52 protein-coding genes and 6 pseudogenes (1 of these 58 only partly in view) are annotated in these 56,724 nt (G+C 61.4%); 15 read left to right on the forward strand and 43 right to left on the reverse strand.

All coding sequences use genetic code 11. The features are described 5' to 3' along the window. Positions 1–375 precede the first annotated feature (375 nt). From NKI32_RS28625 to NKI32_RS28680, 11 genes and pseudogenes are all read right to left on the reverse strand, one after another. Positions 376–768, reverse strand: a pseudogene (locus NKI32_RS28625) (nodulation factor fucose acetyltransferase NolL); the annotation flags it as partial. 1,288 nt (positions 769–2,056) lie between these two features. Then, positions 2,057–4,024, reverse strand: a complete 1,968-nt coding sequence (rlxS, locus tag NKI32_RS28635) for a relaxase/mobilization nuclease RlxS (protein ID WP_023711844.1) — start codon at positions 4,022–4,024, stop codon at positions 2,057–2,059. 186 nt (positions 4,025–4,210) lie between these two features. Further along, the gene (locus NKI32_RS28640; RefSeq protein ID WP_353004728.1) at positions 4,211–4,897 is read right to left on the reverse strand and encodes a lytic transglycosylase domain-containing protein; all 687 of its coding nucleotides are present in this window, start codon (positions 4,895–4,897) and stop codon (positions 4,211–4,213) included. Next, positions 4,885–5,433, reverse strand: coding sequence for a S26 family signal peptidase (locus NKI32_RS28645; RefSeq protein ID WP_023697819.1), 549 nt, complete (start codon positions 5,431–5,433; stop codon positions 4,885–4,887). The genes NKI32_RS28640 and NKI32_RS28645 overlap by 13 nt, the downstream gene beginning before the upstream one ends. Continuing rightward, entirely contained in the window at positions 5,430–5,699 is a 270-nt protein-coding gene (locus NKI32_RS28650; RefSeq protein ID WP_023672373.1) for a helix-turn-helix transcriptional regulator, read from the reverse strand. The genes NKI32_RS28645 and NKI32_RS28650 overlap by 4 nt, the downstream gene beginning before the upstream one ends. 170 nt (positions 5,700–5,869) lie before the next feature. Next, positions 5,870–6,193, reverse strand: a complete 324-nt coding sequence (locus NKI32_RS28655) for a DUF736 domain-containing protein (RefSeq protein ID WP_023672372.1) — start codon at positions 6,191–6,193, stop codon at positions 5,870–5,872. Further along, positions 6,190–7,392, reverse strand: coding sequence for a hypothetical protein (locus NKI32_RS28660; protein ID WP_353004730.1), 1,203 nt, complete (start codon positions 7,390–7,392; stop codon positions 6,190–6,192). Before NKI32_RS28660 ends, NKI32_RS28655 begins: the two co-directional genes overlap by 4 nt. Next, on the reverse strand, positions 7,299–8,126 hold the full coding sequence (locus NKI32_RS28665) for a hypothetical protein (RefSeq protein ID WP_353004732.1): 828 nt from the start codon (positions 8,124–8,126) through the stop codon (positions 7,299–7,301). Before NKI32_RS28665 ends, NKI32_RS28660 begins: the two co-directional genes overlap by 94 nt. Before the next feature lie 210 nt (positions 8,127–8,336). Continuing rightward, a pseudogene (locus tag NKI32_RS28670) lies at positions 8,337–8,757 on the reverse strand (DUF2958 domain-containing protein). A 247-nt stretch (positions 8,758–9,004) separates the two neighbouring features. Next, positions 9,005–9,967, reverse strand: a complete 963-nt coding sequence (locus tag NKI32_RS28675; RefSeq protein ID WP_353004734.1) for an ArdC family protein — start codon at positions 9,965–9,967, stop codon at positions 9,005–9,007. 539 nt (positions 9,968–10,506) lie between these two features. Beyond that, positions 10,507–10,740 (reverse strand): helix-turn-helix domain-containing protein, encoded by a 234-nt coding sequence (locus NKI32_RS28680; RefSeq protein ID WP_023708050.1) that lies wholly within the window; start codon positions 10,738–10,740, stop codon positions 10,507–10,509. Between the two features lie 104 nt (positions 10,741–10,844). Here NKI32_RS28680 and NKI32_RS28685 point away from each other — a divergent pair, with 104 nt between their 5' ends. Further along, on the forward strand, positions 10,845–11,126 hold the full coding sequence (locus NKI32_RS28685) for a DNA -binding domain-containing protein (RefSeq protein WP_081731646.1): 282 nt from the start codon (positions 10,845–10,847) through the stop codon (positions 11,124–11,126). 94 nt (positions 11,127–11,220) lie between these two features. Here NKI32_RS28685 and NKI32_RS28690 read toward each other — a convergent pair whose 3' ends face one another. The 13 genes from NKI32_RS28690 to NKI32_RS28750 form a co-directional block, all read right to left on the reverse strand. After that, positions 11,221–13,131, reverse strand: coding sequence for a putative bifunctional diguanylate cyclase/phosphodiesterase (locus NKI32_RS28690; protein ID WP_353004736.1), 1,911 nt, complete (start codon positions 13,129–13,131; stop codon positions 11,221–11,223). Positions 13,132–13,422: 291 nt separating this feature from the next. After that, positions 13,423–14,604, reverse strand: a complete 1,182-nt coding sequence (gene ubiM, locus NKI32_RS28695) for a 5-demethoxyubiquinol-8 5-hydroxylase UbiM (RefSeq protein ID WP_353004738.1) — start codon at positions 14,602–14,604, stop codon at positions 13,423–13,425. A 413-nt stretch (positions 14,605–15,017) separates the two neighbouring features. Further along, positions 15,018–15,149, reverse strand: a complete 132-nt coding sequence (ccoS, locus tag NKI32_RS28700) for a cbb3-type cytochrome oxidase assembly protein CcoS (RefSeq protein ID WP_081740647.1) — start codon at positions 15,147–15,149, stop codon at positions 15,018–15,020. An 84-nt stretch (positions 15,150–15,233) separates the two neighbouring features. Then, positions 15,234–16,001 carry a CBS domain-containing protein gene (locus NKI32_RS28705; protein WP_352792859.1) on the reverse strand — a complete coding sequence of 256 codons (768 nt, stop codon included), beginning with the start codon at positions 15,999–16,001 and terminating at the stop codon, positions 15,234–15,236. Between the two features lie 66 nt (positions 16,002–16,067). Continuing rightward, positions 16,068–16,238 carry a cbb3-type cytochrome oxidase assembly protein CcoS gene (gene ccoS, locus NKI32_RS28710; RefSeq protein WP_352792861.1) on the reverse strand — a complete coding sequence of 57 codons (171 nt, stop codon included), beginning with the start codon at positions 16,236–16,238 and terminating at the stop codon, positions 16,068–16,070. After that, on the reverse strand, positions 16,235–18,523 hold the full coding sequence (locus tag NKI32_RS28715; protein ID WP_353004741.1) for a cation-translocating P-type ATPase: 2,289 nt from the start codon (positions 18,521–18,523) through the stop codon (positions 16,235–16,237). Before NKI32_RS28715 ends, ccoS (NKI32_RS28710) begins: the two co-directional genes overlap by 4 nt. After that, positions 18,520–19,017, reverse strand: coding sequence for a FixH family protein (locus NKI32_RS28720; RefSeq protein ID WP_353004743.1), 498 nt, complete (start codon positions 19,015–19,017; stop codon positions 18,520–18,522). The genes NKI32_RS28715 and NKI32_RS28720 overlap by 4 nt, the downstream gene beginning before the upstream one ends. Next, positions 19,014–20,573, reverse strand: a complete 1,560-nt coding sequence (ccoG, locus tag NKI32_RS28725) for a cytochrome c oxidase accessory protein CcoG (RefSeq protein ID WP_353004744.1) — start codon at positions 20,571–20,573, stop codon at positions 19,014–19,016. The genes NKI32_RS28720 and ccoG overlap by 4 nt, the downstream gene beginning before the upstream one ends. A 128-nt stretch (positions 20,574–20,701) precedes the next feature. Further along, positions 20,702–21,565: a cytochrome-c oxidase, cbb3-type subunit III gene (gene ccoP / locus NKI32_RS28730; protein ID WP_353004746.1), complete on the reverse strand. Its 864-nt coding sequence runs from the start codon at positions 21,563–21,565 to the stop codon at positions 20,702–20,704. 2 nt (positions 21,566–21,567) lie between these two features. After that, on the reverse strand, positions 21,568–21,717 hold the full coding sequence (locus NKI32_RS28735) for a CcoQ/FixQ family Cbb3-type cytochrome c oxidase assembly chaperone (protein ID WP_023690689.1): 150 nt from the start codon (positions 21,715–21,717) through the stop codon (positions 21,568–21,570). Between the two features lie 11 nt (positions 21,718–21,728). Further along, positions 21,729–22,460, reverse strand: a complete 732-nt coding sequence (gene ccoO / locus NKI32_RS28740; protein ID WP_023716338.1) for a cytochrome-c oxidase, cbb3-type subunit II — start codon at positions 22,458–22,460, stop codon at positions 21,729–21,731. A gap of 11 nt (positions 22,461–22,471) precedes the next feature. After that, positions 22,472–24,082 (reverse strand): cytochrome-c oxidase, cbb3-type subunit I, encoded by a 1,611-nt coding sequence (gene ccoN, locus NKI32_RS28745; protein WP_352792871.1) that lies wholly within the window; start codon positions 24,080–24,082, stop codon positions 22,472–22,474. Positions 24,083–24,635: 553 nt separating this feature from the next. Next, the gene (locus NKI32_RS28750) at positions 24,636–25,382 is read right to left on the reverse strand and encodes a Crp/Fnr family transcriptional regulator (protein ID WP_353004749.1); all 747 of its coding nucleotides are present in this window, start codon (positions 25,380–25,382) and stop codon (positions 24,636–24,638) included. A gap of 152 nt (positions 25,383–25,534) precedes the next feature. Between NKI32_RS28750 and hemN the strand changes: the two genes are divergently transcribed. After that, a complete protein-coding gene (gene hemN / locus NKI32_RS28755; protein ID WP_352544212.1) occupies positions 25,535–26,884 on the forward strand; it encodes an oxygen-independent coproporphyrinogen III oxidase in 1,350 nt (449 codons plus the stop codon). Positions 26,885–27,120: 236 nt separating this feature from the next. Here hemN and queE read toward each other — a convergent pair whose 3' ends face one another. From queE to NKI32_RS28775, 4 genes are read right to left on the reverse strand one after another with little or no spacing between them, the layout of a single operon-like run. Next, positions 27,121–27,855, reverse strand: a complete 735-nt coding sequence (gene queE / locus NKI32_RS28760; RefSeq protein ID WP_023713158.1) for a 7-carboxy-7-deazaguanine synthase QueE — start codon at positions 27,853–27,855, stop codon at positions 27,121–27,123. Further along, the gene (gene queD, locus NKI32_RS28765; RefSeq protein ID WP_023673552.1) at positions 27,852–28,208 is read right to left on the reverse strand and encodes a 6-carboxytetrahydropterin synthase QueD; all 357 of its coding nucleotides are present in this window, start codon (positions 28,206–28,208) and stop codon (positions 27,852–27,854) included. The genes queE and queD overlap by 4 nt, the downstream gene beginning before the upstream one ends. Next, positions 28,208–28,906 (reverse strand): 7-cyano-7-deazaguanine synthase QueC, encoded by a 699-nt coding sequence (gene queC, locus NKI32_RS28770; RefSeq protein ID WP_352515443.1) that lies wholly within the window; start codon positions 28,904–28,906, stop codon positions 28,208–28,210. Before queC ends, queD begins: the two co-directional genes overlap by 1 nt. 15 nt (positions 28,907–28,921) lie before the next feature. Next, the gene (locus NKI32_RS28775; RefSeq protein WP_352559082.1) at positions 28,922–29,167 is read right to left on the reverse strand and encodes a hypothetical protein; all 246 of its coding nucleotides are present in this window, start codon (positions 29,165–29,167) and stop codon (positions 28,922–28,924) included. 298 nt (positions 29,168–29,465) lie between these two features. Between NKI32_RS28775 and NKI32_RS28780 the strand changes: the two genes are divergently transcribed. Both NKI32_RS28780 and NKI32_RS28785 read left to right on the forward strand, forming a co-directional pair. After that, positions 29,466–29,855: a hypothetical protein gene (locus NKI32_RS28780; RefSeq protein WP_023747260.1), complete on the forward strand. Its 390-nt coding sequence runs from the start codon at positions 29,466–29,468 to the stop codon at positions 29,853–29,855. Between the two features lie 56 nt (positions 29,856–29,911). Then, positions 29,912–30,076, forward strand: coding sequence for a hypothetical protein (locus NKI32_RS28785; protein WP_352544215.1), 165 nt, complete (start codon positions 29,912–29,914; stop codon positions 30,074–30,076). Positions 30,077–30,311: 235 nt separating this feature from the next. Here the strand turns inward: NKI32_RS28785 and NKI32_RS28790 are convergent. Further along, a pseudogene (locus tag NKI32_RS28790) lies at positions 30,312–31,650 on the reverse strand (IS1380 family transposase). Between the two features lie 97 nt (positions 31,651–31,747). Continuing rightward, positions 31,748–31,849, reverse strand: a pseudogene (locus NKI32_RS28795) (LysR family transcriptional regulator); the annotation flags it as partial. Between the two features lie 575 nt (positions 31,850–32,424). Between NKI32_RS28795 and NKI32_RS28800 the strand changes: the two are divergent. Next, positions 32,425–32,700, forward strand: coding sequence for an acyl carrier protein (locus NKI32_RS28800; protein ID WP_023708072.1), 276 nt, complete (start codon positions 32,425–32,427; stop codon positions 32,698–32,700). Next, a complete protein-coding gene (locus tag NKI32_RS28805) occupies positions 32,701–33,906 on the forward strand; it encodes a beta-ketoacyl-[acyl-carrier-protein] synthase family protein (protein ID WP_023708073.1) in 1,206 nt (401 codons plus the stop codon). On the opposite strand, the pseudogene NKI32_RS28810 reads toward NKI32_RS28805, so the two are convergent. The 6 genes and pseudogenes from NKI32_RS28810 to bluB form a co-directional block, all read right to left on the reverse strand. After that, positions 33,893–34,057, reverse strand: a pseudogene (locus NKI32_RS28810) (LysR family transcriptional regulator); the annotation flags it as partial. The gene NKI32_RS28805 and the pseudogene NKI32_RS28810 overlap by 14 nt on opposite strands. 168 nt (positions 34,058–34,225) lie before the next feature. Beyond that, a pseudogene (locus NKI32_RS28815) lies at positions 34,226–35,108 on the reverse strand (IS1380 family transposase); the annotation flags it as partial. A 711-nt stretch (positions 35,109–35,819) separates the two neighbouring features. Then, complete coding sequence (locus NKI32_RS28820; protein ID WP_031197535.1) at positions 35,820–36,074, reverse strand: helix-turn-helix domain-containing protein; 255 nt, start codon at positions 36,072–36,074, stop codon at positions 35,820–35,822. 451 nt (positions 36,075–36,525) lie between these two features. Beyond that, positions 36,526–38,346, reverse strand: a complete 1,821-nt coding sequence (gene glmS, locus NKI32_RS28825) for a glutamine--fructose-6-phosphate transaminase (isomerizing) (protein ID WP_353004752.1) — start codon at positions 38,344–38,346, stop codon at positions 36,526–36,528. A gap of 374 nt (positions 38,347–38,720) precedes the next feature. After that, entirely contained in the window at positions 38,721–38,987 is a 267-nt protein-coding gene (locus NKI32_RS28830) for a class I SAM-dependent methyltransferase (protein WP_353004754.1), read from the reverse strand. 238 nt (positions 38,988–39,225) lie between these two features. Beyond that, positions 39,226–39,861 (reverse strand): 5,6-dimethylbenzimidazole synthase, encoded by a 636-nt coding sequence (bluB, locus tag NKI32_RS28835; RefSeq protein WP_023694898.1) that lies wholly within the window; start codon positions 39,859–39,861, stop codon positions 39,226–39,228. A 2,449-nt stretch (positions 39,862–42,310) separates the two neighbouring features. On the opposite strand from bluB, the gene NKI32_RS28840 reads away from it, so the two are divergent. Further along, positions 42,311–43,066, forward strand: a complete 756-nt coding sequence (locus NKI32_RS28840; protein WP_352797852.1) for a Crp/Fnr family transcriptional regulator — start codon at positions 42,311–42,313, stop codon at positions 43,064–43,066. A gap of 544 nt (positions 43,067–43,610) precedes the next feature. On the opposite strand, the gene NKI32_RS28845 is transcribed toward NKI32_RS28840, so the two are convergent. From NKI32_RS28845 to panB, 7 genes are all read right to left on the reverse strand, one after another. Then, positions 43,611–44,585 carry a hypothetical protein gene (locus tag NKI32_RS28845; protein WP_353004757.1) on the reverse strand — a complete coding sequence of 325 codons (975 nt, stop codon included), beginning with the start codon at positions 44,583–44,585 and terminating at the stop codon, positions 43,611–43,613. A 171-nt stretch (positions 44,586–44,756) separates the two neighbouring features. Beyond that, positions 44,757–45,167 carry a DUF2285 domain-containing protein gene (locus NKI32_RS28850; protein WP_023673629.1) on the reverse strand — a complete coding sequence of 137 codons (411 nt, stop codon included), beginning with the start codon at positions 45,165–45,167 and terminating at the stop codon, positions 44,757–44,759. Between the two features lie 58 nt (positions 45,168–45,225). After that, complete coding sequence (locus NKI32_RS28855) at positions 45,226–45,600, reverse strand: transcriptional regulator domain-containing protein (RefSeq protein ID WP_352498917.1); 375 nt, start codon at positions 45,598–45,600, stop codon at positions 45,226–45,228. A 22-nt stretch (positions 45,601–45,622) separates the two neighbouring features. Continuing rightward, positions 45,623–46,255 carry an acyl-homoserine-lactone synthase gene (locus tag NKI32_RS28860; RefSeq protein ID WP_023707030.1) on the reverse strand — a complete coding sequence of 211 codons (633 nt, stop codon included), beginning with the start codon at positions 46,253–46,255 and terminating at the stop codon, positions 45,623–45,625. A 92-nt stretch (positions 46,256–46,347) separates the two neighbouring features. Further along, positions 46,348–47,073, reverse strand: coding sequence for a LuxR family transcriptional regulator (locus NKI32_RS28865; RefSeq protein ID WP_023673631.1), 726 nt, complete (start codon positions 47,071–47,073; stop codon positions 46,348–46,350). Positions 47,074–47,166: 93 nt separating this feature from the next. Continuing rightward, positions 47,167–48,030, reverse strand: a complete 864-nt coding sequence (panC, locus tag NKI32_RS28870) for a pantoate--beta-alanine ligase (RefSeq protein WP_023740408.1) — start codon at positions 48,028–48,030, stop codon at positions 47,167–47,169. Continuing rightward, positions 48,027–48,887 carry a 3-methyl-2-oxobutanoate hydroxymethyltransferase gene (gene panB / locus NKI32_RS28875; protein ID WP_023707031.1) on the reverse strand — a complete coding sequence of 287 codons (861 nt, stop codon included), beginning with the start codon at positions 48,885–48,887 and terminating at the stop codon, positions 48,027–48,029. Before panB ends, panC begins: the two co-directional genes overlap by 4 nt. Positions 48,888–49,048: 161 nt before the next feature. On the opposite strand from panB, the gene NKI32_RS28880 reads away from it, so the two are divergent. From NKI32_RS28880 to NKI32_RS28915, 8 genes are all read left to right on the forward strand, one after another. Continuing rightward, entirely contained in the window at positions 49,049–50,017 is a 969-nt protein-coding gene (locus NKI32_RS28880) for an NUDIX hydrolase (RefSeq protein ID WP_023673634.1), read from the forward strand. Between the two features lie 67 nt (positions 50,018–50,084). Next, positions 50,085–51,059: a quinolinate synthase NadA gene (nadA, locus tag NKI32_RS28885; RefSeq protein ID WP_352797856.1), complete on the forward strand. Its 975-nt coding sequence runs from the start codon at positions 50,085–50,087 to the stop codon at positions 51,057–51,059. Continuing rightward, on the forward strand, positions 51,056–52,597 hold the full coding sequence (locus tag NKI32_RS28890; protein WP_353004760.1) for an L-aspartate oxidase: 1,542 nt from the start codon (positions 51,056–51,058) through the stop codon (positions 52,595–52,597). The genes nadA and NKI32_RS28890 overlap by 4 nt, the downstream gene beginning before the upstream one ends. After that, positions 52,597–53,451, forward strand: coding sequence for a carboxylating nicotinate-nucleotide diphosphorylase (gene nadC / locus NKI32_RS28895; RefSeq protein WP_352813341.1), 855 nt, complete (start codon positions 52,597–52,599; stop codon positions 53,449–53,451). The genes NKI32_RS28890 and nadC overlap by 1 nt, the downstream gene beginning before the upstream one ends. Positions 53,452–53,550: 99 nt before the next feature. Further along, positions 53,551–54,558: a biotin synthase BioB gene (gene bioB / locus NKI32_RS28900; RefSeq protein ID WP_502898010.1), complete on the forward strand. Its 1,008-nt coding sequence runs from the start codon at positions 53,551–53,553 to the stop codon at positions 54,556–54,558. Then, entirely contained in the window at positions 54,555–55,706 is a 1,152-nt protein-coding gene (locus tag NKI32_RS28905) for an 8-amino-7-oxononanoate synthase (RefSeq protein ID WP_353004765.1), read from the forward strand. Before bioB ends, NKI32_RS28905 begins: the two co-directional genes overlap by 4 nt. Further along, complete coding sequence (bioD, locus tag NKI32_RS28910) at positions 55,703–56,338, forward strand: dethiobiotin synthase (RefSeq protein WP_023822512.1); 636 nt, start codon at positions 55,703–55,705, stop codon at positions 56,336–56,338. Before NKI32_RS28905 ends, bioD begins: the two co-directional genes overlap by 4 nt. Then, positions 56,338–56,724, forward strand: partial view of an adenosylmethionine--8-amino-7-oxononanoate transaminase gene (locus tag NKI32_RS28915; protein WP_353004768.1) — the 5' portion only. 879 nt of this gene lie beyond the right edge of the window; 387 of the gene's 1,266 nt are visible here — the first part of the coding sequence; its start codon is at positions 56,338–56,340; its stop codon lies beyond the right edge, outside the window. Before bioD ends, NKI32_RS28915 begins: the two co-directional genes overlap by 1 nt.

Below are 56,724 nucleotides of genomic sequence, written 5' to 3' on the forward strand. Positions count from 1 at the left end.
AACTGGATGGAGGCCAACCGCTATATCAACATGGATGATCTGCGCGAGCACAAGAAGCTCGCTCTGCGCCAAGCCGCATGACCAGTTTCATGATCGCCCCATTTTGCAGAACTTGACGCACACAACCCCGCCAGATCGGCTTGAGCACGGATTCAGGTCGCCCGTCCTTTGCATAGCGGCGGGCAACGAATAGCAAGGGGGCGGAGGGTATCCCCGTCTGCGAAGCGGGCAGAGGAGGAATCCGCAAGGCGGGTTGCTGGGGAGAGGGGTCGCGCGCCTCTTTCCGCCTCACTTAGAAAACGTGCGGCCAAGCACGTTCATGTCGGCCGTGGGCGGCCGCAACAATTGCCTACAAGGCGCAAGCGTCGTCACATATTAAGCGTAGCCGCGCGACAACCATCCGTGGTCACGCGCAATCCTGCGAATTGTCAAGCGGAGACAACGATCGCGGCACCAAGCAAAGTGGCGAACCCGATTCTGCTCGGGAGATCCCAAAGCTCTCCGAACCCTATTAGATCCATGAAGCGAAACACGGCGCCCTGAAGCAGGTAAAGCAGCAGTGTGCTCTGACCAAGCTCCACCGCAACAAAGCGAGCTACGCGAGTTGAATGGCCAACTCTCCAGCATAGGAACATAAGCTGCATTGTGACTGCAGAAGTTGCTACGGAGCCAATGAACATCAGCAACACTTGTCTCGCCGACTCTCCATCGTAGATCGAAACGAGATTGTTGTAGACGTAAGTCCCTTCCCCAAACAAGAAAGCACACTCACGGCGTGCCGAGCAGCTTGGCCAAGGAGCCGCACTGGGGCCTCCGGAGTGAGTGTTATCGCTCAAGCAGCCACGTCGGCGCGGCCTAAAATCTTCGATGAGCGCGTCAGGAGAGCGTCGATCTCCACATTTCTTCCAGGAGATCGTCCCCACATCATCATGGCCACGGCTCTAACGGGCTGGTGCCCTCCCTTTCCCGTTTTTTGTCTCGATGCTCGGTTGCGCCGCCCGCCGGGGCAAGGCAAAAAATCGTCGAGGCTGAGCCCCCACTGCGGCTTCGGCGAAATATTCATCCACCGGTTCGCATCACCGCGGGCAGCGGGCGAGTTCGTCGATAGGAGTGCGGATGGAAGTAGGCGATGCACATCGTCACCAGCGGCTCAGATTGTGTGAGGTCCACGGCTCGCTGGTTTCCGCCGACGACGGCGCGGACGGCATCGGTATGCGCAGAGCGGGTCCGTCGGCTTGGCGTCAGTTTCGGGGCAAGGGGCTATTGCTGGTCGCGCGGCGCTGAGTTGGGCGGAAGGATCGACGGCGCAACCCGGGGCTCCCGCGCGACGAGCAGGTTTTTTTCCCGGTCTGACCTGGCCTCGACTCCAGATGTCGCGATGACCGACGTGGCCGGCGCGATTGAACGGGTCTCATGCCCAAAGCTGCCTCGGTGCCCAGTAGCGGCACCGCATGACCCACCCGGCGCTACTCGAAGTAAACCGCGGCCAGCCAACATCCGAAGGTGCGCCAGACCCGATGTCGCGGCGGCCTGATGGCTCCGGCGCCGTGCCGCGGCAGAAAGCTGCCGATCTCGTCTGGCATGGTCGCTGACCGCATCGTCACCCGGGCCATCGCAGCGACTTTTCTCCGTTACAAAGTCCCCGCGGGACGGACTGCCAGTTCACGCCAGGGCCAACAGCACCCGCAGGGGCGACCGCCGCGTCTGCCGGTCCTGCGAGTACAATAAGATCGGGAAGTGCGGCTTCATCCTCGATGCCAGAGCTCGCTTCGCCGTACCGCGGCCGCCATAGCCCCTTGCGCTATCACGAGTCAGCCCACCTTTCTAGCTGGCAGCCATCGGGAGCCGATCCGCAACCACAGGGCGGCACCTGTCGGCCCGGCTTCCGTGTCAACGCAGAACATGATGCATATTCCCAGCGCTTTTTGACAGAGCGAACTACAAAATGCAGAACACTGACTCTCCGCCAAATGAATGCTGCGAGCAAGCAGCAGGCGGAGGAACTCCGTCTGGGCTGAGTACCTGTTTCAACGTGAACAAATAAATTGTAGCCAGTTCACGAAACGCCAGGCCCGCTCCTCTGCCGTCCGATCGTCCAGGAAATCCCCTCGGCGCGCACCACGCCAGACACCTCCTTGCCGATATGATGCTCAAGCACCGGCCGCCAGGGCACCAGCGTGAACTCGCGCGATTTCTCGATGACAGCGTATTTTCCGCCGGCGAGCTCGACGCAGCGGCGCAGCGTACCGTCTATTCGATTGCCATGCTGCGCTTCAGAATACGAGAGCCCGAGTTCGTCCGAGAGCTGACTGGCAACACGGTTCAGCTCTCGTTGGCGCAGCATTGAAAGCATGTTGGCGCGATAGATGACCCGATCCTGCGCATCATGGGCAAGACCTTGCGCGATCAGCCACTGCTGTCGGCGGGCCTGGACCTGACGTACTTCTCGACCGAAGCCAGAGTCGCGCAAGGACTCAGGGTGGGCTGATACCAGCTCCTGGTCGATCCAGGTGGCGCCGTCAAAGCCTACTTGGCTCTCCAGCGGCATTGATGAGAGCTTGTCGACGACAACAGGCTGGGCCCTCGCTCGTTGACGCTCGTAATCCGCGACGCGGTTGAGATGGTCGGGCGCGACTGTCCATGTGCCGTCCGGCTCGCGCTCGACGCCACCGGTCGCACGGCGGATCGCCTCCAGTCGCCGCACGTGCGTTTCGGCAAAGCGTTCGGTGGCCGAGGGGTCATGCTTGAGATGGATATCGATGCTGTAGCGCCCGTCGTTGACCGTGGCGATGCCGGCAATTGTGCGGTCGACTTTTCTTGGCCCGGTGTCCCTCGGCCTGATCCGCACTATGCAGCCTTCTGGTGTCGGTTGGGTGGCCTCGCCTTTGCCGATATCAAAATAGTGGCTTTTGCCGTCCACGCCGTCGACGACGAGGTAATGGCGGTCAGTGATTTCGTCGGCCAGCCCGCGCCCGACGACACGTCCGACCACGGTTTGGGCCGACCCGTCGGATCGATCGTGGATAAGATAGTCGGCGGCACTGCGGACGAGCCCCTTGCCGGTCAGCTCGCGATGGATGGTCTTGACAATGTCGCCGCGCTCGCCGATGCGGCGTAGCGTGGCTTCGAGATCATCCTCCAGGCGCCAGCGACCCGAAGGCATCTCCTCGGCGAGGCCCATCCGCTCGAGCTTGCGCAGGCGGCCCTGGTGCAGCGTCTGGCGAAAGGTGTCTCGGCTGGCTGGTGAGACATGCCCCTCGTCGCGCATGCGCATCAGCTGCCGGTCGATGCTGGTGAAGCGTTCCTGCTCCATCTCCTGGCGCAAGCGCTGCTCGATCTCGCGGTCGGTGCGCGGGCCAAGGTCGAGGCTAACCAGTTCGGCTGCGCGCTCGCGCAGGCCAGAGGAGATGTAGTCCCGCGCGATGACGAGGTTTTCGCCGTGATCGTCCCTGCCGCGCACGATGATGTGGGTGTGAGGATGGCCGGTGTTGAAATGGTCGACGGCCACCCAGTCTAGCCTGGTCCCGAGGTCTTCTTCCATTTGCGCCATGAGGCGCCGGGTGAGCAGCTTCAGGTCATCATACTCGATACCGTCTTCAGGGGCGACGATGAAGCGGAACTGATGACGGTCACCGTTCGCGCGATCGAGAAAGGCCCTGCCGTCCGCGTGGTCTTTGTCGGCAGCGTAGAGCTCGCCACGCTCGCCTTCCCGGGTGACGCCGTCGCGCTGGAGGTAGCGGAGGTGCGCACGAGCTCCGTCGACTCCCTTGCCGGCCAGCTTGACGATGCGTGCCTTGACGACTGCGCGCCGCTGCCGAAACGCCGCGTGGCGGTCGCGTGCTCTAAGAACGGCGGCAGCAGCCCCGCCGCGCCCCACCCGGCTTCCGATGAAGCGGCTGCCGCGTCCGCTCCTGCCGCCTGCTCGGTTGACCGCGGCCTGGACCTGGCCAGCGTAGCGTTTGCCCGCCTTCGAGCCGCGCGAGCCAATTTTGCCGAGCCTCGGCGTGAATTCGTCATCCTGCATGCGGCCTCCGATGAACCAGCAGCAAAATCAGAGGCTTGCGCGCCAGACCCTCCTGGACCCGCAGGCAACCTCCCGGGAAAACGATGTGCAGACAAACACTTCGCCGCCTCAGGAGGCGATGCCTTTATCTTGCCTTCAGCGGACCTGCCTCCCTGCCCCCCGCCCGAACCGCGGTAGCCGCTGCCCTCACCTGCGATCCGGCCGGCCTGACCTTGCTCGCTTCGATCCGAGCGGCACCAGGAGGTGGCCATTCGGGCCGGTCACGGAAACACCGTTTCGGAGGAAAAACAGCGACTGCCCGGAAGGGATTCCCGGCGCGCTTTTGGAACGGGATTTGTCGGTGAGCGCGTCCATATCGGCGGCCGAAATGCCCGCCGCCTTGACCTCTTCCAGATACGAAACCGTCTCGCTGGGCAGTGGCCGGCCACGCTGCAAATGCTGTTCGTAGCGCTCCGGCCCGGCGTTATAGGCTGCAAACAGGCCTGGAAATCCGAAGCGGTCGTACATGGCGCGCAGATAGGCAGTGCCTGCCAGAATGTTGTCGCGAGGGTCGTGCGGGGCGGCTCCCAGGCCAAGCTCTGCGCGCAACTCCTCGTAGGTGCCTGGCATCACCTGCATCAGGCCAATGGCACCGGCGCTCGACGTGACCGGCCGTCCATTGAGCCTTGTCTGCCCCCGGCTTTCGGCATCCATGACGGCATAAATCCAAGTCTGTGGAATGCTGAAACGCCGGCTTGCTTCGGCTACGAAGGGCTGCCATCTTGCAAGCTGCGGACTATGGGAGATGACGACCGGCTTCGTGTTGGTCGCCGCGGAACAGGAGCATGGTGCGAGAGACACCATGCCCAGCATCAGGAGGGTCACTCGGTCCATAGCGGCACGAGCCTCCCGATGATATTTTCGGTCGGCACCGGCCCGAAATAGCGGCTGTCGAACGAGCGATTTTTGTCGCTGCCGAGTAGGAAAACCTCGGCAGCGGCGAGCTTTCGGCAGGCATTCCACCAAGGCAGCGGACGGTGCTGCGTGTCGGTTGCAAGCCGGCGCGCGACAATCTCGCCGCCGATGATGATGGCGTCGCCGAAGGCGCAGACATGCTCGCCAGCCAGCGCGGCAAGGTGCTTGACCAGCGGCACGTTGCTGGGCAGATAGAAGCGTTCGGCGGCCAGATAGACGACCGGTTTTGGCGGGCGGACGAGTACGAGATCACCAAGAGCCGGCGATCCGGACGCGACGCGATAGAGGCCGACCGGCGCACTCGCCGAGGCGTTCCAGACCAGCCAGGGCGATGGTTTGCCGAAGGCGGCGAAGCCGATCAGGGCAAGGCCCATCGTGGCCATGGCGATCGTCTTGCGCGCCCGAATGCGCCGCAGATGGCTGCCGATCAGATGGATGGTGGGACGCCGGCTCATGAGCGGCCTCCCTCGCCGGCCGAGCCGGAATCGTGCCCGCCGTCCTCGGGCCCGGTCTCCTGCGCGTGCCCCTTCGACCAATCGTCGAGTTCGTCGATGTGATAGCGGACATAGCGGCCGTGCTTGCGGAATTGCGGGCCGCCGCCTTTGAGGCGCATCTTCTCCAGCGTGCGCTGGGACAGCCCGATATAGAAGGCCGCCTGCGCGGTATTGAGAAACGGACTGCCCTTCTTGGCGCGGGCTGCGCGTTCGTTTTCGTCGTCCATGATGATCCTCGTTTGCTACGGACAAGCGAAGGCGAGGATCGGCGAGCGAGATCGTTTTGGGGACGGGCGAAGAGTGGGGGGCGAGTTTTCGCCGCCCCCTTCGGCGGCCTCACGGGTCCTGAGAGAGGACCCCGCGCCGGTGGCGGCGCGGGGCTTTCCGGATCGGCCGGTTAGTCGACCGGGTTCCAGATGATGGCGTAAGTGTCGTCGTCATCCTGGCCGGCGGCGCGGCCGAGATTGGCGTAGAGCTTGCGGGGGCCAAACTCGGGGGCGGCAATCGACAGGCTCACATAGTCCTTGCCGGAGGTCTCGCCGGTGCGGATCCAGCCCGCACCCACTTCGACCCCTTGCGTCAGCACCCGGAAGTCGGGATGGGTGTCGGCGCTCTTTGCCTGATTGGGCACGATATCGATGTCGGCGCGGACGCTGAGCGTCTTGAGCTGGCCCTTGTAGCCGCCGTTTTCCTGTTTGGTGACGTATCCGATCGCGGTCATTTCCAGTCTCCTCTTGGTGCTCGCAAGGGACCATTCCCCTGCGATGGCGGACCGTGATGGGCGCGTCCGGACCGCCGGAACCGGGACGGCCGCAGCGATAGCGGAGGACCCGCGCGGGCAGCTTTTTTGAAGCGAAGCGGCGCGAGGAAGCCGCCGCAGGCGGCGGGGAAAAAAGCTGCCAGCGAGGGTTTCGGGCGGGCCTGATCCGCCCATAGGTCGACAAGCCAGCCGCAGGGAATGGTCCCCGAGACACAATGGAGACAGGTGGCGCGATCGGTGACACAAGAAGCCGGCCGCAATGCAGAGCGCCGGCTGCGCGGGCTCTGTCGGCAACCGGATCGGACAATTGGCCCCATGGGCCTTTGGCGCCTCAGCAAGCAACCCGGCGCGGTGCGGGGCTGCCGAAATGGGGCGAACTGGCGTCGGAATTTCTCGCGCGCGGCACTGGCTCGACAAGACGCCCAATCGGCAGCCGGCGTGGCCCGTAGCGGCGCGCGCGACCTGAGCGGCGGTAATCGAGAGAACCGCCGCTCGGGCCCTGATCGACTATTCGCGCACGAACAGCGGCTGCACTTGTGTCCACTGATCGGCGGTGCGGAGCCGCTGCGGCTGGTGTAGCTTTCGGCCGGGAATTTCATCCAGCGCGGCAGCCAGGTCTCGACCCAGGGGCGGCCATTCTCGCCCGCCAGGAAGTCGCGGATGATGTTCTTTTGCGTCTTGACCTTCTCGGCGACATTGCCGTCCGCGACCAGCTTGCCGCCGACGTCGGCCAGCATCGAATTGGCGATTTCCTTGTCGCGCAAGAGGTCGAAGAAGGCATCGTCCGGTTGCCACCATATGCCCATGTCGACGTTCAGGTGGTTGCCGAGCGCCTCGACGACGGCGCTGCCGGCTGCAAGCGTCTCGGCCATGACAAGGGTGAGAACGCGCATGACATCGTCGTCGCAGAGCGCCAAGAGGCGCGCGAACACGCCGGCGATAGCAACGGCGTCGCCATTGCCGCCGGCGACCAAGCTATCCTCATCCGGTGATCCGAGCCTGGCCAATACCTCGCGCCGCTTTTTGCCGAATGCGGCTTCAGCCTTGCAGCCGGCAAGGCTGGCAGTCACCGTCTCGTTGGCTGCGCGCTGCGGCTCAGGCCGCACCTGCCACAGGCCCGAACCGGTGATGGCGTGCGCCACCACGAGGCGCAGCGCCACGGCGGGATGGTCGAGCATGGCCGCGCGCACGGCGGCATGGCGATGCAGATCGATATAGTTGTGCATCGGGCCGGTGACTTCGGGGCGCGGCAGCTTGGCGGCTGTTTCTTCTTGCTCGCCGCCCTCGCGGGCGCGGCGGGCTTCCTTGCGTGACAGCCAGCCCTCGTGACACTCGACCTCGCCGCGATGCGAGACAGTGATGACGATCTTGCCGCCCTTCTTCTTCGGGGTCTTCTCGTGGTCCCATGCGTGGAAATACTGGCCCGGTTCCAGCGCACAACCTCGCTCCAGCCCTCGTTGAGATAGGTGTCGCGTTTGGTGGCAATCGCTTCGTTCTGCTTTTGCCAGAACAGGTCGGCATCGGCGAAATAGCTGTCCTCGCCGAACAGGTCCGAGGTGATCAGGCCGGGATACTCCTCGATGGCAAACAGTGCCACCTTGGTGGAAATTGACTGGCCGCCGAACAGCCATTGCTTCAATTGATAGCCACGCGGCGCGTATTGATCGGGATCGGCACAGAGTGCCAGCCAGTCCTTCTGCTGCGCCTTGGAAGACATGGTGAGATGGCGCACCGGCTCGGTGTCGATCTCCTCGCGCCGATAGGCTTCGCGGATTTTGGGCAAGAGGTCGCCAAGCGCCAGAATGCGTTTGACCTTGAGATCAGCGATGCCGAAGGTCACAGCGATGTCGAGAACGGTGCGGCCTTGCCTGACAAGCCGCGAAACGTCTCCCATTGCCATACTTCGTCAGGATCGAGGCGGGCGAGGTTTTCGATCAGGAAGCTTCGAGCGCATCGGCGTCGTCACCGTCCTCCATGATGGCGCAGGGCAAGGGATCGCCTTCACCGCGCTCGTCGGCAAGCGATTTCGCGGCGAAATAGCGCCGCCTGCCGGGTTGTCCCCGCCGCGGAGGCCGAAGGCCGACGCGGCGGGACGGTTTTGCGCCTATCGGCGCTGCTGTTCCGCCGTGTCGGGCGGAAGCTCGGAATGGGGCTTTGATAGGGCGTCTGCTGCCTGCCGCAGCAGTCGCTCGGCCTCGGTGACGTGGCCGCAAAATGCGGGCGGCTTCGGCATGGACGGAGATCGGAAAGCGCGCCTGGAAATGCAGGTCGCGCTCTATGCCGAGGCCAAGCGGCCCTTTTACGGATGCAAGCTCGGCCAGACTGACGCTGCCAAGTTCGGGGAAGCCGAAGCCGAGATCGCAAAGACCGAACAGCGTGTCGCCATCGGCGTCGAGTTCGCTCAGAAGCGAGGTCGCGGCACCTGTCGGATCAAACAGTTTCACAACGGGAAAATGGTCGATGTCGGCGCCGGCGGCGTCATGGGCGAGCAGTCGTGCGCGCAGTGGATTGGTGATCAGGATCATGGAAAGACTCCTTGTCAGAACGGGTCGCGTTGACTTCTTGCGTCCGGCGGGAGAAAGGTTCACCGGACCTTCCTCTGATCCGCCTCCCCATTAGAGACCGACCTCGAGCAGCTTTGCGCCGGGCGCGGACACATCGGCGCGTCCATCAGGAGGGTTTGCCCGCGTGGTGATCGGCTGGACGCCGGGAATGAGCGTCTGCTCCTTTGCGGCGTCGGCTCGGTCGCGGTCAGTTGAGGATCGCGCATCGTCATGCCGCAATCCCTTCTTGCGCCTCGCCTTCCGCATCGGCCGGAAGGCCAAACAGGAAATCAGCGGCCTTCGAAGCTAGGCTGGCGGCACGGAATATAGCGCGGTTGTCCTCGCGCAGCACCTTCAGCCATGAGCCGATGTAATCGGCGTGACGCACGGTCGGCTCGATGCCGAGATTGCTGCAGACGAAGGCGGCAGTGATTTCGGCGACCAATTCTTCACGCGCGTAGGCCTTGGAGCCGAACGAGCCGGAGAGGTCGCGAGCAAGCCGCGTCGGGTGGCCGGTCCAGTGGCCTAGCTCGTGAAAGCAGGTCCGGTAATAGTCGATCTGCTGATGGAACGCTGGCTGCGGCGGCACCTGAATGTGGTCGCTGCACGGCATGTAGAAAGCGCGATCGCCGCCGACCCTGAAATCCGCACCGCTGGCGAGAATGAGCGTCTCGGCCTGCGGCACGATCTCGCACTGTGGCAGCGGCTCGGCAGGGGCATGGAGGTGTTCCGGAAGATTGTCGCATTGCGCGACATTGAAGACGGTAAAGCGCTTCAGAAAAGGCACGGCCTGTGGTGCATCGCCCTCGTGGCGTGCGCGCTCCTTCTCGTTCTTTGGGACAAAGCGGTCGGCATGCACGATCGTCGTGCCGCGCTCGCCCTTCCTGACATTGCCGCCCAGGGCAAGCGCCTGCCGGAAGGTCAGCCAATTCTGGCTGGGATAGCTGCGCTCGATGACGGCGCCCCACAGGATGAGGATATTGATGCCGGAATAGGTGCGCCCCGTGGACGCATTCCTCGGCAGGCCGAGGCCTGCTTTTGCGCTGCCCCATGGCTTGACCCATGGCACGGTGCCGCGCTCCAGCTCGGCAATGATGCGGTCGGTGATCTCCTGATAGAGGCTTGCGCCTGGGCGCCTGCCCTTGCCTGCGCCAGCCTCTGTGCTGGTGGTACGCTTGCTGTTTGCACGCATGTGTTATCCTCCGCTCGCCAATCGCCGCGCCTTTCCCCGGAAGCGGGGTGGGCGGCGAGTCGCGACCGGAAAGGCCCGCCGTGGTAGGCGGACCGCATCCGAAGGACCGGAACGAAGAGGAGGACCCTGAGCGGCACGCGAAGGGTTGCGGGCTGCCGCGGCGGGCCTAGAAGGGAGTGCCGCCCACCCCGCGCCGCCGGGAAAGGCCATCAGACAAACCGCGCCGCCCGCAAGGGCGGCGGCCGTCACAGCCCGAAGGGCTGCCCACGCCAAGGGGCGAAGCCGAATGGCCGAGACCGCCTGAGCTTGCCGAAGAAAAGCGGGCTCGGTTCACGAGCACCTGGTGCGCGTCGTCAGGCGCGCGGGCGCCCGCCAAGTTTTTTCGCACATGGTCAGGCGCCGCAGTTACGTCGAGAACCAAAAGGCATCGGCGCCGTGCGCGCGGCTTCCTCCGAAAACCAGCGCTCGCCTTTCAACAAATTGAGGCGTTGTCCCACTCAATATTCCTGTCCGTGATCATGATAGATGCGGCGCGCCCGCTAGGACCGGAGGCTGGAGAGAATCTCGCACGGATCAGCGTCAAGGGCCGCAGTTATGTCGAGAAACTCGATGACATCGAGACGCCGCTCTGCGCCCTCGTACTTGGCCACGAAGGATTGGGGACGACCAAGCTTGTCAGCCAGCTGCTTCTGGGTCAGGCCTTTGGCCTTGCGCAGCAAAACCAGCCGGGCCAGGAACCGCTGGTGGCGGGGCGATCGAAGGGATTTGGGCATGGAGGCGAACCGGTCGGGTAAAGACCGGATCAGCGACTAATCCCGGTTTCGGATTATCCCATTTTGGGATATACTGCCTGCGCTCACAGGCGAGGTTCGCAGGCATGAATGGACCAATGGGAACAGATGAGACTCGAAGCTCAAGTTTGAGCGATGAAGTCCCCTGGTCGGAGAACCTCACGAGCTACGACAGGGAGCATTTCACGATCTACCTGCGGATCCTGGATGCCTGCGCCGAGAATGCCAGCGAAAAGGAGATGGCCGAGCGCATCCTCGGCATCGACCCGTCCATTGACCCGGTCCGCGCCCGCAAAGCTCTTCGCAGCCATATCGACCGTGCGAACTGGATGGTGACGACCGGCTACAAGGAACTGTTCGCCGGCTGATGCACAGCGCCCAATGCCACGTGTTTCGAGTAGGCAAGTCTCTGTAGCCAAATTCGGCAGCGCACGGCCGCGACAGCGGGCGCTGCGGGAGCGGTCACAACTGGTTCGCGTACTGTTTGACTGCCATTTCCAGTGCTTGCATCAAAGGCACAGCCTTGGAGAAGAGGAAGCCTTGAGCGGTTCGGCAACCAAGCTTGTGCAGGGTTTGCCGATCCGCCTCTGTTTCGACGCCCTCGGCCATGACCTCGATCCCGAGCATGTCACCGAGTTCGATGACGGATTTGACAAGCAGTCGGTCCTCTCGGGACTTGGCCAAGCCGCGAATGAAGCCTTGGTCTATTTTCACCTTGCGTATCCGACGGTCCTTGAGAGATGCCAAGGTAGAAAAGCCGGTGCCGAAGTCGTCGAGCGCGATGGAAATACCGGCATGCGAAAGCCGTCCGAGCTTTTCATCCACTCTGTCCGGATCCACCGGCGATTCTTCGGTAATCTCGATTTCGAACATCGTCGCAGGCAGGCCTCTTGCGGCCAGACCATCCAGAACCATGTCGTCGATATCGCCGGCTTCCAGTTCGCGCGGGGAAACATTCATCGCCACACGAATGTTACGACAGTCAGCTTTCACCAAGCCGTCGATAAAAGCACAACAGTCGGCGAATACGGTTTGCGTCAGCAGCTGAAGCATTCCGGTTTCGCGTGCGGCTGTGATGATTTCGGGTGGAGAGATGGCACCATGTGTCGGATGGGACCATCTCAGCAAGGCTTCAAAACCGACCACGGCCTCGGTGTCGAGTTTCACGATCGGCTGGAACCAAGGTTGCAATCTTCCCGTCTTTATCGCCGAATGAAGGTCCCGTTCCATGGACTGGCGGCGTTGGAGTTCCCGGTCGAGTTCGGCATCGAACAGGCAAAATTCGTTCCTGCCATGGCGCTTGGCCGTATAAAGGGCGATATCGGCCCGCAACAGCATTTCAGTCAGGCTCGACGTCTGCGCCAAGTATATCCCTATCGATGCCCCGACGCGCACGGACGCGACCCCGATATAGGGGCGAGCAATTTTGGCTATGATATTGGAGGCGAGATCACTGGCAGAAAGCGAAGCTCTCGTTGAGGGAAAAACCAGCACGAATTCATCGCCGCCGATACGAGCTAGCGTTGAGCCGTCCGGTGCTTCCTGCTCTATGCGGCGGGCGATCATGACAAGCAGTTCATCACCGGTCCTGTGACCGTAGGTGTCGTTGACAGATTTAAAGCCGTCCAGATCAATCAGCATTGCCACGAAGGGGCCATCCGCGGTCTTGAACCGACCGATGGCGTGTTCAAGGCCCCGCCTGTTGAGAAGGGCGGTCAAATGGTCCTCCCTGGAGTTGCGCTCCATTTCCGACGCAAGTCGCTCTGCCTCATGTCTCAGGCGGCTTGCTTCGCGGAAGCGCGCCTGCCCAACAAACGAAGCTCGGACCAAGCCGCCCATGAAGAGCAGAACGGTGAAAGCCAGAATGTAGCGTTCAAAATTGCCTTTCGCCAAAAGGCACGCCACCGTGATGAGGAGTGGAGGTGTGATGAAGCTGGTCGCCGCCGCGGCATACGAACTGCCATATGTAACCGCACCAGCTGAAATGCCCGCCAGTATGACCAGATGCATCGGTGCTTGAGGTGTTGTGTATCCAACAGTCAGCACGGCCGGGAAGGACCAGGCAAACCCTGCCAGAAGGGCAAGGACGCCAAACATGCGAAGGCGCGGCAAAACGCCAAGCAAATCCTGATGGCGCCCCGTTTCCTTTAGCTGAAAACGGGCGAGTGCAAGCCGGGCGGCATTTAGCGCATTGACGACCAGGAACCAGCTTGCAGCGGCGAAGCCGCCGCCAGAAAGGGCCTGCACCCCGCAAATCAGGCCTGACAGGATCGCGCTTATCGGCATCGACACGAAGAGCCCGGCCCTCAGGTCAGCAAGCTGATCCTGACGGATTTTGGCCTCCAGCGATTCTTCTTTCTTTAGGGGTGCCATGAATGGACCAGCTTGCTTCCGTCATTGTTCGCGAGGACCAAACCTATGCAAGCCCACTGAAGGACGGGTTAACTACCCAGCGAGGGTAACCAGTGCGCTCACCATGCTTCGGGTCACACCTTTGGCTTAGCATTGCCGAATCATCAAGGTTTCGCCCGCGCGCGTGCCTTGATCCGAATCATGCCATGATCGGCAACGTCACCAGGAAGCAGCCTTGCCCGCGACGCCGCGAGCCAGCAAGACAAAGAAGCCGCGCCGAGACAGCGCTCCAGAGGTAGCGCTCTGTGCGATTCACCGCCTGAGCATGGCCGAAATGCCATGGCGGACAAAGGGAAGATGTTGGGCAAAGCGGAGCCCAGCATGTCTTGCAAGCCGTGCCGCCGGGTGCTCGCTTGAGTAAAGACCGACAAGCATGTTGGTGGCATGATAGAGCGGCGCCGCCGACAGCCGCAGCCGGTTTTCGTATCTGCCGAGCATGTCGGGATCGGCAATGTCGCGGCGGGCGCGACATGCTGTCAGTATTTTATGAGCGAGTTGCTTCTGGCCGCTGAGGCCGATGTTGAAGCCATGCGCGGTCACCGGGTGCATGCCGATGGCAGCGTCTCCTATCAGTGCCGCACTCGGTGCCGAGAACTTGTGCGCCCAGGTCGTGACCAGCGGATAGGCATGGCGGGTGCTTGCCAGGGTCATGTGCCCGAGGCGTCCTCGACACCGGTTCATCAATTCCATGAGGAACAATTCGTCATCGAGAACAGACAGTCTATCGGCCTCGATTGAGCGCAAAGTCAGAAGCAGCGACGACACGCCTTCCATGAGCGGCAACATCGCTATGGTCTGATGGTGGTCGAACCATTCGACCGCGATCTGGTGATGGAAGCGCTCGTGCTTCACTCGGCAAATCAGCATGGAGTGGCCAAGCGGATGGATGTTGGCGCCAATGCCGAGCAGGTCGCGCATCGCGGACAAACGCGAATCCGCTGCTACGAGCAGCCGAGCGGCCAATTGCCTGCCATCAGAAAGCGTTATGACCGCCTCGTCGTCGCTGGTTGTTGCATTCACGACCGAGTTGCCGCACAGCAGCCGGGCATGATCCTGGAAGTAGACAATTTTGAACAGGGCATCGCGGATCCGACAATTTGGGACCAGAAATCCGAGTGGTTCCCCAGATCCGCTGCGAGTATCGAAGCACAGGGCGAAAGGGCTCGATCCGTTGAGCACGCGCGCGCCATGAAGCGGTGATTTGTCCGATGCGGGGATGGCATCCCAGGCGCCGAGCTCGCGAAGGATTCTCACTGATGCGTGGGTCAGCGCGATCTCGCGACCGTCGAAAGCCGGATTCGCCAGGCTGTCGAGCGACTGCCGTTCAACCACTGCCACCTTGAGTCGGCTCCGGGCGAGCGATGCTGCGAAGGCAAGTCCGACCGGCCCAGCTCCGACGACAATGATGTCGAATGTGTCGACAGAGCCGGCCATCAGCGTGCCGCCATAGCGTCTATCTGCGATACGAAGCGCTCTTGAAGCATCGCAATCACCCACGGTTTGCCGCCATCTCCCCATCGTCGATAGACATGCGTTCTCCGTTGGAAGCCTGGTCAATGAAACCACGCCGACGAAGAGATAACGCTGATCTGGATCAACCAGGCTCGATAACCCGGCAACGGCGGGTTCACGGTCGAGTGGTCGATTGCCGTGAAAACGTTTGCATGTCTAGGCATTCTGAATGGTCGGCTTCCCAATCGCGTGCCCCTCCTGGCCAAAGGTTCGGCAACGTATTGTGGCTGATCCGTTCTTCGCACGCGCGCCGATATCATCATGACGAGGCAATCCAGCAGACTCGGTCGACTGACGACCAGCATCCGCCCAGTCGTTGGGGGCCGCCAACCGGTTCAGCCTCGCGGCTCTTCCCGATCGATAAGGATCCGCTGGGCGGAGCCGTCGAGATCTTCGTATTGGCCGCTCTTCAGATCCACAGGAAGCGCCGGTCCAAGCCCCACCAAAACAGGCAGCGGCCATCGCATTCCGTCAGGACGGGCGTCTTGCTGCCGACAGCGTGCTCTCCGCCCATGACGGGCGCTAGACGCCGAAGGAACTCGCCGACGGCCTCATGTCCAAGTGATGTGGGAAGGGAGCAGAACCAAAGGGACTCTGCTCCGCGTCCCCGCTTTTTTCGCAGCTATGAAACCGTCAACGAACGGATCCGTTCTGAGGAGGAGGCCGTCCTTGACTTGCCCGACGCCGGCAACCTTCTCAGCCGCAACGATCGCGGCTTTCCGTTGACGCTCGTCGACAATCGCCCCCGTCAGTTCGACGAGGCCGTCGCTGACCCTAACATCAATCAAGTCACCACCGCTCCACGATTGTCCGTGCAGTTCGGCAAGTACGGCCTTGCGGATCAGGTCGTCATCGGGTGGCCTGGTGCCCTGTTTCGGCATGGCGCGGATCAGGACAAGCAGCAAATCAGTTCGCGTGATGATGCCGACGACCCTTTCCCGATCGACAATCGGAACATTGTTGATGCGATGTTGCATCATCAGGTCGACAATATCTGCAATCGAGGCGCCAGGAGGCGCCGAGATGACGGGTGTGGTCATCACCTGATGGATGATCCGTCCGTTCGAGCGCGCATAGTCTTCGGCGACTGTGCCCGGGCCAAGATCAAACTCCAGCCAGCGCGGACGCACACGCTGGGTCCCAAGTTCTTCTCGGCGCAAGAAGTCGCTTTTGCTTACAATGCCAATCAGGGTGCCGTCGCTGTCTGCTACCGGCAGGCAGCTGACCTTGTTTGAAAGCATGAGCTCGACCGCTTCGGCGATCGTCGCGTTCGCATCCGTCGTGATGACTGGCTTTGTCATTATGGATTCGGCTTGCATCCTCACCCTCCTGATCTTTCGTCGGACGACGATAGGACATCCCGACCCGCGGCGCGTTGATCTGAGTCACTTGGAACGAGTGGCATTCTCCGCGCCGTCGTCACTGTCGATGAGAATGCGCTCCGCCGCGCCATCGAGATCGTCGTATTGGCCGCTTCTCAACGCCCACAGGAAGCCGGACAGGCCGAGTGCGCCAAGGAACAGCGCCACCGGAATGAGATAGGCGAGCGTCGTCATGAGGATCGGGCCAAGGCGCCGGCCCGCGCGGGCCTGTCCTGCCGCGCAGTTTCGGACGACGCACCCGTTGCGAAGCCTTGCAGACGCATCGCATTTCCAATCACAAGCAATGACGAGGCAGACATCGCGACCGCCGCGATGAGAGGCGTAACATGACCCAGAATGGCGACCGGCACGGCCACAGCATTGTAAACGATAGCAATTGTTATGTTCTGTCGGATCAGACTTCCCGCCTTGCCCGACACGTCCAGCGCCAGCGGGATCGCCAAGAGGCTTTCGCGCAGAAAAACGAAGTCGGCTGCATTGCGGCCAATGTCGGCGGCGGTGGCGGGTGCGATCGAGACATGCGCAGCGCTCAGCGCCGGCGTGTCGTTGAGCCCGTCGCCAACCATCAGAACCTTGTGCCCGTCTCTCGCCAGGCTCTCGATGCGTTCAACCTTGCCGGACGGCAGCAGGCAGGGAACGAAGTCGTCGACACCAAGCACGTCCGCAACCTCGGCGCAGCCTTTCGCGGTATCGCCCGACAGCATTTCCACGCACATACCAGCGTTGCGCAGTTGATCGATCGCTGCCCTGGTGTCGAGGCGCAGCGCATCCTCGAAAACGAAGGATGCGACAATCATGCCGTTTTTCGTCAGGACTGTTCCGCCGTAGCCATGTTTGCCTTCGCCGCCGGTTCGAGCCTTCCAGCCAGCCCATCCGCGTCTACCCAGCCGCCAGATGCTACCGGCGGCTGTGGCTTCGATCCCGAAACCCGGGTGCTCGGTCACCGCGCCGAATTTGTGCTGGCTGCTGCTGACGGAAAAGCTGGCAATGGCCTTTGAATATGGATGACGCGAATGCGCGGCCAAGTCGGCAGCGATTGCCAGCATGGCGGGATCAATCGAAGCTGCGTTGACGAGCCGTGGCTTCCCAAGCGTGAGCGTCCCGGTCTTGTCGAACACGGCTGTATCGATCGTCGCCAGGCGCTCCATGGCCGAGCCGTCCTTGACCATGATGCCGTTTTCGAACAGGCGCCGCGCGGCCACCACCTGAACGATTGGAACGGCGAGGCCAAGCGCGCACGGGCATGTGATGATGAGAACAGCGATTGCGATCGTCATCGCCCGGTGCCAGTCGCCAGTCACCGCCATCCAGCCCAGGAAGGTTGCCAAGGCGGTGAGATGAACCACGGGCGCGTAGAGTGCCGACACGCGGTCGGCGATACGGCGATACCGGGCGCGACCACCTTCGGCGGCCTCCATCAACCGAACCATTTCCGCCAGGAACGAATCCTTGGCGGCCGCTGTCGCCTCAATCGTCAGCGGACCGGTGAGGTTGAGGACGCCGGCCTGCACGGTGTCTTCCGGCGCCACGCTACTGGGCGTGCTCTCGCCGGAGACCAGGGAGCAGTCGACGTCCGATGTCCCGCGCACAATTTTGCCATCGACAGGGATTCTTTCGCCGGCGGCGATCAACAACAGCATGCCCGGTTCGATCTCGGCCACCGGCAGATAGTCCCGAGCGCCATCGCCGCGCAGCACCATGGCGCCGCGCGCGGCCAATTGTGACAGGCTCTTCACAGTGGTGCGGGCGCGTTCCCGCATCACGTGATCGAGCGTGCGACCGATCAGGAGGAAGAACAGCAGCGATACCGACGCGTCGAAATAGGCGTGGTCGCCGTGGGTGATCGTCTCATAGAGGCTCATGGCGTAGGCCAGCGACACGCCGACGGCGATCGGCACGTCCATGTTCATGCGGCCGTGGCGCAGCGCATTCCACGCCGACTTGAAGAAGATGCCGCCGGCGAAGGCCAGCGCAGGAATGGCGATCAGGGCCGAGACCCAGTGGAACAGGTCGCGGGTGGCGCCCTCGGCGCCGGACCAGACCGACACCGAGAGCAGCATGATGTTGCCCGCAGCAAAGCCGGCAACAGCGACGGCGCGGATAAGCTTCGAAAGCATCTTGTCCTTTGCATCAATCACGGTTTCGAACAAATGCGCCTGATAGCCGAGCCGGCCGAGCACAGCGACCAATGGTGGAGCCTCGTCGCCGCGCCAGCGGACTGAGACCCGCTTGGTTGACAGGTTCACGCGAGCTGCCTCGACGTGACCGAGTTTTCCCAAGGCCGTCTCGATCGTCTGGATGCAGGCGCCGCAATGAACGGTCGGCACCGAAAGGTCGGTCTGATGAAGGTCGTCGCCAAGCGATCGGCTGGCCAGCCTGACCTCCTGGCTGGACGGCAGAACTGAAGTGGCGCTGACAAGATCCAGCGCGACTTCCGCGCCCGGTGCACAGCAGCTCATTTTAGCGCTCCATTGGAAATCATGACCCTGCGCACGTCGCGATAAGGTCTTGCCAGGCCGGCATCGGCGTCGATTTCGATGATCCAGACACCATCCCTTGGCACGTGTTGTGCTGCAAACTCCTGGCCAGAGACGAGGGCGAGCGTGACGGACTCATCCTCTTTCTCGGAAGCCGGATGGCGAAACAGCACCTTCACGCCATGCAGGGAAACCGGTTTGCCCGCGGCGTCGATGATGCCATAGCGGACTTCGTCCCATGCGATGGTCAACTGGCCGGTCCAGCCAAGCGCTGCCTGCGCACGGCCTTCCTCGGCCTTCTTGTTGAACTGCTGGCTGGCCACATAGGTGTTTTCGACGACAAGGCCGGTCCAGCTTGTGTTGGCAAGCGTCGCCATCGTCAGATTGACCGCGATGACCACACCGAAAAACGCAAGGATGATGGCCAACATGTGCCTGCCGGTGAATTCGCCGGGTTTTCGGGTGGTGGCGTTCATCTGGCGGTCTCCGGTGCGTTGAAGGTGGCGGTGTATTCGTTCGACTCGAAACTCGCTTTGTCCTCGACATGGAGTGTGAAGGTCTGCGCTTCGCCGTGGATCTGATCGACAGGCACGCGCACGAAAATTTTCAGCATCTTCAGCCGGTCCGGCTCAACCTGGACCGCGAAGGAGCGGGCGGCCGGCAAGTCGACGCCAACGATGCTCATTTCTGCGCCCGCCAAGCCTCCAACGGTGACGACGATCGTTCTTGGCTCGGGGATCATATTCAAAAGCTTGACGGTGTAGCCATTGCGGATTGAGCCGTCCGACAGCGTCACGAATTGCGGGTTGCGGTCGTGCAAGACGTTGATTTCGAGCCGGTCGCGCGTCAGCAGCGAAAAGAGCAGGCCCAGTCCGATCAGCGACCACATCGCCATGTAGACATAGGTGCGTGGCCGAAAGATCTTGCGGATATGGAAATGCGCCACCCTGTCCGAAAACAGGCCGTCATCCGTCCTGACCAGCGACGGATCGACCGAGCTGGCGCCGCCTGCGGTGGCCAGGATCATGTTGGCGTTGTAGTCGGAGAGCGTCGCGTAGGAGATCAGTCCTCGCGCTTTGCCGAGCTTGTCCATGACGCCGTCACAGGCATCGATGCAGAGCGCGCAGGTGATGCATTCGAGTTGCTGACCGTCGCGTATGTCGATCCCCATCGGACAGACGGCGACACAGGCATTGCAGTCGACGCAATCGCCGACGGGATGCCCTGCGGCAAGAACCTTCTTGGCGTGACGGGTGCGCGGTTCGCCGCGCCAGTCATTGTAGGTGACGGTGAGCGAGCTCTCGTCGAGCATGGCTGCCTGGATGCGCGGCCAAGGGCACATATAGGTGCAGACCTGTTCGCGCATCAGCCCGCCAAACGTGTAGGTCGTCGCCGTCAGAACCGCGACGGTGATGTAAGCGACAGGCGCTGCCGTGCCGGTGAAGAGTTCGCCGAGCAGCGTCGGCGCATCGGCGAAATAGAAGATCCATGCGCCACCAGTCGCTGCGGCTATGACCAGCCAGATGACGTGTTTTGATGCCCGCAGCACAAGCTTACGAGTGGTCCAGGGACCGGCATCGAGCTTGATGCGTGCGTTGCGGTCGCCCTCGATCGCGCGCTCGAGGACCAGGAACAGATCGACCCATACGGTCTGTGGGCATGTGTAGCCACACCAGGCACGGCCAACAGTCGACGTGATCAGGAAAAGACCGACGCCGGCCATGACCAGAAGGCCGGCGACATAGTAGAATTCCTGGGGCCATATCTCGATGAAGAAGAAATAGAAGCGCCGGTTGGCGACATCAAGCAGCACCGCCTGGTCGGGGGCAAACGGACCGCGGTCCCAGCGCAGCCACGGCGTCAGATAGTAGATGCCGAGCGTGATCGCCATCACGATCCATTTGAATCGGCGAAAGCTGCCCGAGGCCCGCTTCGGGAAGATCTTCCTGCGCGCGGCATACATTGGCTGGCGCACCTTGGCGGAGTTGACCGTCGTGGGTTCGATCCGTTCTATTTGCGTGTTATCGAGCACGAGAAGCTCCAGTCACCAGCGACGATTTCGCCGGAAGCCGACTCATCGGTTCTGGATGATGCCGAGGCCCGGCTTGCGCCGGGCCTCGTCGCTTGGCGGGAGGGGGAGGACGAGAATAGGCTGCTTTCCTATTCTCCGCCGCCAAGCGAATGGATGTAGACCGCCAGTTCCTTGACCTTGATCTCGCCGAGGCGCGCGCCCCAAGCCGGCATCACGCCCTGTTTCGGTGCGGTTACCTGGGCGGCGATGGCGGCTTCGCCCGATCCGTAGAGCCAGATGGCGTCGGTCAGATCAGGAGCGCCGAGTTCCTTGTTGCCCTTTGCATTGTTGCCATGACAGGCCACGCAGTTTTCGGCAAAGACCTTGGCGCCGGGCGCCACCAACACCTGATCGCTGACGGTTTGGGACAGGCTGGCAATATAGGCGCTGACCTGTTTGATCTGATCGGCAGTGATGATGTCGCCAAAGGCCGGCATTTCGGACAGGCGCGTATCCGGATCGGAGGCGAAGCGAATGCCATGTGTAACCGTCTGCTGGATCTGGTCCGCCTTGCCGCCCCACAGCCAGTCGTCGTCGTTGAGGTTGGGGAAGCCCTTGGAGCCCTGGGCGCCGGAGCCATGGCACTGGACGCAATTGAGCTTGAACGCGGCACCGCCGGCGGCGACGGCGAATTCGCGCAGCGTGTCGTCCGCCGCGATCTCCGAAACACTTTTCGCTTCTATCGCGGCGACATATTTGCCCTTGGCTGCTTCAGCCTTGGACAACTCGTTCCCGACATCGTTGCGGCTGGAGTAGCCGAGCACCCCCTTGGTTGCCGTGTGCAGCAGAGGCCATGCCGGATAGGCGATGGTGTAGCCGATCGCCCAGACTATGGTGATGTAGAACGTCCAGATCCACCAGCGCGGAAGCGGGTTGTTGAGCTCCCGGATGCCGTCCCACTCATGACCGGTGGTTGAGATGCCGGAAACCTCGTCGATGTGATCGCTGCTCATGATCAGTCCTCCTTCAGAGGAATTTGAGCTGCTTCGCCGGCTTGCCTGCGGCTTCCGGGACGAACTGCAAAGGCAACGGATCCGATGAAGAAAAGAGCCATGGCAAGTAGGCCCCAGCTGTCGGCAAACTCCCGCATGAAATTGTACGTCATGGCCATTGTCCTCAGCGGTAGCCGGCGGTCTCATCGTAGTTCTTGAAATCGACCAGCGTGCCCAGCATCTGGAGATAAGAAACCAGCGCGTCCATTTCGGTGACTTGCTGCGGGTTGCCGTCGAAGTCGCCGATCTTGGCCTTGGGGTAGCGGGCCTCGAGGCCGGATGTGTCGGCGTTGGGATCAGCCTGCGCCATCAAATCGGCATTGGCGTTGGCGATCATGTCGTCGGAGTAAGGGACGCCGACGCGCCTGTTGGCGACCAGATGCGTCGAGAAGTCCTTCACCGCGATCGGCTTGTCCTTCAGGAAGGCATAGCTCGGCATGATCGATTCCGGCACCACGGACCGTGGATCTGTCAGGTGATCCACGTGCCACAGGTTGGAATACCGGTCGCCAACGCGGGCGAGATCCGGTCCGGTGCGCTTCGATCCCCACTGGAAGGGGTGGTCGTATATCGACTCGGCCGCCAGGCTGTAGTGGCCGTAGCGCTCGACCTCGTCACGGAACGGCCTGATCATCTGGCTGTGGCAGAGGTAGCAGCCCTCGCGGACATAGATGTTTCGCCCGGCAAGTTCGAGCGGCGAGTAGGGGCGCATGCCTTCCACCTTCTCGATCGTATTATCGAGATAGAAGAGCGGCGCGATCTCGACGATGCCGCCGATTGTCACGACCAGCAGCGACCCGAGGAGGAGAAGTGTAGCGTTCTTCTCGATGACCGCGTGTCTGTTCATCAACCTCATTTTCTGTCTCATCATCGCGCAAGCTGGAGGGCGGGGGTGGAGCGCGGCATCGGATCCTGCTCGCGCCGGTAGCCGAGGATGGTCATGGCGATGTTCCAGGCCATGATCAGGGTGCCGAAGAGGTACATGGCTCCGCCGATGGCACGCATGACATAGTAGGGGTGCATGGCTGCCACGGTTTCGGCGAAGGAGTAGACCAGGAAGCCCTGTTCGTCGTATTCGCGCCACATCAGGCCCTGCATGATGCCGGACACCCACATCACCGCAGCGTAGACAACGATGCCGAGCGTCGCCAGCCAGAAATGCCAGGTGACGAGCCTGAGCGAATAGAGGCGTTCACGGTTCCAGAGTCTCGGCACCATGAAGTAGATTGCGCCAAACGAGATCATGCCGACCCAGCCGAGTGCGCCGGAATGGACGTGGCCAATGGTCCAGTCGGTATAATGCGACAGCGAGTTGACCGTCTTGATCGACATCATCGGGCCTTCGAAGGTCGACATGCCGTAGAAGGCGATGGCCATCACCATCATGCGGATGATGGGATCGGTGCGCAGCTTGTCCCAGGCGCCCGACAGCGTCATCAGGCCGTTGATCATGCCGCCCCATGACGGCATCCACAGCATGATCGAGAACACCATGCCAAGCGTCTGCGCCCAGTCGGGCAGGGCGGTGTAGTGCAGGTGATGCGGCCCGGCCCAGATATAGAGGAAGATGATTGCCCAGAAATGGACGATCGAGAGGCGGTAGGAATAGACCGGCCGGTTGGCCTGCTTGGGCACGAAATAGTACATCATGCCGAGGAAGCCGGCGGTGAGGAAGAACCCGACCGCATTGTGGCCGTACCACCACTGCGTCAGGGCGTCCTGGACTCCGGAAAATGCGGAATAGCTCTTGGATCCGAGGAAGGAGGCCGGCATCGAGAGGTTGTTGATCACATGCAGCATCGCGATGGTCACGATGAAGGAAAGGTAGAACCAGTTGGCGACGTAGATGTGCGGTTCCTTGCGCTTCAGGATGGTGCCCAGAAACAGGATCAGGTAGGCGACCCAGACGATGGTCAGCCAGATGTCGACATACCATTCGGGTTCCGCATATTCGCGGCTCTCGGTGATGCCGAGCAGATAACCGGTCGCGGCCATGACAATGAAGAGCTGGTAGCCCCAGAACACGAACCAGGCGAGATCGCCACCGAACAGCCGAGCGCGGCATGTGCGTTGGACGACATAGAGAGACGTGCAAAGCAGCGCGTTGCCGCCGAAGGCAAAGACGACGCCCGAGGTGTGCAGAGGCCGCAAGCGGCCGAAGTTGAACCAGGGCTGGATGTTGAGATCGGGATAGGCAAGCTGCAGCGCGATGGCCACGCCGACAAGCATGCCGATGACACCCCAGAACATGGTGGCGATTGCGCCATAGCGGATTGGCCCGTCCATGTAAGCGGACGGGTCGATCGGAGCGGCAGGCTTGAACTCAGTGTTACGCAGTAGGATCGCAGTGAAGCCAGCCAAGGCGAAGAACAAGACCCACATGTGCTGGCGAAAGGGTTCATCCACCCCAGTGCCAGCCGCCACCAAAGCCGCGAATGCGAACAGGCTTAGAAGCACGATTTCTTTGCCGAATTTCATCGCAAACCCCGATTTCCAATTCCGGCGGATGCCAAACCGCGGTGCCTTATTGCGCAGCCGTCGCCTGCTCGCCCTGATCCATGTCAGAGCCGCACCATTTTGCTCGAGCAGCATCGAGTTCGGTGCGATCAGACTGCGACGATCGAATGTGGAAGCGCACCACCGGCCGCCCGTTTATGGATGGGGCCTGGCGTCCCGGTCGGGCCCCGGGTGCGGAGGCGACCGCGGGCGTGTGGGGGAGCGCACCTTCTGCGACGCTAGAAAGCAGGTCGACGCCTTACCGAACCCCGCGTTCAATGCATTGGAACGGCCAGCGCCAGCGTTACGCTGCCGTCGTGACATTCATGGCTTGGGGAGACGGCGATTTTCCCCTGCGGATGAGGCGTATTGACTTCGGCCAAGTGTGGATGCTTCGCCGACGAGCCGAAAGGCAACTGGCGCATACGATCGGATGGAGAACGGGCTGTCGCTACGCGACTTCTTCTGAGCCCAACGCGAGCATGCCCTGCCCCGAATGAAGTAAGTGACGGGGGCCATGCAGCTTCTGCGTCATTCAAACGGCTGTAGCGCCTCGGCCGCCGCAGCGCCGTTCCAGCCGGCTCATGCTGTCCACGGTGACGCGGCGGTTGTTCTCGATCCGAATCACGCCGTCCATTCTCAGGCTGGTCAGCTGACGGCTCACGGTCTCGTTTGTGATTCCAAGGAAATCAGAAATGTCGGCACGCGTCATCGGCAGCTCGAAGCACGTCGAGCTAGCCGTCGGGTCAACATTGGAGTGGATGTTCCGGGCAATCATGAGGAGAAAGCTCGCCACCTTTTCTGGTGCGGTCTTGCGCCCCAGAGTCACCATCCATTCGCGTGCCTCGTCAAGTTCGTTCAGCGCCTGCTTGAGCAGGCGATGCACAAATTCGGGTGACTGCTTCATCATCCGTTCGATGGCCGCTCTGGGAAACGAGCATAGCGAGACAGCTGTTGCCGCTTCCGCATTGATCGCACTTTTCATCTTGAAGGGCCGACCCAGAAAATCCGGGGCGAACTGCAGGCCGACAATCTGTTGGCGTCCATCTGACAGGCTCTTCGTGAGCTTCACCACGCCTGAAAGCACGTTCGAATAACAGTCGACCGCCTCGGCGTCGCCGATCAGTTCGACCCCCGGCTCGATATTGTGCCGCGACGACGTCTTGGCGAGCTGAGCCAAATGGTCTGGCTCTAGCGCGCCACAGACACCGCGGCGCCGTGCCTCGCAAGACAGGCAAAGAACGGGGATGCCGGAACTGTGAATATCCTGCCGTAATGTCATTCGATCGCTCTACCGGTCCGTGCGGGCAGGATAGCATCCACGGTAGAAAAATCCTTGCGGCAGTTTGTCCGTGCTGAAGGTTGATCGAAATCAGGGCTTAGGCTCATCCAAGCATCCACAGTTCGGGCGACGCAAACACGGTGGACCACGACATGCGACAAAAGCTAGTTGCCAGATTTGGCGAGAAAGTCCCGCGCTACACGAGCTACCCGACCGCGCCGCATTTCAATCCAGGCGTTGATGCTGCCGTTTGTCGTGGCTGGCTGCAAGCGCTCGGCGGTGGTGACGAGATCTCGCTCTATCTGCACATCCCTTACTGCGACAAGCTTTGCTGGTTCTGTGCCTGCCATACCAAGCAGACACGCCATTACGAACCGGTGACCACATATCTGCGCTCACTGCATGCCGAGATCGCCACCGTCGCCAGTCTTGTCGCAGGCAAGGGTCGCGTCCGTGCCGTCCATTTCGGTGGCGGTTCGCCGACCATGCTCAAACCCGAAGATATGGTGGCGCTGGGAACCGCCCTGCGCAACAGCTTCGGCTTTCTTCCCGGCGCCACGATCAGCGTTGAAATCGAACCCAACGATATGGACGATGCCCGCCTCGATGCGCTTGCCGAAATCGGCATGACCCGTGCGAGCCTCGGCGTCCAGGACTTCGATCCGAAGGTTCAGAAGGCAATCAACCGCGAGCAGAGCTTTTTGCAGACCAAAGCGGTAGTCGACGGTGTTCGTTCGCGCGGCGTCGAATCCGTCAATCTAGACCTGCTCTACGGCCTGCCGCACCAAACCAGGGCGAGCGTTTCCTCAACGGTCGCGCAGGCACTGACCCTGGAGCCGGACAGGATAGCGCTTTTTGGCTACGCCCATGTGCCGTGGTTCAAGAAACACCAGACGATGATCGACGAGGCATGGCTGCCCGGTCCCGCGGAGAGATTTGCTCAATCGCAACTGGCGGCGCGGGCGATCGTGGACCAAGGGTACGAAGCAATCGGCCTCGACCATTTCGCCAAACCCGGCGATGCCCTGGCCCTTGCCGCCCGCGCCGGAACACTGCACCGGAACTTTCAGGGTTACACCGACGATTGTTGCGAAACCTTGATTGGGTTAGGCCCATCGTCCATCAGCCAGTTTCGGCAGGGCTATGCGCAGAACATGCTTTCGACCAGCGAATATCGATGCACGGTGGATGACGGCGGGCTGGCCGCTGTTCGGGGTATCGCACTTTCCAACGACGACCGCGTTCGCGGCTGGATCATCGAACGTTTGATGTGCGACTTCGCCTTCTCGGCCATCGATCTGGTGGAACGCTTCGGCGAGGCCGGCCAGAGGCTCCTCCTTCAGTCAAGTTCCATGGCCCTCCACGATCCGGTTCGATTGCTTGAACTTGATGGCGACAGATTCGTTGTGCCGGCTGAAAGTCGCCCTTTCGTCCGAAGCATCGCGGCCAGGTTCGACAAATATTTCGAAGCTGGAACGGCCAGGCACTCGGCGGCAGTCTGAGCACTCAGAGGAATGGTCATGCCTCTCAGTCGATCATGGACCGCGGTACGTTTGTTGATCGGCGACCGTCTATCGAGACAAGATTCTGAGCGGACCAGACGCGTCTTGGCGCAGCGACGATATCGTCCGCTCGAGCCCTGCCTGTCGGATCATGGTTGTCGGCGACAGCTCCCTTCGACCTGAACCACCCGTTCACCCGAATTCTGCCGGCGCAGTTCCAGTGGAAAGGGCCTGGGCTAGACGGCTCTCTTGTTACCCCAGAGCACAACGTGCAGCTGCGGTAGCACGCGGGCCTCGAACCATCTGTCGCGGGTCACGCTGTCAACCAGCCACTCCATGCGCTTCAATATTCCGTCAAGGTCGACAGGCGCGTCATCATTTGTGGGGTGTGGCGGCGTGTGATTGCCGGGCTGCAGATAGATCGGAAGTTGCGGAAATTGCGCAGCGGCGTCTTTCGCGTAGGTGTAGTCCCTTTCGTCGAAAACAATGAGCTTGAGCACGACTTGGGGCTTGCCTTGTGCCGCCTGGAGGCACGCCTCGACAGCGGCCCAATCTGTCGTCATTTGGCTTGACGGCGGCTTTGGGCTGAGGATCAGCACGTCAAGCTGCGCAAACCAGTCCCTGGCAAGCGACCCTTGGGTTTCCAGCGCAAAACGGTAACCGTCACCATGGCCCCGGTCGATGAGCGCGCCGAGCGGCTGGATGGCCGGATTGCCGCCTGATAGCGACACCATCAGCGGGCGGCCACCGGAAAGGGCAAGCACATTTTTCCACACCGCGCCAACGGACATCATCTCCCATTCATGGCGGAATTGATTGTCCACAGCATGGAGGCTGTCGCACCAGGAACAGCGATAGTCACACCCGCCGGTTCTGACGAAGATCGTCGGCAAACCTATGAGCACGCCCTCGCCCTGGATCGTCGGCCCGAAAATCTCGCTAACGCGGATTGCGGGATGAGTATTCGTCATGGCCGGTATTCCGCCCAGGTTTTCGGCGTTTCGCTCACCCGCACGGCCGCGGTTTCGCTCAGGCGTGCCTTGCACCAGTCGTAGAAATGTCTGGCCAGATATTCCGCCGTGACTTGCTCGTGTCCCAGCACGTCGTTGAGATGCCGGTGGTCGAAGCTCTCGTCGATGTAGCGTTTGAATGGCGCCAAGTCGTGGTAGTCGCGCACGAAGCCGTGATCGTCCAGTCCATCCGCTGAAAGCTCCACTTCGACGATGTAGTTATGTCCGTGCAAGCGCGCGCATTGGTGATCGGGTGGCAATGAGGTGAGCTGATGCGAGGCTGAGAAGTGGAATTCCTTGGTGATGCGGAACATTACGCGGTGGTCCTTCGCAGCGCTCCGAGCCAGAAGTCGGAGTCCTCATACTCGGTTGGGTCCGGGTGCCCAGCGATGTGAAACGCCTCACGCCGCTCGACGCAGGTCCCGCACCTCCCGCAATGACGCTCGGCGCCCTTGTAACAGGACCAGGTCTGCGCAAACGGCGTGCCGTATGTGGCTCCATCCGTAACAATGTCCGCCTTCGTCAGGTTCACATAGGGTGCATAAAGGCGAATCTGCGCGTAGCCGTCGAGCGCGTGGTCCTGCATCATCTGGAAAGCGTCGATGAAGGCCGGACGGCAATCGGGATAGACAACGTGATCCCCACCATGCACGGCCGTCGCCACTGCGTCAGCGTCTTGCGCTGCGGCGAGGCCGAAGGCAATGGCCAACATGATGGCGTTCCGGTTGGGCACCACCGTTATCTTCATAGTGTCTTCGGCATAGTGCCCGTCGGGCACGTCCACATTGTCGGTCAGCGCGGAGCCGGAAAGGCCGCCGCCGATCTCGTGGATATCGATGATTCGCTGCGGGACACTCAGGCGCTCCGCGCAGAGGGTGGCGAAGCCCAATTCCTTCCTATGCCGTTGGCCGTAATCGAACGATAGCAGGCCGGTAAGCTGGTGCTCCGCTGCCACCTTGTGGGCAAGAGTAACGGAATCCAATCCGCCGGAGCAGACGACGAGAGTCTTCATCGTTGGGTCCTTGTTTTAACCGGGTAGGCTGCGACCGGAGATTTCTCTGCGCTCCAGTACTTCAGGAAAACCATTTTGTGAAGTGAACGGAGACCAGTTCGTGCGCTTGCGTGCGATGCGCAAAAAGCCCTCGCGGTGAGCTGCAAGGACACGGACTGGCGAGACGTCACCCTTCAGCGGAATGCTCAAAGTCGAACGCTTCTCGGGGACAAAGTTCTCGACGAGCAGAGCCTGGCGGTCCCGAGCGCCGAGCGACGCCATTGCAACGGTTTCGGGGTAGAAAGCCGAGATGGGCTTGCCGCAAACAGCTCACTTACCAGGGATGTTCAGCGATGCCGAAATCCAGATATCGGGATGGATTATGAGGTCTTGTCGCGACAGCTTTGGCTGGCCTGCTCCTCGCGTTTCGTAGATGCAGCGCATTCCACTTCAGGATCATTTTGATGAGCGCGCCCTCGATGGATGACCGGCGAACCCTGAATAACCGGTCGTGAGCCGACATCTGTGAACAAGCGGTGTGGTCGATTGCAATCACCCATGTCTTGCGCACAGGTACCTTATGGCAGTGGATGAACTGAACTTGATGGTTTTACAGATGGCAGTCGAAAGCGTCCGCTCGCTCTCGTTGAGCTTCGCTGAAAAAGCCGCCGAGATAGCCACCAGGAGCCGCGGCAGCCTGCTTTTCGACGTGCGGATCGACGGTGACGCGCAGGTCCAGCGGGTCGCAGCCATCCGATATCACGGCGGCCAGTTCGGCGTGCTGGCGTTAGACGGACACGGCCTAGTTACCCACTATTGCATCGTTAACGGTATGTTCTCACATTACATTGCGGCCTTGGAGAGCTGGCACAGGATGCCCCTGTCGATGCAGGCCAAGATGGATGCCAACGGCAATGCCCGTCTCTTCGTAGCGGCGTTGCGGGACGCCGGACATATGCTGGGCACCTAGCATTTGGCCAGAATGCATCTCTGAATTTGCAAGTGCATCACTGCGATGGCGCCGGCATGATCGTCATGCTCGAAAAGGGCTGCGGCGGCCGCGGCAAAGCGGTCGCCGCGATGGTGGTGTCAACGGCGTTGCATCGATGCGAGCGTTTAGAACAGAGGTCTCCTCCTGGCATCGAGCGCATGCAAGGAGCTACGCAAGCGCAAATGTATCAAGTATTTTGAAGGGACGACCCCTCATGCATACTTAGCTGCGATGCTCGGGCGGCATAAGCCTCGTTGCCATCTAGCCGCCTTGATGCACGGCGATAAGCTTTGACGGCCTGAAGCGACGCTGTGGTCGCCGTTGCGGTGCTTTTCCACGCGCCTCGTCATGCGCCGGGATTGCTCCGGCGTGATGGCAGGCGGGGGTTCGCAGGTTCCGGTCGGCGGTTCGGTTCGGGGCGTCTGCGCCCCATCTTTATGTCGCGAGTTGGGGGATGCGATCGGGACGATGCGCAGAATACGCTGGCCGGGGCAGAATGTCGGCAGGTGCAGGCGGATTTGCGATTTCATCTCGACCACCCGCGCAGCGATTTTGATGAGGCGCAATCGCAGCGTGTCGAATTGGGCGACGGCAAAGCTCGAGAGCCTCGGCATCGCGGCGCGCAAGCCCCACATCAACCAGTAAGCACCGGCATGCAGGAATAGCCGGAACTGGTTGGCCGTCGCTCTGGTGCAGGATGTGCGGTCGGCGGCAAGATGCGCCTTCCACGACTTGATGTGGTTCTCGGCCGCGCCGCGCCGGCAGTAGACATCCTCGTAGAGCGCCTTCGCCTTCCCACCGGCAACGTTGGTGACGACGAAGCGGATATCGCCACCGTGGGCGCCGACCTCGACCCGCGCGATGATGCGCTCGACGCGGCTCCAACTAGCGGCGCCGTCAACGAACTTCTTGAACCTGCGGACCTTGCCTGTCTTGGCCGACGCTTCGAAGCGCGCGGTCGTGCTGGCCTCCAGATCCGCGACATGCTTGCGCAGGGTCGTGGTGGGCGCGAGGCCAAAGATGAAGTCGACGTCGTTGGCGCGGCACCAGTCGATGACCTGCGGGTTGCAATAATGGCTATCGCCGCGGAGCAGGATTCGAATGTTCGGCCAGTTGATCTGGATCGCCCGCACCAGACGGCGCAGGTGGGGGCGGATCTCAGCCCCACTCGGCCGCTTGGCCGGTCGGAGGATCGCGCTGACGAACCGTCCCGCACCATCGAACACGACGATCGGCTGGAAGCCGTACTTGTCATGGTGGGCATTGAAGAGGCGAAGCTGTTGGCCTCCGTGCACAGCGTCGAAGGTGTCGTCAATTTCGAGTACGATCCGCTTCGGCACTTGCCGGAACGAGGCGCAATAGAGATCGACCATCGCCCGTCCCATCGCGACCAGCTCCCGCACCCCGGGTAGGTTCTCCAGCCGGCACAGCGTCGATTGCGACGCCAGATCCCGACCCGACGGCAGCGCATCCTGGGCCGTCTTGAAGACCGGATCGCGGCGCAGCCGGTTGGCGTCGTTGCCGTCCTCGTAGCCGGCGGCGATCATCTTCATGCGAAAGTCGATCATGTCCGCCAGGCTGTGGACGACCTGGTCCGGGCAGCGCGGATCGTCGATGCAACGCGCCAGACGCTCGGCCACCCGCAACCGCTTTTCCATCTCGGCCTAGGCCAAACGCCGCTGTTGGACGACAGCATGCCGCCGTCGAAACCGGCGACGACGGACTTGCCGCCGACTGATGAAAAACCGCTCACCGGCAGCGCAAGATCGTTCATGGTGGGTGTGGTCTCCGGGAAATTTCGGATCGGCTTAAGCAACCAAATCCTACGTCATTTCAACGGGCTTGCGCCCACATCCACCAACCCCCATGAATTTGGTTAGGTTGATGCTGCGTGCCGCCGCCGTGAGGCCGCGCTCGCTAAGCAGCGCGTCGAGAACGACGAGAAGATTCAGATCGAGCCCTTTGAAACGCATGTCTTAGCTATCCATAGCGTGGATGAATTTGATTGAAACAAACGATTTTACCAATTTTCCGGAATGTCGCATGGACCTGGCAGGACCTCACGTGCGCCGATCACTGCCTCTATCGCGTGGCGAGTCCCTTGAGAAGAGCCCGAAATAGGAAATCTGTCGCGTGCGGTGGGGATTGTACTGGGAATGAGAGGCAGCGCTCCGATCATGTCGAACTCTCCGACGAATAGCGGACCGGTACAATAGTTGATCGCAGCTGGTCCGGAGCAATGAAACATCTCGATTACATATGAGGTGCCGAGTGAATACGCTGACAGCACCCACCGTCGCAGCGTTTAGCTGACGTTTGACGACGGTTCCTATCCATTTACACGCAGATTCTTGATGTGCTGGCGCAAAACCGGGAGGCCGGCGACTCTTCTTCGTCATCGGGCTGACGCCGAAGAAGCCGGAGCTCGTCCGGTTCCTATGGGCATTGGGCTTGGTCGGTCGCACAGGCTCTATGAGGGGCAATTTTGGCAACGCGACGCGACTCGGGTTTTGAACGACGCCGAAAACGCAAGCTAGAAAGGAACAAGATGGCAGATCAACTCGCCAACGAAATAATCGCAATGATCAAGAAGCGCGCCGCGTCGGAGGGCGGCATAGCGCCTGCCACGGGCGGCGAGATAACGGCCGCCACGGGACTGACTTCGCTCGGTATCGATTCACTGGGATTGGCGGACGTTCTCTGGGACCTGGAGCAGGCCTACGGCATCGAGATCGAGATGAATACGGCCGAGGCATGGTCGGATCTCCAGAATGTTGGGGACATGGTGGAAGCCGTGCGCAGCTTGCTCGCTACGGGGGTGTGAATGGACAGGCGCGTCGTGATTACTGGGATTGGCGGAATTTGCGGGCTTGGAACCAACGCCGCCGCCATTTGGACAGAGATGCGAGAAGGCCGCTCCGCCATCGGCCCAATCGTCAACTCCGAGTTCCATGAATTGAGGGTCAGGATCGGTGCCGAGATCAAGGCCCTGCCGGAGCATGACATCGACAGCAAGCAACTCATCTCCATGGACCGCTTCAGCCTGCTCGCTGTGCTTGCGGCGCGCGAAGCCATGCGTCAGGCCGGACTTTCCTCCAAAGAGGGAAATAGCTATCGCTTCGGTGCGACGGTGGGCGTTGGCGGCTGCGGGTGGGATGCGATCGAGCAAACCTACCGCGCCATCCTGCTGGGCGGTAAGCGTGCCGCTCTCTTGACTGTACCCAAGGCGATGCCGGGTGCCGCTGCCGGCCAGGTCAGCATGAGTCTCGGCCTGCGCGGGCCGGTCTTCGGCGTCACGTCCGCCTGTTCCTCGGCAAACCATGCGATTGCCTGCGCGGTGGACCAGATCAGGCTCGGCCGGGCCGACGTGATGCTTGCCGGCGGCAGCGAAGCGCCGCTCATATGGGGTGTGCTGAAGGCATGGGAAGCGATCCGCGTGCTTTCGCCCGATACTTGCCGGCCATTCTCGGCCGATCGCCAGGGCCTGTCGCTTGGTGAAGGAGCCGGCATGGCGGTGCTGGAAAGCTACGAGCATGCCCTGGCTCGGGGCGCCACCATCCTTGCCGAAATTGCGGGTGCCGGCCTTTCCGCCGATGCGTCCGGCATCGTCGCGCCGACTGTCGAGGGGCCGGAGGCAGCAATGCGGGCCTGCCTTGCCGATGCCAGGCTGGATGCCGAAGATGTCGACTATCTCAACGCGCACGGCACCGGCACCAAGGCCAACGACCAGATCGAGACGGCGGCGATCAAGCGCGTCTTCGGTCAGCACGCCTTCTCAATGTCCATTTCTTCTACCAAGTCCATGCACGCGCATTGCCTCGGCGCTTCCGGCGCGCTCGAGTTGATCGCCTGCGTGATGGCTATCCGCGAGAGCGTCGTGCCGCCGACTGCCAATTATCGTGAGCTGGACCCCGATTGCGATCTCGACGTCACGCCCAATGTGGCACGCGAGCGCAAGGTGCGCGTGGCACTGAGCAACTCCTTCGCCTTTGGCGGCACGAACGCGGTTCTGGCGTTCAGGCAGGTGTAGAAGCCATGAGAGATGCCTCCGGCAACATTATCTCTCGCATCCAGATGCTTGCCGGATAACTATTGTGAAGGGCGGGTCATTGACCGCCTCGGCGAATGCGGGAAGTGGCAGCGGAAGCTCGACGATCCGGGGGTATCGTCTTTGCGAAATTCTTAACTGTTGAACCGGCTTGGACGTACCGCCGCCCCGTAAAAGGTAAGCGAGGCCCTGCGGGCTCGGCTTGAGGGTCTGAAGCTGTACACGACAAATTTCTGGAAGCCGCAGGGTCGGCTCTGCGCCCGTTATGTCGCCTGAGTGCTGCCGGCCCGGCCGCGCCGCGGGCGCCGTCAACGAACTTCTTGAACCTGCGGACCTTGCCTGTCTTGGCCGACGCTTCGAAGCGCGCGGTCGTGCTGGCCTCCAGATCCGCGACATGCTTGCGCAGGGTCGTGGTGGGCGCGAGGCCAAAGATGAAGTCGACATCGTTGGCGCGGCACCAGTCGATGACCTGCGGGTTGCAATAATGGCTATCGCCGCGGAGCAGGATTCGAATGTTCGGCCAGTTGATCCGGATCGCCCGCACCAGACGGCGCAGGTGGGGGCGGATCTCAGCACCACTCGGCCGCTTGGCCGGTCGCAGGATCGCGCTGACGAACCGTCCCGCACCATCGAACACGACGATCGGCTGGAAGCCGTACTCGTCATGGTGCATTGAACAGGCGAAGCTGTTGGCCTCCGTGCACAGCGTCGAAGGTGTCGTCAATGTCGAGTACGATCCGCTTCGGCACTTGCCGGAACGAGGCGCAATAGAGATCGACCATCGCCCGTCCCATCGCGACCAGCTCCCGCACGCCGGGTAGGTTCTCCAGCCGGCACAGCGTCGATTGCGACGCCAGATTCCGACCCGACGGCAGCGCATCCTGGGCCATCTTGAAGACCGGATCGCGGCGCAGCCGGTTGGCGTCGTTGCCGTCCTCGTAGCCGGCGGCGATCATCTTCATGCGAAAGCCGATCATGTCCGCCAGACTGTGGACGACCTGGTCCGGGCAGCGCGGATCGTCGATGCAACGCGCCAGACGCTCGGCCACCCGCAACCGCTTTTCCACCTCGGCCTAGGCCAGAACGCCGCTGTTGGACGACAGCATGCCGCCGTCGAAACGGGCGACGACGGACTTGCCGCCGACTGATGACAAACCGCTCAGCGGCAGCGCAAGATCGTTCATGGTGGGTGTGGTCTCGGGAAATGGTTCGGATCGGCTTAAGTAGCAAATCCTACGTCATTTCAACGGGCTTGCGCCACATCCACCAACCCCCATGGCTTTTTCAGGCTAGCAGAGAGGGTGCTGCGGTGCACTCACTGACACGAGATCGCAAATGGAGGCGCGTGACCACCAGAACTGGCGACACCCATGGTGGTCCGCTGGACCCGCAGGAGGAACCACAAGGTGTCAGCGGGCAGAGCGCAAGCGAGTGCCTACTTCGATCTTTCTAGAAGCGCGCCGGCCGGCGGGGCGGGGGGGGGGGGGGGCCGCCAGCCCCCCCCCCCCCCCCCACGCCACTCACGAAGAGCGGCCCCTTTTCGTGGTTCGAACGCCCATAGTCAACCCGGAAACGTCAGGATGCCCGCCATGGTACTTTCAGAGCGGCGCGACTCGCCATGTTGGACGATTCAACCTAGGAGTAGCCCCTCTCGTAGGCCGAGTTGATGCTCAAGCCAGCATCGCCTTGCCGAACTAGGAAGAGTTCGCCGTTACAATCCTTCGTCGCGAGCCGATGCCGTCGTGCACGTTTCGTAGCACTCCGGGCGGCTATATCGCTTGTTGTTCGGCGAGCTGCGCCAGAAGGCATTCGCATCAAATCGACTCAAGCGTCGACATCAGCCGCAAGCTTCACATCACAACAGCTAGTCCACCCATTGCAGATCATCCGACTGATCAGGCGGCGTCCGAAATGTCCAACTCCGACTCAAGAATTCCCACAGGTATGGAAAGCGATTTCGCTATCCGATCCCGATAGCCCTTGCTGTACCTCAGACCTCGCTCGATGTTTTGGATTTCCTCAGCGGCCAGCCCGCACGCGACCGCCAGGTCGTCGATCGAATATCCAAGGTGCTCGCGATAAGCGCGGACGATGTGGGTTCCCTGGGACATAGCCGTCAAGACTGGTTCGGGAATGCGCGAATCCTTCATAAACATCTCCAAGAACTGGGAGCTCCCTCGGAGATTCCTCCCGAGGCGCACACCTAGCAAATAAAAAAAAATGGTCGTCCATTCGGCCGAACCGGCCTCATGCAAGGGATGGGCCGCTGAATTGGCCGGGCCGGAATATGGCGGCTCACCTGCTTCTGATCAAGTATCAGGGCTGCCCGTGCTGAGAGCCTGGTCGGCGTAGCGCATGCGACCTAAGATCCTTCGTGGACCATTCTCGCCGATGGCTTCTTGAACAGCAACTCGAACTTTCGGCACGGACACTGCTTCCTTCGGCAATCTCCACCGGCGAGGCAGCAAAAGACCCGCTCGTAACCGCTACCGAGTTTCGCAATTGCAGCAAACAATGGTCATCTGGTTTCATCCGGGCTTCGGATCCAGACAAGGGGTACCGCTTTCCTGGCGGCGCATCGCCACCTGTACAGGTTCACAATCATTCGACCGTGACCGATTTTGCGAGATTGCGCGGCTGGTCCACATCCGTCCCCATGAAGAGCGCCGTGTGGTAGGCTAGAAGCTGTATCGGGAGCGAGAAGATCATTGGCGCGATAATCTCGTCGACAACCGGCAGCACGAGCGTGTGCATGGTTTCGAGTTTCGATACGGCTGCCCCTTTTTCATCGGTGATGAGGATAATCCGCCCTCCACGGGCAGCCACTTCCTGCATGTTGGAAACGGTCTTGTCGAAAAGACGGTCATGGGGCGCGATGACGATCACTGGCATGTTCTCGTCTATCAATGCGATCGGCCCGTGCTTCAATTCACCCGCTGCATAGCCCTCGGCATGGATGTAGGAAATCTCCTTGAGCTTCAGCGCACCTTCCATCGCTAGCGGGAAACTGGTGCCACGGCCGAGATACAGGACGTCACGACACTTTGACAGTTCGCGCGACAAGAACTCGATTTCCGGCTGGATGCTCTCGAGTACGTGGCCCATCACGCGCGGCAATTCGGCGAGGCTCCTGACGAGCTCCTGCAGCTCGTCTTCGGGGACGGTCCCGCGGGCTCTGGCGGCGCCGATGGCGAGTGCTGCTAGAACGGCAAGCTGGCAGGTAAAAGCCTTGGTAGAGGCGACGCCGATCTCCGGTCCGGCAAGGATCGGGAAAACCGTATCGGCCTCGCGAGCGATGGTCGATTCGCAGGCATTGACGATAGCGCCAATTTTCAGCCCACGCTCCTTGCAGTACCTCAATGACGCAAGCGTATCGGCGGTTTCGCCGGACTGCGAGATGAAAAGAGCCGCCGACTGCGGCGGCAACGGGATCTCGCGGTAACGGAATTCGGACGCAACGTCGATTTCAACCGTCAGGCGCGCATAGCGCTCGAACCAGTATTTTCCGATCAGTCCGGCGAAATAGGCGGTCCCGCAGGCAGAGATCGCCAAGCTCGGGACCTTGGCGAAATCAATGCCAGGAACCATGTCGCGACTGTCTATGATGTTAATGTAATGATGGAGAGCATGGGCTATGACCTCGGGCTGCTCGTAAATCTCCTTCTCCATGAAGTGGCGATGGTTGCCCTTGTTGGCGAGATCGGCCGCGGCCGTGGAGATATGGCGCGGACGCTCGACGGGACGGCCGTCGACATCGAAGATATGGGCGCCCGAATTGCCGACAACGGCCCAGTCGCCGTCGATGAGATAGGTAATTTCATTGGTGAAGGGAGCAAGGGCGATCGCGTCGGAGCCCAGGAACATCTCGCCGTCGCCGTGACCGATCGCGAGCGGTGGTCCGTTGCGCGCCGCCGTGATGGTCGACGGTTCATCTTCGAAGAGGATGGCAAGCGCATAAGCGCCCTTGACGCGTTTCAGCATGGCACGCGTGGCCTCTTGCGGCCTCATGCCCTCTCGGCGGTATCTTGCCAAGAGATGCCCAACGACCTCGGTGTCGGTGTCGGTCTGGAACTCGGCGCCATCCGCCGCCAATTCGTCCTTCAGCTCGGTGAAATTCTCGATGATGCCGTTATGGACTACGGCGACACCGTCGCTAAAGTGCGGGTGCGCATTGCGTTCGGTCGAGGCCCCGTGGGTTGCCCAACGCGTGTGGCCGATGCCGACGTTGCCGCTCAGCGGCTCTTCCTTCAGTCGCGTCTCGAGATTGACGAGCTTGCCCTCGGCGCGCCGGCGGTGCAAGGCACCCTCGATGATCGTCGCAACGCCGGCGGAATCATAGCCGCGATATTCCAAACCCTTCAACGCGCCGATCAACCGATCCGACACCGGCTGTTGCCCAACGATGCCAACAATCCCGCACATGTTCGTCTCCGCATCTTTGCGGGCAGCACCAGCCCACGCGAGACGGATACCCGTCCGGCCGCTTTAAGTGGCGGCCTTGTAGTAGAATTCCATAATATTGGTAAAATTGATTGTTGTGATAACTACCATCCACCCGATGGATAGGTCGGCCGCTGTGGAGCCACGACCCAAACTTCTATTCGCGCCTGACGCTCTTATGAGGATCGCAAACTCACACCCGCGGCAGGATCACGGCCTCGGAAAGGCCAGGAGGCCTTGGACAGTGGACGGACGACGGGCCTGCGACCCCTTGTCAGGCAGTCGGCATCTAGGAGCATGGTGCCGCCGACTTGGGCATCGGCGATGGTCTGTCTTGGCGACAGCCTGAGTTCGCTTCAGGACCGTCGTCGTCTCGCGCGGCTGCCGGTGTCAGTTGACGATAACAAATATCCGCCGGGGGCGAGCGCCTCGCGCACGGCACGTGCCAGCCGCGGTCGGTCCGGGACGCCGTCGAAGGCGTTGGCCGTGAAGACTCGACGGGGCGTGACACCAGAGTAGCGAGTTCGTAGCGCGTAGCCGGCGACGAATTCGCAATTGGTCGCGCCGACGCCGGTCTGCCGGCGCTGCGCGGCCTCCAGCTGGTCGGCGTAGTGCGACGACATGGCGGGCGATCGTGGCGATCGGCACAGCCGCCCCGCAACAGAGGTCGACCACCTCCATGCCCGGCTTCAGCCCGGTTGTCGCAAGCGCCATCTTCGCTGCGGTCGCGCTTGTCATGCTGCTCTTTCCTGGCCATTGCAAGAACACGAACCTCGGCTTCGGTCGGAATGGCAATGTGGCGAAGGCGACCCGATCTGCGTCAAGCTCATCGCCAGAAGAGGCGAATGATGGGCAGCCCCACTACCGCCTGATCACCACCGGCGGCCGCCGATGTTCCCAGCATTCGCGTTCCAAGGTCGGCATGTCGTGCTCCTCGCTGGCATAGCCGAGGCAGAAATAGCCGATCAGCGTCCATTCGGGCGGCGTGTCGAGAATTTCGGCCATCTCGGTCGCATCGAGGATCGACACCCAGCCCATGCCGATGCCCTCCGCCCGCGCCGCCACCCACAGTGTGTGCACTGCCATGACGGCCGAATAGTCGATGGTCGCCGCCATGGTCATGCGACCGAGCCCATGGCCTTGTCGGGTCGTGCGGTCGGCGAAGACCGCGAATTGACAGGGCGCCTCGTCGAGCCCGGCAAGCTTCAGCCGGGCATAGAGTGCGGCGCGCTCTCCCGAAAAGCGCGTGAGCGCCTCGGCATTGCAGCGCTCGAAGCAGTCTCTCACGGCAGTGCGCCGCTTGAGGCTCTCGACGACTACGAAGCGCCAGGGCTGGCTGAGGCCAACGGAGGGCGCAATGCTGGCGAGCTCGAGCAGGCGTTCCAGCGTACCCTCTGGCAGAGCCGTCGGCTCGAAGCGCCGCACATCCCTGCGCCAGCGCAGCAGCGTGATCAGCTCGGAGCGAAAATCGTCGGTGAAATCTGGAGGTGACGGCATGGCGGTCTCGTTAGGTATGGATTGGCATTAGGGAGTACAGTGTGGACAGCCTCTGCCTATTGCCAAGCTGGCTTGTTGCGTCCGACAATCGCGTCATGCGACCCCAACCGCAAAGGATAGAAAAATCTTTCCTCGTGGGCGGCGCTATTACGATGCAATCGACCAAGCCAGTTGCGATCAGCTCGCACCGCCGTTGCTAAATGCGCCATTGACACACTCAGGCGAACCCGTATCGCTCACCAGGCCTCGGAATGCAGAGAACGTCGGCCTGGAACGCGGAGACGGCGACAGGCATCTCAGCTTGCATATGGTCGTTCCTGCCGCACCGCCTGCAACTCAGTTTGCTTCCGACCACGTCGGCCTCGACGTCCCCGAAGATTCCCCAGGTCATTCGGCAGATACCATCGTCTGACGTCATAGCGCCGCAGCGGACAGCACCAGCTGCCCAGTTTCATTTGGTGCATCGCTGAGCTTCCAGTCGCCACCGCAATTTCGTCTTCCACCAGCGTCAGGCATGACCCAAATTGGAACTCATCCCTCTCACAGTCGATTCGCGCTTGAACTATATGTTCTACTTTCGTTCACTGTTCGGACGACACATTAGAAAGAGCTGGAATGGAATCTATCATCAGCCCTCGACAGCCGCCAAAGGTGGCCGCTGTTCAAGCCCGCCGAAAAGTTTGGATGCCGTTCACAAGGGGAGAGCATTGGTGGGACCATGCCGGCACCATCTACCTCTTTGTTCTTCTCGGGGAACATCGCCCGGGCCAGTGGTCTCAATCGTGACCGGAGAGTAAAAATAACTGACGCGCATCAGGGCTCGCGCATGTGGAACGCGATGAGCATCCCAGTTACTGGCACATTCTACAATCAGCTACCAATTGACAAAACGTAAGGCAGGAGACGGTTGAGACGTGGAAGGTGTTCGACCGTCGTACCGCAGAGTCGCCATAAGTCGCATTTACGAGGTCCTGATATTTGATGCAAATGGCTGGGAACGTTGCTCACCCTCAACTCGGAGGTGACCGTTACCATCAACAGCGGATGGGCTGGTGCCGTCATGAAGTTGGAGGGCGACTTGCCTCCTCTAGCCGTTTTCGCAACCTATTCCGTCGCCGTCTCGGTCAAGATCATAGATATCGGTGCCTATGACAGAGACCGGCCCGTGTACGTATGCGGGACCATTGCCCTTTCCGGAAGAACAGTCGACATCGCTGGCGATTGGAACACAGGCGCCTGTGTAGTTAGGGTCGCAGGATTCTTGGCCATGAGCGCTGCTGATGAAGGACGCCAGACCCAGAGCGACCGCGCCTAGACGATGAAACCGCATCAAACACCCGCCAGCTAACACCCAAGAAATCTTAGCGGGCATTTTAGCTCCATGCAATATTAGCGCTGGCTTGGGCGCCTATATATCACCACCAAGCTCCAAAGAGATAAGTTATTGCCCCACTGCAATGATCAAGATCGCGTTGAGGGTCGCGCGATGGCGGGCTACTTGATTTCGGTTTGGCAGATGCGTGGCCAAAGACCGACGCGTGCTGCCAGGCATATGCATCTGCGGCGGGGTTTGACTTTTGATATTGCTAGGCAGGAAGGTCGCTTGCTGTACAGAGGAGCTTATTACCGAGGTCGAGAATCCTAGTACCGATCGGTGGTAGTGCATCCACAGCAGTCTGATTTCGACAGCCGTCGTCGAGCCGGAGTTCGCATCGCCCTCTGCGGTGAGGCCTCCGTAAGCGTCGGCGACGACCGACAGAGTCGACAAGCACGCGCTTCGTTCAGCCCCCCGACGTGATCATGGCTGAAAGCGGTCCTACAAGGGCGGGCGATGTTAGCCGTCAAGGCCGACGAAAGGCAAACGCTGTGGGATCGTGTGCAGGGCGAGGTCGGCGTCCCGGTCCCGAAGGAGCATAAGAAGGACAAGGCGGAATGGCTGAAGCCGGGACTGGTCGGCCGGGTCAGGAGGTCGAAGAGCGAAGAGAAGCTGCGCCACGCAAGGCTACCGGATTTCTGGGAGGATAACCAAAGAGCGCGGCCAGTCTTAGGTATATTGTACGATTGTTACCCAAGCGGCGGCCGCATGGACTCTCATCATCTTGGAACTACATTGCCACAATGGCACAGCTCTTTGAATCCGCCCCAATGAGCGCTTCATTTCAGATGATCGTGGACCACTATGAGACAGCGGTTTCACTCCAGGAGCGCATTGTAACTCGCGCTCGACAAGTCGGCTTGGCGACCAAAAGCGATGACGAATTTCTGGAGCATCTGAATGCCGCGTTAGAGCGGGTGCGCCAAAGCTTGGCTCGGGCCGATTAACGTAATTGATTAAAAAATGGGACATCCGCGGTCGGCAGGCATACAGTGTGCCATCGACGGCAACTCTAAGGGCGTCCGTCGGCTGTGAGCGATCAACATGCTTCCGCCCCAATAGGGAGAGGGAGCTATGACAGACTCCAGTTCACAAACTCACACTGCCGCGCAACGCGACACCGGCCAAAATTCGATCTATCGCAATTCGCTGCTGCTTCGAATGTGCTCGGCAGATTTGGCCTTGCTGCAACCTCATTTGGAAAGCGTCTCGCTTGGATTGAAGACGCATCTCGAAGTGGCGGGGGCTCCAATCAGAACCGTGTACTTCTTCGAGAGCGGTCTCGGGTCAGTGGTGGGCGAACTGCGGCCTGGTATTGAAGCTGAGATCGGAATCATAGGTTGTGAGGGTATGACCGGCTCAGCGCTTATCATGGGCGATGACCGGTCAACGCACGATTGTTACGTCCAATTAGAGGCCCGAGCCTTTGTTATCGACGCGGGCCTCTTCACCAAGGCGCTTTTGACAAGCCCAACCCTGCGAACTTTTCTGCTCCGCTACGTTCACTACTTTCACCTCCAGGCAAGCTTCACCGCGCTCAGCAATGCCCGGATGAACATCATCGACAGGCTCTCAAGATGGCTGGTGATGTGCGATGATCGCGTCGACGGGAACAGCTTTGCGATTACGCACGAGTTCTTGTCAGTTATGCTCGGTGTCAGGCGGCCCGGCGTCACCATAGCGCTGCAAACCTTGGAGGGCCAAGGTCTGATACGCTCAATGCGAGGAGAGGTAGTCATTCTTGATCGCGCGCGTCTAATTGCGCTGGCAGATGGGTCATATGGCAGGGCTGAAGCCGAATACGCTCGGCTAGTCGGCAAACTGCATTGATCGCAGGCGCCGCGGCGTCCGTAGCGCCGCGACGGTGATCGCCAACGCATGTGCTCGAACAGGAGATGGTCGATCTCCTGCATTGGAGTCATGTCCGGGTAAGCCGCCTAGACAGAGTCTTCACCGCCGACGTTGCCGAGCATCGGATCCAAGACGAAGCTGTCATGCCGGCACCGCTGCATGCGCCGCGCGAGGAACAAACCGCCCCTCGCCTTCGTTCAGGATCCCGAAGCACGATACGGCTGTGCACCACCTTCCGGCCACTCCAAAGGAGACCCGAGACGACTCGGTCCGTAAAGGAGGTTTTCGAAGAGCATCTGAGGCTTCGCGCGGCAGGCGATATCGAGGAGGATCTCTTGGGCGCACTGCCATCTAACCTCGATTAAACAGGCACTGATGCACTGGCTGGAGCAATGGCGAGACTCATTGCACCAGCCAAGTTCAGGGCATGTGCAGACAACCGCTTTTGGCCCGGAACAGATGGATTGGCGGCATAGCCTTATCTTCCCTCACAACGGGAAGGCTGTTTCGGGACTTTTCGAAATCAGCGGATCACAGGCTCGCCATGGAAGCGGCGGCGCGATGGAGGAGAAACGCCGAAGCCAACTTCCATCATCAGCCGTGGCCTGTGCGACGGCACGGTGCCCATATGGAACCCGAACGGATCCTCGACGAAACCGAAACCGGCCTTGCCGGTCAGCGCGACCGGACTCTGCTTGCCGTAGACGTCCAGAATCTCTTGCGCTGGATGGCCGACGACAAGCGTAAATTGGTGCTTGAGGGCGCGGCGATCATGGCTGCCGCGAACATAGATATGCGGGCCGGTCCCCTCGTCGACGGGCACCAGATAGAAAAAGAACTTCAGCATCCGCCAGTCGTCCAGGTCGAAGTGGTATTTGCCGAGCGAAGCCAGGTTCTTGTCCGCGTCCGACGCCTGGCCGGTCGGGAAGCTCCACCAGACGCGCGTTGTGATCAGCGTCGCCTGGCCGCCGAGATAGTGCGCCGCGATATCCATGAGCAGCGGATCGTTTTGGATGGCAACGGCCGACTTACAGCCCAGAATGCGCTCGAAATAATGGCCGCTGAGCAACGGACGGCCAAATCGCGCCTCAGCCTCCGCATGCTCCGCCGGCATGAACTCGAGTCGGCGATCGAAATTGCCGAAACAAGGTGTGCACCTGGCGAATGCGGCTACATCTTCAGCCACCACTGCAGGCAGGACAAGGCCGGGAAAAAGCCCATCCATCCGCAGCGCGTCGACAACGTCGTGGCAATTGACACCGGCAAACATCGTGTCCTGGGCTCTTTGCGGCCTTCGGACCGGCTTTGCACCACGCCAGTGCATTCTCCGTGCCGGCATGGTGCGCGCCAACATGAACATGGGCAGCCACGCCGGGTTCTCGCGAATATCCGACAGGTAGGTCGGAATGCGTACGGCTATGCGACGCAGCATGCTGCCGTTTCGCGCGATTGTCTCAAGGCTTGCAGCGCCGGCTTTGTCGGAGTTCATAACGGTCATCGGGGTCCTCAGGTCATGAATGCACTTATCGACGAAGTTGGGTCCCGGTGTTTCGCCGAAACCCGATTCGCCGCGGAAGAACTAGGCGCTTGCCACGTTTTGTGCAACGCACCATTGCAGTGAGAAAAATGGAGGTTGCGCGTTCGTATAAGACAATCGCAACCACTCCAATTACCTCAGGAACTGTCTGTAGCCGCCGCCCATCAGGTAGCGGCCGCGTTGGATGGCGCGACGTACCTGATCGCGAAGATGGCCGCCTGGATGACGCCAATCTTCTTCGACACGGCGTCTCCCGAACAAGGCAATGGCGACCTCCTGATGAGATGCTCCCGCCAGCGAGCCATCCAAAGCCTGCAGTACAATACGCAGACGCGCTCCGCGGTGTTCCGGCGGAAAGCAAGCAGCTGACACGCGGCGGCAATCATTGATGTCGTTCAGGAACTGAAGGGCAGCGACATGGAACTTGAGGTGCTGCGGCTGAAGGATCGCGTCGACATATAGCCGCAACGGGCGGAGGACGGACGCACCGGAAACGGCGATCTGCAGACTTCGGCAGTTCTCCCTCAGCAGCACGTGCTGCATGCCCGCAGCTGTCAGCAGGATGTCCTTGCAGCATGAGAGCGAAGAAAGGTGAAGCGGTTCAAAATCGTGGTCGAGCCCCAGCGGCTCCGCGGCCGCTCGTAGAATACAGGCGCAATCGCGCGGATCCCAAAAGACCCTCGCCGATGTAGCGTCCGACTGTGGCGCGTCCGCGAAAAAGGAGGCTCCATTGTCTTAGGAAAGCTGATTCTGTCGTCAACTCGATTATCTTCATGTCGGCCTGGGTTCCGACAAAGCAGGCGGACGGTGCCATTTTGGCGTGGTCGCGCTGGAATTGTGGATTGCGCCGAAGAAACTCCCAGGCCCAGCCAGTGCGTGGCAATCGTCTGGCGTAGTGGTAAGCGTCCTGGCGACGCCAGTCCGGCCAGCATACAAGGCCGACCGTCGCTTCCTTGGACAAACCAGCATCCTTCATGGCACAGGTGTCCACAATGGCGCTATGCTGACGGGCCTAGAACCGGTTGCCACAGTACCGGTCCGCTCAGACGTCCCCTGCTGCGGATGCGCAAAAGGCTCGCGTGGGAAATCTCGAGAAACCCAGCCACCGCCTCCGTTTTGCCGACGCACTTGGGTTCTCCGATGCGCGACAATGGCCACGTAGCAAGGCGGAGGATCCGCTCCATGCGCGTGTCCGTCACCGTTACGATCCGGGTCAGATCCTTGGCCAAGCCGAACTCGATCATGCCCGCGAAGAGCTCGTAGGTCGCCTGGGCCAGCCCGCCCGCTGCCTTGGGCGCCGACGGAGGAAGATCGAGCGCGAAACGACTGCTCTCCCATATGTCGGTGGTCGAGGGCACGACGTCAGCACCCAGCAGCACCGGGAAGGTGTCGCGCAACATTGTGGGTCCGGTGCTGGGCAAAAGACGCACGCAACCGCGAATTCGCCAGTCGGATCCTTTGAGGAGCAGATAGACAGGCTTGAGAGCATCAAACGGATCGGATTCCATCTGGTCTTCGGTATCAACTTCCCAATCGAGCCTTTCCTTGAACACCCGAAACCTGAGCCCGTGCATCTCTTTGAGCTCGCCTGCAAAATCACTGTAAAAGTCTGGTGCTATCAGTTGCATCATGGTCGCCTCCATGTGGGATGTGTTCCCGCCATCGAAGGGCAAAGCTGACAGCGATGCAGCCTGTAGAGGTTTACAGGTATCGTGGCTGAGAATCAGGATCTCGTCAGGCCGGAGGCAGCCATTCGTGCAACGGCTTGGTTGATCGTTCGAACGCCAAACTTTGCCTTGGCGTTTTCCAGATGAAAGGTCACGGTGCGCTTTGAGACGCCGAGAAGCTGGCTAGTATCCCAAGCCGACTTGCCGCGCGCCGCCCATTTCAGGCACTCGAACTCCCGCGGGGTGAGCGTTACACCATCCACCACGCGATGATCGGCGAGCCTTCGCCGGACATGGATATGAAAGTTGATGGCCACCAGCTGCAATGCTTTTTCGTAACGTGCCAGTGACCGCAACAGAGGCGGACGGGACTCGTCGGAAGCAAAGGTCAGGGCAGCAAACCGGCCGAGATGATCATGCATGGACATCGTCAGGCCGCCGCAGATGCCAAACTCAGCCGCACTCTCTAGAATTTGTTGCTGCGAATTCGGCAGACCGTGCCGAGCGCGATCCACACCCCAATCGAATGTATCCCAGCCTTGCAGCCCGCGCAGGATGACCGGATCGAGACTGTGGTACCGCTGTTGCAGATAACGTGACGTCCAGGATGAAGGATAGTTTGAAATCAATTGGGGGGCGTCGCCGGAGGCTGACGGGTAGGTGAAATAGGCGAATAGCGGGAAGTCGAAGCCGGCTGCAGCGGAGGCCATTGCCTCACAGAGATCGGCAGCATCAACACTTGCAGACAGTTGCTCGACGAAGTTCTCAAACACGCGATGCATGTGTCCTGTGCGTAACCTCCGTAACGCTCAATGCCAGGCAGAGACCTTGTTTTAGATGATCCCGGACGAATACGGCGCGTGCCGAGAACGTGGCTAATCTGTTGAACCAATCCGAAATAGTCTGACGTTGTCTATGAGCCGTGTGCCGCCGAGCCAGGCGGCGGCAAGCAACCGTGCCGGTCGATCGAGGCTTGTTATCGGGTGCAGATCTGCCTCATCGCGAAGTTCCAGGTATTCGACCTCGCGATAGCCTGCAGCCAGAATTGCTGCGCGAGATTCTGCAAGCGTTGGCAGGATGGGTGAGCCGCGCTCAAGCCGCTCAGCCGTCTTGAGCAGGACCGATGATAGCTTGGGAGCAACAGCGCGTTCCGCTGGCGAGAGCCGCACATTGCGCGATGATAGCGCAAGACCGTCGGCTTCACGGACTGTCGGACAGGCAACAATGGTGATTGGAATATCCAGATCCCGGGCCATGCGCCTGACCAGGTGAATTTGCTGAAAGTCCTTTTCGCCAAAGAAGCCGAAGTCAGCGCTGGTCTGCAGGAAGAGCTTGGCGACGACGGTCGCCACGCCGTCGAAATGCCCCGGCCGGAATGTACCGCACAGGCCTTCGCTGACACCGCAAACCGAAACGGTGGTGGCGAAGCCCGCCGGATACATCTCCTCTGCATCTGGCGCATAAAGCAGGTGCGCGCCAACCGGTGCCAGTTTGGCGGCATCCTCGTCCTCGGTGCGGGGATATGCGGCAAGATCGGCCTGGCTGTTGAATTGCTTCGGGTTGACGAAGAGCGTCACTATCACACGGTCTGCCTTCTCGAGTGCAGCGCGCACCAGGCTGAGATGGCCCTCATGCAGGACGCCCATCGTTGGCACCAGGGCTATCCTCACACCTTCGCAGCGCCATGCGGCGACGCTTTCGCGAAGCTGGTCAACGCTCCTGACGATCGGCACGCTCACGCTGCTTCTCCGCTCTTGGTGGCGTCCGTGTCGGCGGGCTTGGGCGCATCGGCAAACACGTGCTCTGCGGCGGGAAACTGGCGCTCCTTCACCTCGCGCGCATAGGAAGCGATCGCAGCCGCAGCCGCCTCCCGGAGTTCAGCATAGCGCTTGACGAACTTGGGCCGGAAGTCGCCGAAGAGGCCCAGCATGTCGTCGACGACGAGAATCTGGCCGTCACAGGCTGCCGAGGCACCGATGCCAATGGTCGGGGTCGCCACCTCCTTGGTGATCCGGCGGGCGAGCGCCTCAGGAACCTTCTCCAGGACGACCGCAAAGGCGCCCGCTTCGCCCACCGCAATTGCGTCGCGCCTGATGCGCTCGGCATCCCCGCCCCTGCCCTGTACGCGGTAGCCACCGATGGTGTTGATGGCCTGCGGCGTCAATCCGACATGGGCCATGACGGGCACGCCGCGTGCGGCGAGGAAGCCGATCGTCTCTGCCATCGCTTCGCCGCCTTCGAGCTTGACGGCCGTGCAGCCGGTCTCGGCCATGACGCGCGCGGCATTGCGGAAAGCCTGCTCTGGGCTTTCCTCGTAGGAACCGAACGGCAGGTCGACCACCATCAGCGCCTGCTTGATGCCACGGCGCACCGCCTGGCCGTGCGTGATCATCATCTCCAGCGTGACACCGAGCGTCGAGGGCAGGCCGTGGAGAACCATGCCGACGCTGTCGCCGACGAGCACCACATCACAATGGGGATCGACAAGCCGGGCGACTGGGGTGGTGTAGGCGGTAAGGCAGACGAGCGGCGTCCCACCTTTGCGCGAACGAATATCCGGCGGTGTGATCGCCCTGGTGTCACCATAAGCGCTCATGGGACCCTCCTTCCCCTACGTTACCAGCTGCGGCTGTCGCCTTTGGCACATTTTTGTGCAGGTGCGAAGAGCAAAAAATGGCCGTGCAGCTGCGGGGTGTTGACGTGCCAATTGGCACGCTTACACTAAATCGATTAAGGTGCCCCCGAGTTGGCCAAATAATGGACGATCAGGCAATAGGACTCAGGAAAGACAGAGCCGCCGGCAAGGCCGACAACGTCAAAGTGGACTTGATCGCCTTTGTGGTCGCCGTAAACGGCAGTCAACCCTGTGTCCTCACCATCGGCCAGGCGGACACCTTGCCCTCCGGTCCCTTTGCGCTTGAGCACCGATCGCTGCAATCCGGCTTGAGGGGGTGGGTCGAGCAGCAAACCGGCCATCGGCTGGGGTACATTGAGCAACTCTACACGTTCGCGGATCGGGATCGCATCGGCGCCGAGCGCCAGCAGCGCGTCATCTCCATCAGCTATCTCGCATTGACGCGCAAGGAACAGGCAGCGGGCTCGCCCAAGTGCGGATGGCAGAGTTGGTATGAATATTTTCCATGGGAGGACCACCGCTCCGGCACGCCTGCGGTCGTGCTGGACGTTCTGCGGCCGCGCCTGATCGAATGGGCAAACGGGGTTGGCGATTCGGCCACGCGACGTGAACGCTGGCAGCGGGCGACGATAGCCTTTGGCTTCGACGACCGCCTTTGGAACGAGGAACTCACGCTTCAACGCTATGAGTTAGTCTACGAAGCAGGCCTGGTCCAAGAGGCCGTAAGAGGGCGGGACGCAGGACCCCCGCCGCTGGTGCCCAGCAAGTCCATGGTCGCCGATCATCGCCGCATCGTGGCGACCGGCATTGCGCGGCTGCGCTCCAAGATCAAATACCGCCCAGTCGTCTTTGAGCTGATGCCGCCGGTCTTCACGCTTTTGCAGCTGCAGCGAACCGTGGAGGCGCTCGCCGGCAGGCTCATCCACAAGCCGAACTTTCGCCGACTGATCGAACAGCAGGAGCTGGTCGAGGAGACCGGAGAGGCCACCACTGAGACCGGCGGCCGGCCAGCGAAGCTTTTCCGTTTCCGCCACGCCGTTCTCGACGATAGGCTCATCGCCGGGACAAAATTGCCGCTGGCGCGGGGTTGACATCCCTTATACTCACAGCAAGTATATGCTGGTTATTTTCAGTTAGAGTATAAGCGGGAGGGGGTCGATGGGCGCCATGCTGCCTACGGCCGCGTTGCTCTACGAGCGCGTCCGACGAGTGATCCCGCCGAGCGAATGGCCGGCTTTCGCCGAGGATATCGAGGCGATCCTTGCGCTGAAGCGCGAGCGCAACGCGATCATCCTGGCGCACAACTATCAGACGCCCGAGATCTTCCACTGCGTGGCCGACATCGTCGGCGACAGCTTGGCACTAGCCCGCACGGCTGCGACGGTCGAGGCGCAAGTCATCGTGCTGGCCGGCGTCCATTTCATGGCCGAAACGGCCAAGCTCCTTAATCCGGGCAAGACCGTGCTCATTCCGGATCTCAGCGCCGGTTGCTCGTTGGCGGACTCAATCACGGCAGAAGACGTGCGCTTGATGCGCCAGCGTTATCCCGGCGTTCCGATCATCACTTATGTAAATACGTCCGCCGGAGTGAAGGCCGAGTCGGATATCTGCTGTACATCCGGCAACGCCAAGGCGGTCGTCGAATCCCTTGGGGTTCCCCGGGTGATCATGTTGCCGGACGAATATCTGGCCCAGAATATCGCCGCCCAGACAGATGTGCAGATCATCGCCTGGAAAGGGCGTTGTGAGGTGCATGAGCGCTTTTCACCGGCCGACATCCGCGAGTTGCGCGAAAGCCATCCCGGCGTGGTCGTGCTCGCCCATCCCGAATGCCCGCCCGACGTCGTGGCTGAAGCCGATTTTTCCGGCTCGACGGCTGCCATGTCCGACTATGTCGAAAGGCAAAGGCCGCCACGTGTCGTGCTGATGACGGAATGCTCAATGAGCGACAACGTCGCGTTAGCGCACCCAGAGGTCGAGTTCATCCGGCCCTGCAATTTGTGCCCGCATATGAAGCGGATCACGCTTGCCAACATCCGCACGGCGCTCGAGCAGAACCACCATGTCGTAACCGTCGAACCCGGGACCGCCGGGCGCGCGCGGCTAGCGGTCGAACGGATGCTGGCAGTTTGAGCGCCGACCCCCGCAGCTTCTTCGGGCGGCCCATCATCATCGGCGGCGGCATCGCCGGACTGATGACCGCGCTTCAACTGTCGCCGGAGCCGGTGCTTCTTCTGTCAAGGTCGCTGCTGGGAGCTGACAACTCGAGCACCTGGGCCCAGGGGGGCCTGGCTGCAAGTTTCGGCGAAGACGACGATCCGGCAGTGCACCTGGCCGATACGGTTGCCGCCGGGGATGGTCTCTGCGACAGAGACGTGGCGAGCCGCATCCTCCAAGCCGCGCCTAAGGCCATAGAGGGGCTTGCGGGCTTTGGGGTTCGCTTTGACCGCACGCCGGAAGGATCACTGTGCCTCGGATTGGAGGCCGCACACAGCCGACGTCGCGTCGTTCATGCGCATGGGGACGGCACCGGGCGTGAGATCATGCGTGCGCTGATCGCGGCTGTGCGTTCCACTCCGTCGATAGTTGTCGTGGAGGGCGTGGAAGCGCGCCGGCTCGCCGTGCGAGAGAATGCGATCCGAGGCGTCTGGGCGAGCTGTTCGATCGCACCTTTCTTCTTCGGCTCACGGCGGGTCGTCCTCGCCACCGGTGGCATCGGGGGACTGTTTCTCGACACCACGAACCCTTGGGGCAGTTGCGGACAAGGCCTTGCGCTTGCGGCCCGCGCTGGAGCTGTCCTAGCCGACCTCGAATTCATTCAGTTCCACCCGACCGCGCTTGACGGCCCAGAACGCCCTATGGCGCTGGTCAGCGAGGCTGTGCGAGGCGAAGGTGCTGCCCTGATCGATGAAACCGGCCAGGCTTTTCTCGAGAGCGTGCCCGGGGCGGAACTTGCGCCTCGCGATGTCTTGGCCCGCGCCGTGTGGAACCATCTTGCGGACGGCCACCATGTTTTTCTCGATGCCCGACAACGGCCAGGCCCGGCATTCGCTCGACATTTCCCGACAATCGCATCAGCCTGCCTTGGAGCGGGCATCAATCCCGCGCGCGATCTCATCCCCATTCGTCCGGCCCAACACTACCACATGGGTGGCGTTGCCGTGGACAGCTCGGGCAGGACCTCCGTCAAGGGGCTGTGGGCCTGCGGCGAAGTCGCTTCGACAGGACTGCATGGCGCCAACAGGCTCGCCAGCAATTCCTTGACGGAGGCAATCGTGTGCGCCCGCTGGGTCGCTGAAAGCGTCGCCGGAACGCCTGCGCGCAGAACAAGGCCTGCGTTTGTGAACGTTTACCCACCGCCCGCTCCGATAGCCGTGCGCGTTTTTCTGTCGCGCGCACTCGGCATCGTCCGGGATGGTCAAGCGTTGAAAGCAGCCGCGCGTGCCTTATTGCCGCTCGCCGAAAGCAAGGATGCGGTCTCGGATCCGGCGGCTGTCGGGCTAATGATTGCTGTTGCCGCCTTGTTGCGCGAAGAAAGCCGCGGCGCTCATTACCGGACAGATTTTCCTCATCATGCGACTGCCGCCCGACGGTCCGAAATCACGCTCGAAGCCGCCTTGGCGGCTGCGCGGGAACTCGGACACTCGCCAAGCTCCGAAGGTGCAAAGTGATGATGCTCTCACCGCTCCCCACGGTCCTGCTTGAGCCGCTTGTACGGGCATCTCTTCTTGAAGACCTTGGCAGAGCCGGCGACTTGACCACGGACGCCATCGTCCCGAAGGATTGCCAAGCGGGAACCGTGTTGGTGGCGCGACAGTCCGGAGTTGTCGCCGGCATCGATCTGGCGATGCTCGCTTTCGGCTTGATTGATCCTGGTGTCGAAATCTCCGTGGAGCGGGCAGACGGCTGCAATGTCGTGGATGGAGAGGTCATTGCATCAGTGGTTGGCCCGGCCCGGGCCATTCTCACAGCCGAAAGGACGGCACTCAATTTTTTGTGCCATCTGAGCGGCATCGCCACAGCAACGGCATCGATCGTCGCTGCGGTTCGTGGATATGGCGCGAAGATCGTCTGCACCCGCAAGACGACGCCCGGATTGCGGGCAGTCGAAAAGTATGCCGTGCGCGCAGGTGGCGGGTCCAATCACCGCTTCGGCCTGGACGATGCAATTTTGATCAAGGACAACCACATCGCCATCGCAGGCGGCGTCCGGCCAGCGCTCGAGCGAGCACGAAGAGCGGCCGGTCATCTCGTCAAGATCGAAGTCGAGGTCGATACTCTGGCCCAGTTGGAGGAGGTACTTGGCTTCGCTCCCGATGCGGTTCTGCTCGACAACATGTCCCTCCCCGATCTTCGCCGCGCCGTCGCAATGGTCGGTGGCCGCGCTATCACCGAGGCTTCTGGCGGGATCACGTCGCATACAGCGCGAGCGGTTGCCGCGACCGGCGTTGATCTGATTTCGGTCGGCCGACTCATCCACAGCGCGCCGATCCTGGATATCGGCCTCGACCATCGGGGCTCATGATTGTCTGAGTAACGAACAGGATCGGGTCAACTGTCCTTTCTTGATCATCATAGTCTGATAGCAAAGACCCGCAAGACAGACCGAAGGAACAGCATGGAGATGCAAACGGCAAGTTCAACGCAGACATCGCCACAGGCTCAATCCCCTGCCCCCCCTGACCCTGGAGCGTGGACCTTGGAGAAGGCTCAGGCACTTTACCATGCCCCCTTCAACAATCTCCTCTTCCTGGCGCAGACGGTGCACCGCCAGAATTTCGATCCAAACAAGGTCCAGCTCAGCCGGCTGCTCAGCATCAAGACCGGAGGATGCCCGGAGGATTGTGGCTATTGCAGCCAGTCGGCGCGTCACGAAACCGGGTTGGAGGCGTCCAAGCTGATGGATGTCAGGCGCGTCATTGCCGAAGCGACCAAGGCGCGTGATGCCGGCGCCACCCGTTATTGCATGGGCGCGGCCTGGCGAAACCCCAAGGCGCGCGACATGGATGCGGTGGTGGCGATGGTCGAAGGCGTCAAAGCGCTGGGCCTGGAGACCTGCATGACACTCGGCATGCTCGATCTTGAGCAAGCCGCTCGACTGAAGCAGGCGGGTCTCGACTACTACAACCACAACATCGATACGTCAGAACGCTACTATAGCGAGATCATCGGTACGCGGAGCTTTGCCGAGCGGCTCGAGACGCTCGAGCACGTTCGCAAATCCGGCATCAAGGTCTGCTGTGGAGGCATTGTCGGCATGGGCGAGGAGCCGGTGGACCGGATCGACATGCTGGTGACTCTGGCCAATCTGCCGGAACATCCGCAAAGCGTTCCGATCAACATGCTGATCCCGATCGCCGGTACGCCGCTTGCAGACGCCAAGCCCATTGAGCCGATCGAATTCGTGCGCGTGATCGCGCTGGCGCGCATCATGATGCCGAAATCGCATGTCCGTCTGTCCGCCGGCCGCACCGCGATGACCGACGAGATGCAGGCGCTGTGCTTTTTTGCCGGCGCCAACTCGATCTTCGTCGGCGACACGCTGCTGACGGCGGCCAATCCCGGTGATGACAAGGATACCCTGCTGTTCCGGCGCCTTGGCATCGATCCGATGGAACTCGAGGCGCAATGAACGGGGCGCCGCTTACCCGTTATGATGCGACCTTGCAGGGGCTAGCGCGCAAGGACCGGCTGCGGAGGCTTTCGCCCCGCGCCGGGCTGGACTTCTCGTCGAACGACTATCTCGGGCTGGCCGCGTCCAGAAGACTTGGCGATGCGGTTGTGGCGGCGATTGCGCGGGGCACGCCGGTTGGCGCCACCGGGTCGCGGCTGTTGCGCGGCAATGCACCGGAACACGAGCAGCTCGAGGCAGACGCGGCGGCATTCTTTGGAGCCGACCGCGCGCTGTTCTTCGGCAGCGGCTACATCGCCAACTTCGCTCTGCTGAGCGCCCTGCCGCAGAAGGGCGATCTTTTGGTCCTCGATGAGCTCGCCCATGCCAGCATGCATGAGGGTGCGCAGGCCGGGCGCGCGCAGTTCGTGCTGGCCGCGCACAACGACGCCACCGCTGTCGAGGATGCGATTACACGTTGGCGCGTCGCAGGCGGCATGGGATGCGTCTGGATCGTGGTGGAAAGCCTTTACAGCATGGATGGCGACTGCGCGCCTTTGGAGAGCCTGGTCGCGCTTGCCGATCGGCACGGCGCATTCATCGTCATTGATGAGGCGCATGCCACCGGCGTCTGGGGACCGGACGGCCGGGGGCTTGCCGCCGCTTTCGAGGGCCGCGACAACATCGTCGCGCTCCACACCTGCGGCAAGGCGCTCGGCGCATCTGGTGGGCTCGTGACCGGGCCGAGGGCACTGTGCGAATATCTGATCAACCGTTGCCGGCCATTCATCTACGCGACCGCGCCATCGCCACTGATGGCGGTCGTGGCGCGCGAGGCACTCGCAATGCTCGCCGACGAGCCTATGCGGCGTGTTCAGCTGCATGAACGCGTCGCCAGCGCCGGCCGGTTGGTCAATCGCTGGGGTGTGACACCAAGTGGCTCTCAGATCCAGCCCTTAGTAATCGGCGATGTCAGGCGCACCATGGCAGTGGCGGCGCGCCTACAGGCCCGCGGCTTCGACATACGCGGCGTTCGTCCTCCGACCGTGCCCGAGGGCACGTCGCGGCTGCGCATCTCACTGACGCTCAATATTGGCGAAGCCGACATTTCCGCCATGGTCGAGGCGCTGGTCGAGGTGTTGGCCCAAACATCACCGGAGGCGATATGACCCAACGCATCGTCATCACCGGAACGGATACCGGAGTTGGCAAGACCGTGTTTGCGGCTGGGCTCGCCGGTTTGCTGGACGGCTTTTACTGGAAACCGGTGCAATCGGGCCTCGACGGCGAGACCGACAGCGAGGTTGTCGCGCGGCTTGCCGGCTTGCCCTCAGAGCGCGTGCTGCCGGAAGCCTACCGCTTGCGGAGCCCGCTGTCGCCGCATCGTTCGGCCGAGATCGACGGCGTGGCGATCAAGGCTGCCGATCTTGCTTTTCCCGTCCTACCGACGCCGCTCGTCATCGAAGGCTCCGGCGGCCTAATGGTGCCGCTCAACCGGCGCACAAGGTTAATCGACATCTTCGCTGAATGGCGGCTGCCCGTTATTCTGTGCGCCCGCACCACACTCGGCACCATCAACCACACCTTGCTATCGGTCGAGGCGCTCCGCGCCCGCTCCATCCCGTTGGCGGGCATCGCTTTCATCGGCGATGAGATGGCCGATACGCAACGGACCATCGTGGAATTCAGCGGTGCGCCGCAGCTCGGCAGGCTGCCGCACCTCGATGTGCTGACGGGCAAAACACTGAGGGACGCAATGGTTGCCGGCTTCGCCTTCGCCTCGATTGCTGGAGGTGACTGATGTCGCAGTCTCATGTGTGGCATCCCTTCACCCAGCACGCGCTCGAGCCTGCGATCCCAGAAATCGTCCTGACTGAGGGCGCCTATCTCCACAGGGCCGACGGCGCCCGCATCCTGGACGCCATCTCCTCCTGGTGGGTCGTCACACATGGCCACCGCCATCCCCGCATCATGAAGGCAATCGAGACAACCGCGTCGAGCCTCGACCAGATTATCTTTGCGGGCTTCACGCACGAGCCGGCAGAGCGCTTGGCCAAGGCGCTTGTCGGCCTCGCTCCCGCTGGACTCGACTGGGTGTTCTATTCCGACAGTGGCTCGACCTCAGTCGAAGTCGCGCTGAAGATGGCGCTCGGTTATTTCCGCAACATCGGCGCGCCGCGCTCGCGC

It is taken from the genome of Mesorhizobium sp. M0761 (assembly GCF_040320205.1).
In the GTDB taxonomy this organism is placed as follows: domain Bacteria; phylum Pseudomonadota; class Alphaproteobacteria; order Rhizobiales; family Rhizobiaceae; genus Mesorhizobium.

Excerpts from the sequence above, each read along its gene's own strand:
- ccoO (WP_023716338.1), bottom strand. The coding sequence starts at position 22,460 with ATGAGGTTGATGAACAGACACGCGGTCATCGAGAAGAACGCTACACTT.
- NKI32_RS28805 (WP_023708073.1), top strand. The coding sequence starts at position 32,701 with ATGGACAGGCGCGTCGTGATTACTGGGATTGGCGGAATTTGCGGGCTT.
- hemN (WP_352544212.1), top strand. The coding sequence starts at position 25,535 with ATGCGACAAAAGCTAGTTGCCAGATTTGGCGAGAAAGTCCCGCGCTAC.
- NKI32_RS28850 (WP_023673629.1), bottom strand. The coding sequence starts at position 45,167 with ATGCAGCACGTGCTGCTGAGGGAGAACTGCCGAAGTCTGCAGATCGCC.
- NKI32_RS28860 (WP_023707030.1), bottom strand. The coding sequence starts at position 46,255 with ATGATGCAACTGATAGCACCAGACTTTTACAGTGATTTTGCAGGCGAG.
- bioB (WP_502898010.1), top strand. The coding sequence starts at position 53,551 with ATGCAAACGGCAAGTTCAACGCAGACATCGCCACAGGCTCAATCCCCT.
- NKI32_RS28715 (WP_353004741.1), bottom strand. The coding sequence starts at position 18,523 with ATGAGCTGCTGTGCACCGGGCGCGGAAGTCGCGCTGGATCTTGTCAGC.
- nadC (WP_352813341.1), top strand. The coding sequence starts at position 52,597 with ATGATGCTCTCACCGCTCCCCACGGTCCTGCTTGAGCCGCTTGTACGG.
- NKI32_RS28705 (WP_352792859.1), bottom strand. The coding sequence starts at position 16,001 with ATGCAAGCCGAATCCATAATGACAAAGCCAGTCATCACGACGGATGCG.
- NKI32_RS28655 (WP_023672372.1), bottom strand. The coding sequence starts at position 6,193 with ATGACCGCGATCGGATACGTCACCAAACAGGAAAACGGCGGCTACAAG.
- NKI32_RS28640 (WP_353004728.1), bottom strand. The coding sequence starts at position 4,897 with ATGGACCGAGTGACCCTCCTGATGCTGGGCATGGTGTCTCTCGCACCA.
- ccoN (WP_352792871.1), bottom strand. The coding sequence starts at position 24,082 with ATGAAATTCGGCAAAGAAATCGTGCTTCTAAGCCTGTTCGCATTCGCG.
- ubiM (WP_353004738.1), bottom strand. The coding sequence starts at position 14,604 with ATGGCCGGCTCTGTCGACACATTCGACATCATTGTCGTCGGAGCTGGG.
- NKI32_RS28905 (WP_353004765.1), top strand. The coding sequence starts at position 54,555 with ATGAACGGGGCGCCGCTTACCCGTTATGATGCGACCTTGCAGGGGCTA.
- bluB (WP_023694898.1), bottom strand. The coding sequence starts at position 39,861 with ATGCCGTCACCTCCAGATTTCACCGACGATTTTCGCTCCGAGCTGATC.
- nadA (WP_352797856.1), top strand. The coding sequence starts at position 50,085 with ATGGGCGCCATGCTGCCTACGGCCGCGTTGCTCTACGAGCGCGTCCGA.
- NKI32_RS28820 (WP_031197535.1), bottom strand. The coding sequence starts at position 36,074 with ATGAAGGATTCGCGCATTCCCGAACCAGTCTTGACGGCTATGTCCCAG.
- NKI32_RS28750 (WP_353004749.1), bottom strand. The coding sequence starts at position 25,382 with ATGACATTACGGCAGGATATTCACAGTTCCGGCATCCCCGTTCTTTGC.
- bioD (WP_023822512.1), top strand. The coding sequence starts at position 55,703 with ATGACCCAACGCATCGTCATCACCGGAACGGATACCGGAGTTGGCAAG.
- NKI32_RS28780 (WP_023747260.1), top strand. The coding sequence starts at position 29,466 with ATGGCAGTGGATGAACTGAACTTGATGGTTTTACAGATGGCAGTCGAA.
- NKI32_RS28690 (WP_353004736.1), bottom strand. The coding sequence starts at position 13,131 with ATGGCACCCCTAAAGAAAGAAGAATCGCTGGAGGCCAAAATCCGTCAG.
- NKI32_RS28845 (WP_353004757.1), bottom strand. The coding sequence starts at position 44,585 with ATGACCGTTATGAACTCCGACAAAGCCGGCGCTGCAAGCCTTGAGACA.
- glmS (WP_353004752.1), bottom strand. The coding sequence starts at position 38,346 with ATGTGCGGGATTGTTGGCATCGTTGGGCAACAGCCGGTGTCGGATCGG.
- NKI32_RS28840 (WP_352797852.1), top strand. The coding sequence starts at position 42,311 with ATGACAGACTCCAGTTCACAAACTCACACTGCCGCGCAACGCGACACC.
- NKI32_RS28650 (WP_023672373.1), bottom strand. The coding sequence starts at position 5,699 with ATGGACGACGAAAACGAACGCGCAGCCCGCGCCAAGAAGGGCAGTCCG.
- NKI32_RS28855 (WP_352498917.1), bottom strand. The coding sequence starts at position 45,600 with ATGAAGGATGCTGGTTTGTCCAAGGAAGCGACGGTCGGCCTTGTATGC.
- NKI32_RS28735 (WP_023690689.1), bottom strand. The coding sequence starts at position 21,717 with ATGACGTACAATTTCATGCGGGAGTTTGCCGACAGCTGGGGCCTACTT.
- NKI32_RS28880 (WP_023673634.1), top strand. The coding sequence starts at position 49,049 with ATGGACGATCAGGCAATAGGACTCAGGAAAGACAGAGCCGCCGGCAAG.
- NKI32_RS28800 (WP_023708072.1), top strand. The coding sequence starts at position 32,425 with ATGGCAGATCAACTCGCCAACGAAATAATCGCAATGATCAAGAAGCGC.
- NKI32_RS28680 (WP_023708050.1), bottom strand. The coding sequence starts at position 10,740 with ATGCCCAAATCCCTTCGATCGCCCCGCCACCAGCGGTTCCTGGCCCGG.
- NKI32_RS28685 (WP_081731646.1), top strand. The coding sequence starts at position 10,845 with ATGAATGGACCAATGGGAACAGATGAGACTCGAAGCTCAAGTTTGAGC.
- NKI32_RS28785 (WP_352544215.1), top strand. The coding sequence starts at position 29,912 with ATGATCGTCATGCTCGAAAAGGGCTGCGGCGGCCGCGGCAAAGCGGTC.
- NKI32_RS28865 (WP_023673631.1), bottom strand. The coding sequence starts at position 47,073 with ATGCATCGCGTGTTTGAGAACTTCGTCGAGCAACTGTCTGCAAGTGTT.
- ccoP (WP_353004746.1), bottom strand. The coding sequence starts at position 21,565 with ATGAGCAGCGATCACATCGACGAGGTTTCCGGCATCTCAACCACCGGT.
- queE (WP_023713158.1), bottom strand. The coding sequence starts at position 27,855 with ATGACGAATACTCATCCCGCAATCCGCGTTAGCGAGATTTTCGGGCCG.
- NKI32_RS28665 (WP_353004732.1), bottom strand. The coding sequence starts at position 8,126 with ATGGGAGACGTTTCGCGGCTTGTCAGGCAAGGCCGCACCGTTCTCGAC.
- ccoS (WP_081740647.1), bottom strand. The coding sequence starts at position 15,149 with ATGCGATGGCCGCTGCCTGTTTTGGTGGGGCTTGGACCGGCGCTTCCT.
- NKI32_RS28775 (WP_352559082.1), bottom strand. The coding sequence starts at position 29,167 with ATGGCGTCGCTCGGCGCTCGGGACCGCCAGGCTCTGCTCGTCGAGAAC.
- queD (WP_023673552.1), bottom strand. The coding sequence starts at position 28,208 with ATGTTCCGCATCACCAAGGAATTCCACTTCTCAGCCTCGCATCAGCTC.
- panB (WP_023707031.1), bottom strand. The coding sequence starts at position 48,887 with ATGAGCGCTTATGGTGACACCAGGGCGATCACACCGCCGGATATTCGT.
- queC (WP_352515443.1), bottom strand. The coding sequence starts at position 28,906 with ATGAAGACTCTCGTCGTCTGCTCCGGCGGATTGGATTCCGTTACTCTT.
- ccoS (WP_352792861.1), bottom strand. The coding sequence starts at position 16,238 with ATGACGACGCTCGCCTATCTCATTCCGGTGGCGCTGTTCCTTGGCGCA.
- NKI32_RS28675 (WP_353004734.1), bottom strand. The coding sequence starts at position 9,967 with ATGCGTGCAAACAGCAAGCGTACCACCAGCACAGAGGCTGGCGCAGGC.
- NKI32_RS28720 (WP_353004743.1), bottom strand. The coding sequence starts at position 19,017 with ATGAACGCCACCACCCGAAAACCCGGCGAATTCACCGGCAGGCACATG.
- NKI32_RS28830 (WP_353004754.1), bottom strand. The coding sequence starts at position 38,987 with ATGTCGTCGCACTACGCCGACCAGCTGGAGGCCGCGCAGCGCCGGCAG.
- rlxS (WP_023711844.1), bottom strand. The coding sequence starts at position 4,024 with ATGCAGGATGACGAATTCACGCCGAGGCTCGGCAAAATTGGCTCGCGC.
- NKI32_RS28645 (WP_023697819.1), bottom strand. The coding sequence starts at position 5,433 with ATGAGCCGGCGTCCCACCATCCATCTGATCGGCAGCCATCTGCGGCGC.